Below are 57,671 nucleotides of genomic sequence, written 5' to 3'. Positions count from 1 at the left end.
ATATAAGGATTGGTAATGTCAGGCTTAATTTTCAATACGGCTTCTGTTAAGGTGTCAATTGTCTTAGTTGAGTATTTGCTTAACCAATTAGGGTAAATATTGCTAATGTACTGGTGTGGTGTATACTTACAATTTTTAGCTTCATTGATTAAAGCAGCAGCTATTTCTTGCCACTGCATTACTTTTTGACTACCAAAAGCTCTAAGACTAGAAGCAACAGCTTGAAGAAATTGATACTTAATCTGATTTAGACTGTCATACTTACCCATGTAAATAAATAGGGCATTACCTTCTGTTTCTAAACGATGGCGAACACGGCTGATAAGATGACTTTTACCTAACCCCTTTTCAGCAGTTATTGTGATACCTACAGTTTCACGCTTACCTTTACGAATTTGTTCAACTGCATCAAATACCGCATTAGAAGCGTGAGAATTAATTGAGGATACATCGGGATAACTTTTTCCCCATATCTGTTGAGGTCTGACAACAATATGTCCAGCAAATGGGTTTTGATTTATAATTAGTTCATCAATGGTAGATGTAGTAGCAATCATAGTATTGTGAAATTGATTTAGTGAGGAGTATAAGCAAGTTTAGGCTTTGAGAAGCTTGGCGTAGCAGCGTAATCCATCTAATACCGTGGTGATGGAATCTTCTATTTTGTCAGGTGCATTATCTTCAACAGTTCCACCTTGTAGTTGCAAAATATCATCGGCTTGTGTTTCCAGTAGCCAATCATTAAACTCTGTACGACTCACCCGATCGCCTATTACTCTCCTCATGCGATAAATTGGCACCAGGTTATTAAAGTTGTATTCATAATTGAGCTTGTCGTAGACTTCCAACGCCACAGATTTAAATTCATCGTAAGAAGCGATCGCCCCACTCTTCCCATTTATTGGTACATCTGCACCAGCAACCGCAACATCAATCTGACTAATCCACTTCAGCAACGCATTCGCCGCCCAAGTTCCGATAATTGTGCCTTCAAATTTAAAATCGTCGCTCCTCAAACCCTCACCTAACACCTCTAATCCTTTCGGAGATATCAGGGAATACCCCTTTTTGGAAATTGCGATCGCTCCTTGATTCTGTAATTCTTCGAGTATTCCTTGATAATCTGCTACCTTTTTTGTCTTTGATACAATTCGTTTCGTAAGTATACCTTTATTCACTTGCTGCTGAATTCCTCCCAAATCCCACAAAGCTAAAAGCACACGAGTTCTGGCTTGGGTTGTGTTTTTTGATGTCATATTTAGTGTATTTTTTGACAAATATCATCGTAGTACCTGTATCTTTTTAAATTATTGATGTACACAAAAATAACCGAGAAATTGCTGAATATTTTTATCTTTCCAGAAAAGAAATTCATCAAAAATCAACAAGATATTTCGTTGGGATGAAGTGAGTTTCTCTCAAAGGCAGGATGGAATATTTGATAAATTCACTCATTATGTTTAGTGAAATGCTGTAGTTGCGCTGTTGTAATCAGCGATAAATGTTTTTGCAATCCCAGGCAAAGTAACAGGAATCCTAACTCTTTAGTTGCAACAGCAAGGCTCTTAGTAAACGTAGGTGATGATGAGATACGATGATTACAATATTTAAAGAACGTAAAGTAGTTTCACGTTTGCTGGCAGTGTTGCTTTCAGCATTGCTAACAGTGCCATTGCTCAGTAGCTGCGGAGGAGGTTCCAAAAAAGCTTCGGTGCCACCACCTGTGGATGATACGGTTGGTAGAACAGTGAGCGATCGCAGCACAAATCAAACTCAAGCTAAGAAGGGATTGGGTACGGGTCAAAAAGTGGCAATTTTGGCTGGGGCTGCGGCACTTTATTACCTCTACAACCAACATAAGAATGCTCCACAAGAAGGAGCGCAAGGTAAGTACTATCTTTCCAAGAATGGGCGTGTATATTACCGTGATGCCGAACACCGCGCTCACTGGGTAACTCCACCATCAGAAGGAATTCGAGTGCCGGAATCTGAAGCACAACAGTATCGGCAATTCCAAGGCTATAACGGGAGTTCTTCAGGTCGCGATCTAACCGGTATAACTTCATCGGCGGCTCCAGCTCTCTAGATTCAGCCAAGCGTGTGTAAATCTAAAGCGGGTTTCCCGGAGGATAACGCCGATCGCGCACGTGGAATACACGGAATGAAATAAGGAGACAAAACATGGTAGATGACTTTTTGCGAAAGGCGAAGGATTTCCTGTTAGGGTCGAACAGTGATCGAAGCGATGAAAATAATGAATTCCGCGATCGCAATGTCCGCCCGGCTAGCGAAGACCCCTACGGTGACCCCGCAGACCCAGCATCTTATGGAGACGTTCGCCCAGCTAGCGAAGACCCCTACGGTGACCCCGCAGACTTAGCATCATACGGAGACGTTCGCCCGGCTAGCGAAGACCCCTACGGCGACCCCGCAGATACAGCATCTTATGGAGACGTTCGCCCAGCTAGCGAAGACCCCTACGGCGACCCCGCAGATCAAGGTTACCGTCCTTAAAGTGTAATCACTATCGTGATGCTATTTTTATACGGCAATGAATTGTCGAATAGCGAATTAAATAAGGCAGTAGGATTTGAATCTACTGCCTTTTGTTTTTACTACTAATTTTCAATTTCCAAACTAGAGTTAACGTGCGCCTCATTTGGAGACTCAGGTTAAATTAAGATGCAATTTTATTAACCAGAAGTCAGGAGTCAAAATTCAGTATTCATTCTCATTTCTGACTTCTGAATTCTTTTTATTATTTAAACTGTTCAAGTTGGTCTGTATGTAACCAAACATTTGGTGTTGGCACTTTGCCAAACTTAACAAGTGCATAATCACCTTTAACATCTACAATTTCGCCCTTAGAGTCAAATAAATAGGAAGGAAAGCGAGTATCACTAGCTTTTGCTTCGAGACTGTTTTCCAGTTTTTCGCGGATAGCGCGAACCATATCTCCTTTTTTGACTGCCATAAATTCCCCTCTCGAATTTGTAAGTTGTTTTATCTGCATTCTAAAAGACTTAGAACTCACAAATCACAACTAAGGTCTAAAAACTCTAAACTCCTAACTCTCTACTCCCTACACCCTTTGACACTGAGGACAAAAGTGACTCGACCGCCCACCTAGCCTAAACCGCATAATTGATGTGCCACAAACTCGACAGGGTTCTCCGGCGCGGTTATAAACCCAGGCTACACCCCCATAATTGCCGTTGATACCCTTAACATTAAGAAAATTGCTAAAAGTCGTACCACCAACCTCAATGCTGGTTTCTAACACTTGAATTATCGCTGTTCGTAAATCCTCGATTTGCTTTAGCTGTAAAGCTGTACATAGCGTTTCAGGTAAAATTCCACTCTTAAATAGGGCTTCATCAGCATAAATATTACCTAATCCCGCCACCACCGACTGATCCAGTAGCGCAGTCTTAATTGGACGACGGCGCTTTTGGAGTTTACCTGCTAGATACTCAACAGTGAATTCAGCTGAAAACGGGTCTGCTGCAAGTTTTGCCAAACCTGTTATGATACTTTCTACAGCAACACCAGACGCAACCAACCACATTTTCCCGAAGGTACGCTGATCGATAAAGCGTAATTCCTGTTCTTCTCCAAAGAATAATCTAACTCGCGTGTGCTTGTGTAATGGTTCATCTCGACGCACCCACAGAAGTTGACCAGTCATTCGTAGATGAACCCCTAGCCAACTACTTGAGGAGGATAGGGAAGCAGGAGATGAGGGTGTGAGTTCAGCTAACAGATATTTACCACGACGATGCCAAATGGCAATCGCATTGTTTTTAATTCCATCCACAAACCCATCGACAGAAAACGGGTAGGCGATGGTGCGATCAAGCAACACATCTCCACCCGTAATTTTTTGGTTGAGGGTCAATTGATTTAGACCCCTTCGGACAGTTTCAACTTCAGGCAGTTCAGGCATTTAAGCTGATTAAACAAGCAATTTTTGAGTATATTTGGGGACTTAGCAATTTCTGATGACTACTGTGTAGACACTCATAGGCGGCGAAAGCCATACTACTGAACAGAAACCGTAAATACCCGCAGGGCGGCTTCTCGTAGTTAAGGTAGGCTAAGAGCAAGGATGAAAAAACTGAAAGTTTTAAATTTCAGACTTCATACTTGAGACTTCCCTTCATCATCCCATTAAACAATCCCCTTGTAGGTTTAGTGCTTATTTTTTCGCCTTAGCCTTTGGTGCTTCCACTTCCACTAGCTCATCTTCGGCAAAGTTGTTGGTATTGATCCCATAGTAATTTACCTTTTCAAAACGGACAATTACTGGGTATTTGATCCCGCTTTGATCGATAGAAGCTACGGTTCCTAAATCTTGAAACCAGTAGGATTCAGGGCGGAGAACACGTACTTTAGAACCACGTTGAACCATGATTATTTTCCTCTTGAGTTATCAATTGCCAATCTAGAGGGCTAATTGATTTCACTCTACAACCTGAAGGTAGCAGCAAGAGGCTTTGTTAAGTTATTTGTCTGAATTAGCTGTGGGGTATGGGGAAAGAGGCTCTAGGGGCAAAAAGACCAAATAGAAAGTGTATCTGAGGTGGTTATGATTATTGCTTTTTTATCATCTCCCCAGACTCGCTGATCTTGCCAGTGGCTTAACATATATCAAATCTCAAAATAGTACTCAATTGTTATTGACAAAGTTTTCATAATAATGTACCTTCGTTCGCAAACAGTACTTTTGCATCAGCTTATGTTTTACTCAATACGAATACACTTCCTTCGTTCCCTCTACCGATTCGCAGATCGTTATCTATATAAGTAATATCTAACCAGCCTTGCTGTTGATTGTTTTTTATTGGAACATCAATCCCCGGAAATTTTCTACCTGCTTCAATTTGTTGGATAAAAGTTACCGGAGAATTGTATTCTATTAAACGTTGTAAGCCGATAATAGACCGCTCAAATTCTACTTGGACACGCCGCTCTGAAACTGGCTCAAATTTAGCAGCAACACTAACTAATCCTTCTAGGTAAGGTAAGCCGTAAATCTCTGCTATGTTGTAAACGCTGGTAGTTTCTACCCGGATACACTGATAAATTTGACCTAGTTTGCATAAAGGTAGACGATCTAAGTTTAAAAGAGCCTTACTAGTGGTGTATAGTAATCGCCAATTGCCATCTAGCAAGTTTTTAGCTTCCACCGGACGTGGTGTAGGGTTAAAGTCTTCTAAATTGGCGATCGCTGCTAAGATAGCCTGTTTCTGTTGTTCAGTCGCCAATAAACCGCGATTTGTACCAGCGATCGCATCTATGAGAGTTGCTTTTCCAATCATCGTCTGTGACCTCAAAAATCACTTACTTTTCATCAGCATAAACAAGTTATTCATAACCTATGTGTAAAACAAAAAAAATTACTAATAATTACTTCCACTAAACCATCAGCCTATTCAATAAAAAATTTCTATCTGAATGCGGATTTCTCAACTCAAGGGTTGAAAGGATAACTAAATTAATCCGTGTCAAGTGATAGACTCTAAAAGTCAAGTTAGGTAAACCTTTTGTTGTCTTCGTCGATATGTTGAACTCTCCATTACGTGAAGAACCTCGTAATCAACGAGCTGGTGTCATCCCCCTAAAGCAAGAATCTTCACTATTAGATTGGTTACAAAGTAACCGTCGGATCATAGCGCGTGACGTTCATGAACCAGATTTTCAAGATGACGAAGAAGAAATAGACTCCCTAATGGGTGTAGAAGATGGAATTGGCGATTACGACCTTGATGATGACGACGATATCCCAATTGCTGAAGATTAATCTTTTGTCTTTGGGAACTTGGTGATATGCCTAGTTTTTGGTATTCAGTTTTATAAGTGTGGAGTGAAGGGAAACTTCTGTGGACGCTAAATTATCTCCTGAGCAAGGATTAAATATATCTGGAATCGCTCTAGCCTCTTTATTAGCCGTAGGACTAGGGACAACTGCATTTTTCTTGGATTGGATGGCCAATAGGTTACCTTGGCAAGCTGCATCACTAACCCTGCCACTATTATTGTCTGCGCTGGCTTCAGGTGTGATGGGTTACTTGGTGATACCTCTACTACAAGCGCTCAAAACTGGACAAATAATCCGTGAAGATGGGCCCCAAGCTCATCTCAAAAAGGCAGGAACTCCGACAATGGGTGGTATATTTTTTATACCTGTAGCCGTAATCCTTGCCTGCATATTGTCTAACTTTGCGACAGAAGTGCTTGCAGTTTCAGCATTGACAATCAGCTACGGATTGATTGGTTGGCTTGACGATTGGCAAATTCTCCGCCGCAAGTCAAATAAAGGTATATCTCCCCGGATGAAACTGGCTTTACAGGTAAGTTTTGCCCTAATGTTTTGTCTGTGGCTGATGTTTAATCAACCTTTTAATATTACAAATATAGCTTTGCCTTGGGTTAGCTTTACACTACCCTTAGGCTTTTTATTTTGGCCTTTAGCAGGTTTTGTGCTAGTTGCAGAAAGTAATGCTACTAATTTAACTGATGGTATTGATGGCTTGGCAGGAGGAACAGTAGCGATCGCTCTTTTGGCTTTAGCTGCCCTAATTGCGCCTACAGCACCGGGGTTGATGATTTTTTGTGCTGCTTTAAGTGGCGGCTGCTTAGGTTTCTTAGCTCATAACCGTAATCCAGCCCGCGTTTTTATGGGTGATACTGGCTCCCTGGCACTGGGAGGAGCTTTAGCAGCTGTAGCCCTGTTGACAAATAGCTTAGTAGCACTGTTTATTCTTAGTGGTATCTTCTTCGTAGAAACTCTGTCTGTGATGGCACAAGTCAGTTACTACAAAGCCACTAAAGGCCCTGATGGCAAAGGTAAGCGCCTCTTCAAAATGGCACCTTTACACCATCATCTAGAACTAACTGGCTGGTCAGAATTGCAAGTAGTTGGAGTGTTTTATATTATTGCTGCGATTTTAGCCGTCATTAGTTTAGCGATCGCTCCATTCTAAATTTTTTGAAAAACTCATTTAAAACCAACTAACAACCCTCGCATCTACGGGGGTTATTTTTTATTTTCAAGTACTTGAACTGCCCTTGTCACAAACCTATTAAAAACCCTTGAAAAGGGAGATACTATTTGTCTCCTCTTTCAAGGGCAGTAAAAACTGCACATTGCTTCAATACCAAGGTCAAATATCAGTAGTATAACCTTAGTTTAATGTAAATAATGCCTTACGAAGCTAGTGCTACTTCTACCTTTTGCTGCAATTCACCTTGTTGGTAAAGTTCAATCATAATGTCAGAACCACCAACAAATTCACCATCTATATACACTTGGGGAAATGTTTGCCAGTTGGAGTATTCTTTAACTCCCTGGCGAATTTCATCGTCTGCGAGAATATTAACTGCCTCGAAAGGAACTCCCAAACTATTAAGAATTTGCACAACATTATTGGAGAAACCACATTGGGGCATTAACTTGGTTCCTTTAATGAAAACCAAAATCTTGTTCTCTTGTACCAAGTTATCAATTTTTTCTTTGAGTTCTGGTGTCATGGTATTTTTGTTTCCTATGTTGCATGGAACAATCATAAATTACGAGTAAGAGTAAAAAATCGATTGCTCTTACACTTTTGTACAGACGCAATTAATCGCGTCTCTCCTAACTTTATATTTACGAAGCTGATGTTGCTTGCCAAGCTTCAGGAGTATATGTTTTTAGAGACAAAGCGTGAATTGCTTGAGTTGATATGGCTTGTTGCAACGCACCATAAATTAATTGATGCTGTTGCACTAGTCCTTTACCTGCAAAGTGCGATGAAACTACTGTCACCTGATAGTGGTCATTACCACCAGTCAAGTCTTGCACCTGAACCTGGGCGTCTGGCAGTTCCGCCTTGATCATTGTCTCAACCTGCTGCGGACTAATCATCGCAATTCCTGAAAAAACCTACTTCTCTATTATTAGCAGATATAGAGCAAATGCCTATGCCAAGTTTAGGTTTTGGCAAGGTTGAGAGGGACTTGGGACTGGGGACTTGGGAATACTAAGTTAGAAGTTAAGAATTATTCTCCTTGCCCCTCGAAGTTCTGTTAGTCATACCCCTTCGGGGAAGCAAGCTACGTTAGCCGGAAATCGGGGCTAGTGACTTCTCTCCTTATCCCCTTGTCTTTGCATCTACCCACTCCCTTTTACAGAGTATAAGTGAAATCTTCGACCAACATCCCAGGAACTAAACTACCTCCTAGTTGACGACTTTCATAAGTTCCGACTTCCGGAATAAATTCTTGAAAAGTAGTTAAATCTATCAGATTTTCTCCCCAAAAGCGATAGAGACTTTCGTCAAAACGCAAGTTTTCAATGGGAGCGATAATTTCTCCATTTTCTACCCAAAAACAAGCATAACGGGTCATACCTGTGACTCTACCAGTTTGGCGATCGCTCCAATTCAAGTAATGCAAATTTGATACATATAAACCTGTATCTAAACTCGGCAAAATCTGCTCAAATTCTAAATTTCCCTGACTTATTTCTGGCGCACGTAACGTCTCTGAACTATTGGCACCATTGGCAATTTTTCCGTATTCCTTAGCAGTACGAGAATTAACTAGACTATTTACTAAATATCCTTTTTCTATAACTCTCAACTCCAATGCTGCCATTTCTCCCAATTCATTAAATCGTGGTACTAATCCTCGTTGAAAATTTTCTTTCAAACTGAATTTTGGAGACAATTGTTTTTCTTGACGCCATAAAGCCGCTAAAGCGCTGTTTCCTTGTTGGATATCAGCTTCGCTCAGAGACCCCCAAGAAAGCATCATTAATAAATCTGCTACAGCAGCGGGTGCAAAATAAGTTTTGTACTGTCCTCGTGGTAATTCTTTAGCTGGACGAGAAAGTAGTTTTAGCTGCTTTTTAGCTTCGTTAATTTTGGCTATATATGCAGCTTTATCCCAATCACTACCTGCAAATGTACCTTTAACTGCTTGTCCAGATGTCATGAATAGAGAATAATCTAAGGTAAAAGTATCAGTAGCAAACCAGTGTTTCTGACCGCTAGAATCCCCGTAAGCTTTAACTACGACTCCCCCGGCGTACATTCCAGTAAAATCTAGTTCGGCAACTAATTCTAAAACAGTTGATACTACTGCTTCTTGCCCCAATAAATTTCCAGAATGTATTTCTCGACTGGTACTATTTCCTGATGGTAAAACTAGATAAGGATCGACTGGGATTAAAATCAATTCATCACGTAGTTCCTGCAAAGCGGCATACCCTAGCTGCCAGTCTGTCTTCCAATTTCCAGTAAAGGGAAATAGCCGAAAACTACTGCGTTGCTCTTTCATCAAAGTTAGTTCAATCCAACCATCGGCAACACAACCAGTTTGTCGTACTTTCGCATGATTGAAGCGAGTAAATTGACTGCTTTCGCTACTGAGTTTTACAGTAAATTGTTCATTTTCTGCTTTTTTAATCAGCAGAGTTTCAATCAATTGATTAAAACTGAATTCTAAAGGAGATAATTCTTGATTATTCATAAATATTAAATATTAATAGGAAATAGGAAGATAGGGAGAAAAAAGGACACTTAACTCACCAGTCAACAGTTAACAATCAACCCTCTTTCAAATTCCTCCACCAAAAACTTCGACGCTAGCAAAAACACAAACAGGTGAACCGTGTCCTACCCAAATAGCTTGATTTGGTTCTCCTTTGCCACAGTAAGGAGTACCGTACATTTGCCAGTTATTAACATTTCCTACTTTAATTAAGCTATGCCAAAACTCTGGTGTTGTGGCGCGATAGTTGGGATTGCGGAGGGTTTTGGTAAATTTTCCGTTTTCAATTAATTTGGCGTATTCGCAACCAAATTGAAATTTATAGCGGCGATCGTCAATTGACCAAGAACGATTAGATTCCATGTAAACGCCATGTTCTAAGTCAGCAATCATATCTTCAAAAGTAGCGTTTAGAGGCTCTAAATTCAAGTTTGCCATGCGGTCAATTGCTGGGCGATTCCACGAGGAAGCACGGGCACAGGCTACTCCAGGTACACCTGCTCTAGCTTGACTCTCCAAGCTACCCAAACCCCGTTGGAGTACACCTTCTTTAATTAAATACTCTCGTGTTGCTACAGCACCGGTATCATCAAAGCCATAACTAGCAAATTCGCCTGGTACGGTAGGGTCAAAAGTAATATTCATCAGTGGCGAACCATATACTAGTTTGCCAAAATCACTTTTGTTGACAAAGCTCCCTCCAGCATAGTTACGCTCATCTCCCAAAATTCGGTCAATTTCTAGGGGATGTCCGACACTTTCATGGATTTGCAGCATCATTTGGTCTGGAGCTAAAGCTAAATTAGTACGGGTGGTTGGGCATTCTTCCGCTGTCAAGAGTTCTATCGCTTGTTCGCCAATTTGCTGCACCCGATGCCATAAATTTTCTTGTTTTAAAAGTTCTAGTCCGCCTTGGTAACAGTTTGCTTGGGCCCCGTTGTGGCTGCGCTGTTGTACAATTGCCCCATCTTGGGCTGTAGCTCCGTAATGAGTACCTATGGATAGAAATTTCTGATATACTTCTGAGCCATTGCTACTGACAAACCAAGACTCCTTCTCGGTCGTGTTAGCAGTGGCTATAGTTTGCACAATCTTGTCGTCAACTTTTAAGGTTTGGCAAATACGAACCAGTAAATCGTTAATTTCTCCAGGGCTTAAAGCGTCCAGTGGCTCAATAAATGGAGATTTATATTCACCAACGACTTTCGGACGCTCGCTTTCACCGAAGGGATGTATCCACCATTCGCTGGCTGCTAGCGCCTGTTTATAGGCTATTTGGGCAGCGGCTTGTAAGGATGGCAGTTCTAAGGAGTTAGTAGCTGCATAACCCAAACAGCCATTAACCAAAACTTCCAGCATGGCTCCTACAGTGAAGGATTTGCCGTTGAGTTGAGGTAAGCCGTCACGGACTATACGGTTAGTAGAAGTTTCCTTCACGGCTCGGATACCAATCCAATCAGCAGGAATATCGAAACTAGCGATCGCCTTTTTTAATTCAGACCACATAATTAAAGGTAATAGAGAATGGGTAATGGGGATTGGGCATTGAGAAAACTTTTCTCTAGTCCCTAATCTCTCTTAATTTCGATGCCAACGTGTGCCATCGCGGCTATCAATTAGCGTAATACCTTGGGAAAGTAGTTCGTTACGAATGCGATCGCTTTCGGCAAAATTCTTGGCTTGACGTGCTGCTTGTCTTTGTTGAATTTTTGCTTCAATTTCCGTATCGCTTAAACCTTCTGTTAGCGAAGCTTCTACTTCTGGTTTGGCTTCTAAACCTAATACTTCTGCTAAGGTGACGAGTGTTTGCCATTGGCTTTGTAACTCCAAAGCTGCTGTTTCGGTTTTTCCTTGATGCACAAGGATATTTCCCTGACGGCGGAGTTCTTTGGCTAATTCAAACAACACTGTTAATCCACCAGGAAAATTAAAGTCATCATTGACAAGTTGTTGGAATCGTTCAATATAAGGATTAGGTACTGAAAATTCGGTAGTGGCGATTAAAATATTTCTAATCTCTAAATCCCAGCCCAGTTTTTTTCCATATTGATAGCCGAAAAGTAAACCTTCTTTAATGGTGTGCCAGCCATTGGTAGCAGCAGCGATCGCTTCGTCAGTAAAATCGATTGGTGTGCGATATTGGGCTGTGAGTACGAATAATCGCACCGCCATCGGGTCAACTCCTCGATCCAGCAATTCTCGGATAGTGATGAAGTTGCCCAAAGATTTGGACATTTTTTCACCATCTACTTTCACCATGCCGTTATGCAACCAGTAACGCGCTAGGGGTTTTGCTGTCACAGCTTCGGATTGGGCAATTTCGTTTTCGTGGTGGGGAAAAATTAAGTCAGCACCACCAGTATGAATATCTATGGTATCACCCAAGCGATCGCGCACCATTGCTGAGCATTCAATGTGCCACCCCGGACGCCCTGCGCCCCAGGGTGATTTCCAAGCGGGTTCTCCTGGTTTTGCTGCTTTCCACAGCGCAAAATCAAAGGGGTCTTTTTTCTTCTGATATTCTGGATCTTCAACGTTGACGCGATCGCTTGCTCCAGCTTGCATATCTTCTAACTTGCGTCCTGAAAGTTTGCCATATTCAGGAAACTGTCGCACGGCATAATATACATCACCGTCAGCCGGATAAGCAAAGCCTTTATTTTCTAAATCGTGAATTAACCGCAAAATTCCATTCATTGTATGAGTAGCACGGGGATACTCATCGGCTTCTTTGATTCTCAACCGTGCCATATCCTCAAAATATGCTTTGATAAAGCGATCGGCCACAGCCTCCATTGAGGAATGCTCCACACAGGCTCGATTAAGAATTTTGTCATCAATATCAGTAAAATTTTGAATATAACGTACTTCATAGCCGATAAACTGGAGATATCGGCGTACTACGTCCCAAACGATGCAAGCTCTGGCATGACCCAAATGGCAATAATCATATACCGTCACGCCGCAGTAATACATCTTAACTTTGCCTGGTTCGACTGTTTTAAACGGTTCTTGACGACGGGTGAGAGTATTGTAAAGAATTAGGGTCATAATCAACTAATGCTGAAATAGAGAGATACGCAATAATTAAGATAAGCAACTGGGATGACAGTCCAGCATCCCTATGCTAGTGTTTTCTGGACTATCTGCGCTACATTACTATTTTTGATTTTTTGATTACAGCGCTATGCAATCAGCAGCTACTTCCGAATCTCAAGCAATGGATGCACCTAAACAAGGAATGCCAGTAACAATTATTACAGGTTTCCTTGGTAGTGGTAAAACGACTTTACTTAATCATATCCTCAACAACCAAGAGGGTTTAAAGACCGCTGTTTTAGTGAATGAATTTGGCGAAATTGGCATCGATAACGAGCTAATCGTTTCCACTGGTGAAAACATGGTGGAACTAAATAATGGTTGCATCTGCTGCACTATTAATAATGATTTAGTAGATGCAGTTTACAAAGTTTTAGAACGCCAAGAAAATCTAGATTATTTAGTAGTAGAAACAACTGGATTAGCAGACCCTCTACCAGTAGCCTTAACATTTTTAGGTACAGAATTACGGGATTTAACTCGCTTGGATTCGATTATCACCGTTGTAGATGCGGCGAATTACAGTCTAGATTTGTTTAATTCTCAGGCAGCATACAGCCAAATTGCCTATGGCGATGTAATTGTGCTGAATAAAACGGATTTAGTTGATGAAGCTACTTTGAATGAGTTAGAGAGAAAAATTAACGAAGTTAAAGAAGGAGCAAGAATTCTCCGCACTACGCGATCGCAAGTGCCACTCCCTTTAATTCTCAGTGTCGGTTTGTTTGAGTCAGATAAATATTTTGACTCAGTGGTAGACGACCACGACCATCACGCTCATCACGACCATCACGACCACGACCACGACCACTCAACATGCGGTCATGACCATCATGACCATGACCACGAACATCATCACCATCACTCTGACCATTTAGAAAATGATGGTTTTACTTCTATATCTTTTCAGAGTGATAAACCTTTTTCTATTAGGAAGTTTCAGTATTTCTTAGATAACCAGCTACCCTCAAATATCTTCCGAGCGAAGGGGATTATGTGGTTTGATGAAAGTCCGAAGCGTCATATTTTCCATCTTTGTGGCAAACGCTTCACCTTGGATGATGATGATTGGCAAGGTAAACCCAAAAACCAAATAGTGCTAATCGGTCAAAATTTGGATCGTGATAATTTGATTACTCAGATAGAAAATTGTATTTGCTTACCTTCTACCAATCGTGGTAAAGGGTTTGGTAAATAAAAGTTAGAGTCAGGAGTTAAGAGTTAAAAATGTGTTCTCGTTCCCAGGTTTGACCTGGGAATGTATTTTTAATTCGTTCTACCATCGATTTTGATTGATGAAAATGAGAGAAGAGCGATCGCATTTTCTCTTCTAAACTTCTAAATTCTTATGCGTGTTATCATCCAGCGAGTTAAATCATCTCAAGTTATTGTTAATGGCGAAATCATCGGTAAAATTGGGCGGGGACTCAACTTACTCGTAGGCATTGCTAATACTGATACCGGTGCTGAACTTGATTGGATGGTGCGTAAGTGCTTAGAATTGCGCCTATTTCCTCATGAGGAAATAGGCACAGCGCAGGGGCTTGTTGATAGACATCGCTGGCAAAAATCTGTACAAGAAATTGGGGGTGAGTTGTTGGTAGTCAGTCAGTTCACTCTTTACGGTGATTGTCGCAAAGGTCGCCGTCCTTCTTTTGACCGCTCAGCCGCTCCTCAATCAGCAGAAGATTTATATAATCGTTTTATTACCAAGTTAAGAGCCAGTGGTTTGTTAGTGGAAACTGGTCAATTTGGCGCAATGATGCAAGTTACAATTGAAAATGATGGCCCAGTAACTTTAATCATTGAAAAAGAAGCAACTTAAGTATATACACAACTAGGATGATGAATCAGAGTTGCCTCTAGACCTGAGAGTTCTAAATGATGAGAGAATATTAAACTAACGATCGTAAAAGTTTAAACTCATTTATCATGGCGAAAATCCAGTTTGCTAGAGGGGTTAACGAAGAAGTAGTTCCAGACGTGCGCTTGACGCGAGGGCGCAGTGGTGAAACTGGCACAGCAACATTTATTTTTAAAAATCCCAAGATTTTAGACCAAGGCAGCACCGATGACATCACTGGGATGTACCTGATTGACGAAGAAGGCGAAATCATCACTCGCGAAGTGAATGCTAAATTTGTTAATGGAAGACCGGAAGCATTAGAAGCAGTTTACTTGATGAAATCTTCCCAAGAATGGGATCGCTTCATGCGCTTCATGCAGCGATATGGAGATGAAAATGGTCTTGGACTGAGTAAAAAAGAAGGATAGAAGATAGGACATAAAAAATTGGGTGCTGGGTATTAGGGATTGAGGATTAGGTTAATAAAACTCTTCCCCAGTCCCCGCTTCCTAGTCACCAGTCCCCACTCCCTACTCCCCACTATTAAAAATTAATAATCTTTCCATGACGCAACAACCCCACCCAGACTCATCTGGAATGACCCTAACTTGTGGCGTGGTTACTATTAGCGATACACGCACTCCTGAAACAGACAAAAGTGGTCAGCTAATTCAGCAGCTACTTATTGCTGCCAACCATACTGTAGGAGCTTATGAAATTATTAAAGATGAACCAGCAGAGGTTCAACAGCAGATAGAAAATCTGGGAAAAAGCACAAATTTGGATGCTCTAATTTTCAATGGTGGCACAGGTATCGCGCCAAGAGATACTACCTATGATGCAATTGAGCAGTTTCTAGAGAAAACTTTACCGGGATTTGGTGAGTTATTTCGTTTTCTAAGTTATCAACAAATTGGTTCGCGTGCGATCGCCTCTCGTGCGGTTGCTGGTGTTTATCAAAATAAATTAATCTTCTCGCTTCCTGGTTCCAGTAATGCTGTGCAACTAGCAATGGAAAAACTGATTTTGCCTGAACTGGCTCACCTGGTAAGTCAGATACAGAAATAGCGGTTAGGGACTAAATTCAATTTTTACGTATTTAATTTGTCTTAAAAATTAAAAATCCCCTCAGTTGCATTAACAAAACCAATACAAGACTGAGGGGATAGATTTTATCAATACAACATATCCAAAATCTCACACCACGACAACCCATTGACCAATACAGATAATATGCTATAATTATCTGCGTGATTGATGGAAACTATTAATAACCAAGTAAGTGGTATTAGTAGTAATCGCGTAGTGGCTGTGGTTGCGGCACTGCAAAGTTTGATGCATCGTACAAGTAGCGGCTAGCTTCCTCTTCTAAACGATGAATCAGAAAGGGTTCTATAGCGTTACTATGTCGCAGTGCGGCTAAATATCCATCCAAATACATCCGCATATCATCCATACGATAACCGCGATTCCATAACTCGACGAAGGCGTCGGTAAGTCTTTGGTAATAGCGGATGGTTTGTGTGTCTTGGAGCATAACTGCTGTATTAATGTCTTTGGAATGAGAATTGTAAATGATTCACGTTCAAATGTGAAGTGTAATTTCCTTTGGGGATCGATTAAAACTAAACATATATTTTTTGGGTAGCGCTCTTTTGGTAGCTACATACATACTTTAATCCTATTCCAGAAAACACCTATTCTACTTGTCTGCTAGAGTATCTTTATAATTTTTCCTATTAACAGCCCAATTTCATTGGTGCTATATTCATGGGTGTATGCACTAATTTATAGCTAGCGAATTACTTTTCAATCAAGCTGAAAAGCTGTTTGGCTATGAATTACCTGGTTGGGTTATGGTTTTTGGATATAATCATCTAAAAACACAATATTAAGCTAAAAGAACTTTTAAAAAGAACTTTTAATAAGTCTGACAAGACTTTTTATAAGTTTAACAAAAATTTAAGAATATTTCTAATGCCTTTTGCGAAGGGACAAATTAAAGATATTGCCACTTTTTTTATGAGGAAATGTAAAGCTAATAGCAATTGAAGTAACAAAGGCTACAAAACCGGAGACATGGGCTTGTTACTTTGAAAGTCATCGACGCTAAGGGGTCTTGCCACCGTGGGTTCGGTATGTATAGAAATCATTGAAGGGAATCCCCATCTCAGGTCGTTGCTAGGTTGGCACTTGCAACAACTGGAACACCGGGTGCATCAAGCTGCCAGTATTTATCAAGCAAGGGAAGTATTTTTAAGCCATCAACCAACACTGGTCGTTTTAGATGCAGATCTGGCTGATGGTGATGGCATTGAGTTTTGTCGTTGGTTGCATCGTCAGCAACAGCCTCTAATCTTAATGCTATCTGCCCGCAATAGTGAAGCTGATGTTGTCGCAGGTTTAAAGGCGGGTGCAGATGATTACCTTAGCAAACCTTTTGGAATGCAAGAGTTTTTAGCACGGATAGAAGCACTGATTCGCCGTAAGCGCACACCTGCTGCACCAGCTTATTTAGATTACGGAACTTTACAAATTGATTTAGTTCAACGTCGGGTTCGCTTCCAGGGAGAGTTTATTGACTTAACGCCACAGGAATTCAGTTTACTGTACGTTTTAGCACAAGCTGGGGGAGTACCTCTGAGTAGGTCGGAATTGCTGCGTCGTGCTTGGCCTGATGCTATCGATAACCCTCGTACCATTGATACTCATGTTTTGTCGTTGCGGAAAAAGGTTGAACTAGATCCCCGACAACCTAGCTTAATTCAAACTATCCGCAATGTAGGATACCGTTTTAACATGGAAATTTTGAATACTAATATTCCCCAGTCACAAACAAAGTTAACTAGAGAGAGATTTAACAATCAACGTTCAACACTAAGTAGTAGTCAATTGTAATCGGGACTGGTGAATGGGAACTGCGGAAGGTGGGGCCCCCTCTGGGGATAAGGGGTAATGAGGACTGGGAAATAAGATTAAAAACACTAAGCTAATCGGCGTTTAACTTGCATCATCAGGGCGCTCATATTGCCCATCCCACAAGATATTGAGAAAATTTTAATCTGCAAATTAAATGTGTTTTAGCTTATTTTCTAATAGCCAGTACTCAATGCCCAGTACCCAGTACCCAGTCCCTAGCCCCTATCCAAAATCTAAAATTCAAAATCATCTTGAGCTTGTGCTTTAATCAAGGTTTCTCGTAATTCATCCCAGTTGATTTCAGAAACTCTTTGATTTGCCGATAAATGACCTTGCTGTAAGTGCAACAATCGAGTGCAAAACATTTCAAGTTGATCCATTTGGTGATTTACCATCAAAATTGTGGTTTGATGAGTTTGATTCAACTGAATTAAAACTTGTATCAGATGCAAAGCTGTACCAGTATCTAGACTAGAGCTTGGTTCGTCTAATAATAGAATTTTAGACTCAATGAGTAAGGCACGAGCGATCGCTATTAGTTGTCGTTGTCCTGCAGAAAGTTGCACCTCTGTTCGTCCTAACCATTCATTAGGAATGTGCAGTTGTTCTGTCCAGTAATTGACTCGTTCCTGAATTGCTTGTTTGGCTAAACCACGTAAAACCAAAGGATAAGCTAAAGCTTGCCCAACTGTCATCCCTAATAGCTTTGATTCTTGCAATACAAGCGTTACCATCTGGCGTAACTGGATGACTGGAATTTGGCGATACTCTTGATTTTCTAGATAGATTTTGCCGCTACTAGGTTCAATAAGATAGTTGAGCAGGCGTAGTAAAGAAGTTTTACCAGCGCCCATCGCCCCTACAATGGCAATACGTTCACCCTGGAATACCTCAAAGGAAATGTCCTGCAATATAGGGTATCCTTGCTGATTCCCTAAAGCTTGGGTTTTCAGCTTTGTAAACAGATTAACTTGTTCTAGCCTGAGTGTGGCTTTTGCTGTGACATTATTCAAGGTGAGTGCAGAGGTGGGGAGATGGGGAAGGTGCGGCCCCCTCTGGGGATAAGGGGTAATGGGGAGGTGGGGAGATGGGGAGAAGTAAGCAATGCCCAATGCCCCATATCCTATAGCCTATTCTATGTTAATTGTTTAGTAGTTAAGGCTGTGGCGACCGCCCAACCATCAACCAATAGTAATAGCAGTGTGAATCCTAGTAAAATCGCATACATCCACGGTTGTGCTAAAGGACGAACATCTGTAGTGTCAATGTCTGTCTTGGTTTGGACAATTTGCACCAAACGGGCAAATCCAGCTACACGCATTGGTAGTAAATAAGCTTTTCCATCCTGACTGAGAAAATAATAAACTAGTCCTCCTTGACCGGTAGTACGGGGTTTTAACTCTTTTACTTCTGACCAAGGTAAAAACCAACCTTTACGAAAAAAGCGGGGCACCCAACTGGGGTAGGTAACCTGAATTCCTTGTTCGTTTACTATTACTTGTTCAGTTAACACCGCGTACAAGGCAACTAAGCCGGTGCTGATTCCTACCCATAATAATGCTGGGGGTATGGGTGCGGCTGTTACCTGCGATAAGAAGGGTAATGGAATTGTAAGTGCTATGTATAAACTCAGCAGCGTTATCCGAATCAAAGGAGAAAGGTGAAAAACAGAAGCTGAGGTATTAACTGAATTTGCTGTCACGGCTCAATTACAATACTTTTCTTTATTCTAGGACAGCTTTTTGCCCTACTCGGCTTAAGGTAAATACTTTTGCACGACAGTCCAACCAGTAAGAGATACCCAGATAAATCCGACAAACAGAATTATGTTTACACCTATGTGTAAAGGTCTAGCCCAAGGTTTTGTGGAACTAATTTGGCCTGCACTGAAAGCGGACAGTAAAACCAGCGCTACTACTATCAATCCAGAAACTAAGTGTGAAGAGTGTCCCAGAGAACCAAAATGACCCAAAGTGCCAACAATACCGATCGCCAGCAATAGTAGCACTAAAATTACCATGCTGATTCCCATTAAATTATGGAGCGATCGCACTCCTGTATTTCTACCCATTAATAGGGAAATAAAAGGAAATTGCTGCGAAGTTCTCATCCGAAACATCAAAACGCCTGTAACTGCTAACATCAGGTATGCCAGCACTGACAACCCCATTGACCAGGCGGCCATTTTCCACAACCAAAGAAATGAAGGCAGATTCATAAGAATGATTGTAGATGAGAGTAACAGACAAGGGAGATAAAGGATAAGCCAAAAAAATTAATCAATAATCACTAGTGGTCAATGACCAATAAATAAAAAAGGCTGCTGAATTCAGCAACCCAAAAAATGAGCCAAATTGTTTTTTTTTAATCAACTGCTGCTAAACCAGCGACTTGTAAAGGTTTTATACTATCTCCGGTCTTTTTCTTAAGTTGCTGCACCATTGCTGCGGTATCTATAGAGTCATTTCCAAAAGATGAGTCTGTATCAAACTCATAATTACTAGGGTCATTGATCATCAGGCGATCGCACGGAATCTTATCGGATAAAATTGCACTTGCCATCATCCCTGTATGAATCTCCATTTTAGCTTTTCGTGGAGCTTCAAACACTAGGCGTTGTCCTGGAAAAACAACCCTTTCAAAATACCAATTGGGAATATTAGAGATGCGAGCTACCTGTATTTTGCTGGTGGCATTGATGTAGCAGCAGAGAATTTTCCCGGATTGCTCAGGTGGTAGAGGATCTAAAATTTGAGCCATAACTGCTGAGGAGCTTTACGCCACAATTTAACATTACACTACTCAAGCCTAGCATCGACTGATCCCTTGTTGTTGTAACTGCGAATACCAACTGGGGATTTGTAGGTTATTTCTATCTAAAGAAATATTTATGGTTATAAAAATTTTATAATTATTTATGCTTTTTTGAAATTATACACTATACCTAAAGTTTTAGATATTTTTTTCTGCTATAAAAGTTTTAACTCTTTGAAAACAAATAAGTAGAATATCGCTCTGATGACGATCCCCTTGCTTTTCCCTTAGTAAACAAGCGATCGCTATTTTATCTATCTGAAAATAAATACCCTTAGATCGTCGCTTAATGAATAAACTCAATGTTATCGTAAAGCTATATGAAAAATTTCTTCATAAACGTCTTTACAATTAGATGTACTTAGCGTGCAAAGTAATTTTATTGATTCCGAAAATTTGGGACAAAAAATTGTTTATATCAATAGTTGGCTTCAATGTCAAGCAGTATTGTGATAGATATAAAGTAGCCAAAACAAAAAACCTTTGAAAACTGAAGTTTTTCTCGCTTTTCCCTCAATATTGGCAAGATGGCAATCAAAATACCCATAATGGAAAATCGAATTCTTTACGTTCGCCTTCCTTGTAACCCCATCTTTCCCATTGGGGTTGTCTACCTGAGCGATCATATCTACAAGCAGTTTCCCAACATTCAACAGCGAATCTTTGATTTGGGAACAGTACCACCTTTAGACTATACCTCGGCTTTAGATAGGTGTATCGATGAATTTAAACCTACACTACTAGTGTTTTCTTGGCGAGATATTCAAATTTATGCCCCAGTCGGCGGACGTGGCGGTAACCCACTACAAAATGCTTTTGAATTTTACTATGCCAAGAATCCTTTATTAAAACTACGTGGGGCATTAGGTGGCTTGCGAATCTTCATCGCTTACTACGTAGAACTATGGCGTAATCAGGGCTTAATCAAACGTGGTTTAAAGCGTGCCCAAAAATATAATTCTCATGCCCGTACAGTTGTAGGTGGTGGTGCAGTCAGTGTATTTTACGAACAGTTGGGAAAAAGCCTACCCCAACAGACAATTATTTCTGTAGGTGAAGGGGAAACTCTGCTGGAAAAACTTTTAAGTGGCAAAGAGTTTCGAGATGAACGCTGTTACGTTGTGGGAGAAACTCAACCACGAGGACGGCTAATTCACGAACAACCCACTCCTTTAGAAAAGACAGCTTGTAACTACGACTATATCGAAAGTATATGGCCAGAATTTAATTATTATCTGCAAGAGCAAGACTTTTATATAGGGGTACAAACTAAGCGTGGTTGTCCGCACAACTGTTGCTATTGCGTTTATACAGTTGTCGAAGGTAAACAAGTACGCATTAATCCAGCAGATGAAGTAGTTGCTGAGATGCGCCAATTATACGATCGCGGCATTCGCAACTTCTGGTTTACCGACGCCCAATTCATCCCCGCACGCAAATTTATCGACGATGCAATAGAACTGTTGCAAAAAATCGTCGATTCTGGTATGACAGATATCCATTGGGCAGCTTATATTCGAGCTGACAATTTGACACCAGAATTGTCTGAGTTGATGGCGAAAACTGGGATGAACTACTTTGAAATTGGGATTACTAGCGGTTCTCAAGAACTCGTGCGGAAAATGCGGATGGGATACAACCTCCGAACCGTTTTACAAAACTGTCGTGATTTGAAAGCAGCAGGTTTTAACGACTTGGTTTCAGTCAACTACTCGTTTAACGTGATTGACGAACGTCCCGAAACTATTCGCCAAACCATTGCTTACCACCGAGAACTAGAACGAATTTTTGGTGCTGATAAAGTTGAACCTGCCATCTTCTTTATTGGACTGCAACCCCATACCCATTTAGAAGAATATGCTTTCAAACAAGGTATCCTCAAACCAGGGTATAATCCAATGAGTTTAATGCCGTGGACAGCCAAAAAACTCCTTTGGAATCCCGAACCCCTTGGTTCATTCTTTGGGGAAGTCTGTTTACAAGCTTGGCAACAAAACCCCAATGACTTCGGTCGCGAAGTTATAAATATTTTAGAAGAAAAACTGGGTTGTGCCGACTTAGAAGCAGCACTTTCTTCACCAATAGAGAGGAAAGAAAAACAGCTAGCAGGTGTATCCTAGAAAACACAACAATGTGGGGATATTCAGAATTTGGAATTTTTTTGCCATCTGTTGTTCAACGTCCTCAGTACCCACTGTACCCCTTCGGTGAGGCACAAGCTACGCGTAGCATCTTCCTGAGGAAAAGTTTTGCTCAGCCTAAGCCCTTGGTCAAACTTCTCTGTGCGGTTCGTTTTCATCAAATCCTAAACTCATGTTAGAAGGTTCAATTCTACAACAGCTGCAAACAGCCCATCGCCACAGCACCAGGCCAATTCGATTTGGGGTGTACTACAAAAATACCTTAGTATCTCTGTGCCATGCCCTAGAAGACCATATCTTAGCAGATGATGATAAACCTTTGGTGATCACAGCCTTTCAACAGGGCAAATGGTATCTGCAAGAAGCTGGGCGATATGCAGACATCGCCCAGCGCAGCCGCGAAATTGCGATTATGGCTGCCCCTGATGCTGGCTTTGCCGAACATCCGACAAGCCTTCTACCTAATGTAGACTTAGTAGCATTAGATCCGGCAGATCCAGTAGCACAAGAGTGGCACTTAATTATATTGTCGCAAAGCTACACAGCAATGGTAATTTGTCAAGAGCTATCGGCAGCTGATTATGGTAGCAGTGGAATACCGACATCAGACTTAGAGCGCAAATTCTATGGTTTGTGGACATTTGAGCCACAGTTAGTGCAAGAGACAGCAGAAATAGCGATCGCTCACATCAGCAAATATAACCCACAACTGGCGAATAAACTCATTGCTGATAAACAGGCGATGTCTACGACAGGCTACGCCTACGCATCATCAACTGCTAGATTAGAAAATTTGGGTGCTGTTGTCTCTCGCGTAGTCGATTATCTCCAGACTGGGCAATACAATCTATCTATCCCCACAGCCCTTGGTCAACAAACCTTAGATCGCAACTTGGTTTCTAACGAAATCCAAGCATTTTTACGGATGGCGCAACTATTAGATATAGCAGATGCGACTAATCCAATGGCAGCTGCGGAAGTAGTAGTACTTGCCGAGACCATCGCCCAACTTTTGGATCTTCCAGCATGGCAGATAAAAAGATTGCGCCTAGCGGCTTTGTTGCATCGCATAGATCCATTACAAAAAGCAGAAAGTGTTCTTAGTTCTGATAAAGTACTCACACATTCTCAAGAAGATGCCCCCAGTTGTCCTTTGATACCAGGGGCGCAGGTATTGCGAACCATGCCACGACTGCGAGCAGTTGCCCAAATTATTACTCACCAAACCGAGTGGTGGAATGGTAGAGGGGAACCAGCAGGTTTAGTTGGAGATGAAATTCCCCTAGAGTCAAGAATTTTGGCATTATTGGCAGACTTTCAATGGCGAGTAAATCAGCGAAAATCCTCAAATCAGAGTCGCCAAGAAATATTTACTCAAGCTCTAGATGAATGTAGACAGCAACAATCTACTCGCTTTGACCCTAAACTTGTAGATACCCTAGCTTTATTAGTAATGGGTTTACAACAGGGACTCGACTTACCCATAATGACACCCAAAGTCAGCAGCGGCGTCTGGCTACTCGATTCCCAATGGGATAGCCACAGCAAGACAAGTGAAGAGATTGGTAGTTACCCCAAATGAATATCGAAGCTATCAGATTAGGAAAACTCAAACAACTTCCAGGGACAAATTTAGAAGACGAGGAACTTTCCCAACTAGATTTAAACCGAATTAATCTCGCTGGTGCTACCCTTGTCGGTGTTAATTTCGCTGCTTCCAAACTCGAAGGTGGGCATTTAGAAGGAGCGAATTTAATGGGGGCGAACCTCCAAGGAACTGACTTGCGGGCGAACCTGATGGGAGCAAACCTGATGCAAGCAGATTTAACTGGTGCTGACTTGCGGGGTAGTAATCTCCGAGGTGCTAACTTAATGGGAGCCAGACTCAGCGATGTATCTTTGGCAGGTGCTTTCCTCAGTGGTGCGAATTTGATGAATGTCAATTTGCAAGGTGTGGACTTACGCGGTGCTGACTTGCGCGGTGCAAACCTGACTGGGGCAAATCTCAAAGGTGCAGACTTGAGTCGTGCTGATTTGCAAGGAGCATTATTGAGTGAAGCAAACCTGGAAGAAGCTGACTTGCGTGGGGCAAATCTGGCAGGGGCAAATTTTTCTGGGGCGAATTTGCTGTGTGCAGAGTTAGAAGGTGCAAATTTAAGCGGTGTTAATTTAGATAAAGCGTGTGTGGTGGGTACAGTGGTTGAGACGCGAAGCGATTACAAATAATTTTAATAATCTTTACTTCCACAACTTTCTAGAACAACTCGACCATTTTTACGATCTAGTTCAGCGATCATTGCTTTTAAATAGTCATTAATTTTGAAAAATTGGTTTGGATGGTCAACAGATGGATGGAACATTTTTGAGTTCGGCAACAAAGCATATAAATCTCCAATATCAACGAACACACCATAATTTTTGATGCTCCGTATAGTGCCGCTAACAACTTGACCAACCTGCAATAGCCTGAGTCTGATTGAAACAGAGCGATGGAGCAGTACTAAGCGATTATACTCCTCTTTTACTTCTATAATTTTGAGCGGAAGTTCCTCCCCTACTACTAATTCCTCCCTATGCTTATCAACATAAGTAAGAATTACTCCACGCAAACCCTCTATTTTCACTAATGCACCCCTTGAAGTTTTATTAAGGATTTTTCCATATACTGTTACGTCCTCAGTTTGCAATTGTCGTACCCGTTCCCATGCTGTTCGGGTCTCTAGTTTGCGAATTGAAAAAGAAACTATTGGAGGATGCTCTTGAGTAGATAAGAACCAGTAAATCCTTACTGATAATCCATGTCTATGATTAAGAATTTTAGTATGTACAATTAGGTCTTCTCTATTTATAGGATGACCACATTTTTCAGAAGCCAAATTTAATACGACTTCGTACCAGCGACCGTTATCTTTCAGGATATCAGGCGAACAATGCAAGAAAAAAATATCGTGTTCGCCATCGTAATTTCCCACAACCAAAAATTCTCGGATTTCATTTAGTTGCAGGGCTTATTCTGGGGTCTGAATCTCAGCAAATGACAGCTCTACTAATGGTACAAAAGCTACTATATCTTTATCAAAATCAACTGAAACACCTGTTGGTTCCAGCTTCACAATTTTTTCAGTGACGATATTGCCAACTTGAAAGTTAGCTAAAGTGAAGCTGATAATATACTGCGATTAGTATGCATCATTATATAAACAATTTAATAATGCTCGTCCTCTCAGACATGCGATCGCTCAGTTCGCCCTCGTATCCACAAAGCTAGTACACTCATTAACAACACCCCCATCACTCCTTGCAGGGGATTATTATTGATACCAGTTACCCAATCAGGAACTTGGCCAGAATATTTCACTAATTTTCCCACATTAATAATGTAATAACCCCATACCAAACCACCATGCAAACCAATTGGAAAACCTAAGCGTCCTCTACGCCAACGCTTTCCCCATACCTGCGTTAATCCCAACAATACTAAAGCAGGAAATTGCGGTAGTGTCTGAATAATTACTGCCAACGGTTTTATAAAGTGCAATGTTGCAAATGTAATTGCATCTGTCCACAGCGCCACAGGCGGACTGTAATCTCGTTGTAATTCATCTAGCAACCAGCCTCGGAATAACAATTCCTCTGCCAAACCAATGCCTAAAGCGACAACTAAACCCTCTAAAATCACTTTCAGCAAGAAAACTTTCGGTTGTTGCCATACTAACCAACCCAAAAAACCTTCTATCCCAAAAAGTATCAAAATATTAATTATCCCTGTAGCCAAGCCATGCAATAAATCCACACCGTTTTGTCGTGTGAATTTTAAGCCATAACGCCGAAGAATTTGGGGCTGCTGGTAAACATGCTTACCCCATAGTCTGAGGAGAAAAATAAATACAATATATAACAACACCAATGTCAATATACTTTCTAAGTTTGAATTATGCACTAGTAAGTATATTGGTGCTGCTAAGGGTAACCATAGCAACAATAAAGTCACAATAAAACAGCCCAGCCTGATAGGGGCAGGGCATTCGCCTAAACGGACAAGGTTTTTTTTCATACTAAAAAGGTCAAATAATTCGTAATTACAATTAGTAGCAGTTTTAACTTTCCACTAAATTGTTGCTCGCTGAATTATTATTTAATGTTGCCTTTGTACCCTTTTTAATTACGAATTACGAATTACGAATTAGTAATTATTTGACTACTCATCAGGTTCAATTGTGCTACTTAAACCGTGACTTTTCAATGTTTCGCAATAGAACTCAGCATGTTCCTGAGCACAAGTAATGACTAAAGCTAGCCCGTTAGTATGGGCTTCCATCATGATGCTAACAGCCTGAGGTTGGGTAAGGCTTGGCACAGTGGTTATTAGTACCTGTACCACGTACTCCATAGGGTTGTAGTCATCGTTATGGAGCAAAACGCGGTACTGAGGCGCGAGCTTGCGGGATGTAGAACGCTTTTCAATGGTTTCAACTGACACTGCTCTTTGCCTTTAATCGTTAATTCACTACAACAAAGCTTCTGTCTGGCGATCGCTTAACAGTTATTTACTTATTCTATAGTATTTCTTACCAGATACTACGCCACGAAAATCCTTTGCTGCTAAGGATTGGTCGTATCAGCTTTGCGTAGGCAGTTGTGAGCCATATCTCTTAAGACATCACTACCCTAAGAGTGCTACCCTAATTCTACAGAAGCTTCCTTAAAGGTAGCGCATTCTCATTTTTAAATCGAAAAAGTTAAAAACAATCTTTGTTACCGCCTAAACTGCCTTAATGATGGACATGAGTTTAGATTTTCTTCAACCGGGACAAATAGTGTCTTTAAAGCATGGTGAGAGGAATCTATATGCAGAAGTCATTCAATTTGTAGCCTCCCGCCAGTTATGCTGGGTGCGTCCTTTATTAATGGTCACCTTGATTGAAGACTCGCCCCTAATTACCGATTTGCGTCATGCATCTGACTTACTTTGGCCTGCCGATTTATTTCAACCAGCTTTAGACACAGAAGTAATTACCTTATTGAGCCAAGTTTTAGCAAAACAACCAAAAACAGAGCTTGACTCAGCTGGTAAACAGCAACTCAATCAGTTTATTCACCAACTTTGGCAGGCACATCAAGAAAAATTAGGAATTGGAGATTAGGGATTAGGTACTAGCGATAGGGCATGAAGCATTGGACATAGTTGTCTTTCTCACCTTTCCTAATCCCAGCTTTCTTGATTACACTTCATCTATTATCTGAAGAATATTAGTAGGAATGGATTTATCTTGATTGCCAATAGCCATATTGATGATATCAACTCTTTTACCAAGAGTTCATTGTGTTTATGGATAATTTCAGCAAACAGGTAGGGAGGAATTTTTTCTAGGCGTTTAGTGAAGTGTACGGTGATTTATTTTGAATGCACAATGTAGATGATCATTAGTACAGTTGACGCTACATTCAGAAATTTAAATAAATAATCTTATCAAAAAATACAAGCAATAATATTACCTTATTTACCTCTACTGTCTTGATAAGATTATTTATAAAGTAAATTTTAACTAATAGTGTCAAATAACGTTGTGTATTAAAGGATACCTCTGTTTTTTAACACAAATGTCTCTTCATATGCACTTAAAATACTTGACAGTAATTTTTTACTCTTTCAAAGTTTTACTTCTCAAGTTGTTGATCAAAATTAACTCAATATTATCAACCCAACCTCTATATCGAAATAACTAAAATTAACTATGGAAATTTTAGTTAAAACTTTTAACTTATAGACAAGTTTTGTGGTTATCTATTTTATTTTTATGACAAAAATTAATTATGAATTATCTTAATATCCCAGGCTAGGAACTAACTGAATTCGACCAGCATCCATCTCTGCCATTAATAATTCCAAAGCTTCGTAGTCAACGTCAGAAATATAACCTAATTGAGTCAGTTCTGAATTGATTTCATTTTCTATCTCAGGAGTTAGTTTTTTAATATCAAGAGCTTTTTCTACCAATTTCCGAATAGCGTACCTAGTTCTCATAAGTAATAATCCAACTCTATAAGATATCAATTATTCCAGATAAAGCTAAGTATAAAAAGCGATCAAATACTACTTAATTAGTGATATAGATCACAATTTAAATTAGTTAGATAAATAATTTGCTGCGAGTTCGCTCTATATCATCAGTAACAGTAAGGTGTGAGACTTAACTTACTGTTAAGACTTGGCTAAATTAGCTTAAGTTATAGACTAGTCAAGTTTCCTCAGGAAAGTTACGGATAATTTTTCTGCTCTAACGCTGTCTATGTTGATTGTTTTTGAACTGAGATAAAAAAAAAGTATATGTAAACACATTTTAAACTTGAATTATGACAATCTTTAAACTGACATCCTAAAGCAATAAAGATTCAGCAAAGAAACCTAAGACATATGGTCGATGCAACACAAAAAAGTTTATGTTCAAATAATTCTTACTTTGACGCTTCAATAATTCTCATAGGATGTAACTATGCAAGCAGTGCTTCAGTATCCAAAAATTGCAGTTATTCGACCCCAAGGCTGTTTGAATGCTGCAAACGCGTTGGAATTTGAACGAGATCTCACTACTGGGGTAACAAAAAATGATATTTCCATATTGGTAGTAGATCTAGCAGCAGTAGAATCCTTAGACAGCACAGCTTTGATGGCACTCTTATCAGCACACAAGCTGGCTGTTAGTTTAGAAAGAAGTTTCCAACTTTGCAATATCGCTCCCTCAATTCAAATTATTTTTGAACTGACGCAACTCGATAGGGTTTTTCAAATTTTGGCAAGTGGAGCCGAATCGTCTGCAACATAAATTTATATATAAGCGATGTAATAATCAGCAAAGTTCGGTGAGGAACGGACTATATGTAAAAAAGTTATAAATTGTAATGAAAAACTTTGTTATCAGAGTAAATTGAATGTTAAAGTTATGGTCGAATAACTGTAAGCAAAGTAGCTCGAAGATATCATAGTGGCTGTTGCAGTTGAAAAATTAATAACACCGGATATTTTAAAACCAGCGCGTTACTTAGGTAACGAGCGCTTAGCAATACACAAACCTTGGGATACAACAACAATACGCTGGGTTTTAACTTACCCAGAAGTATATGAAGTCGGTGCATCCAATTTAGGGCACATCATTCTGTATAACATTTTGAATGCCAAACCTCGTCAATTGTGCGATCGCGCCTATTTACCAGGACAAGATCTCTGTACGAAACTACGCCAAACGAATACACCGTTGTTTGCGGTAGAGTCGAAGCGATCGCTCACAGAATTTGATATTTTAGGTTTTAGCCTCAGTTACGAATTAGGTGCAACTAATATCCTAGAAATGTTAGATTTAGCCGGAATTCCCCTGACATGGCGAGAGAGGCAAGGAACCACCGCAGCGGGGTATCAAGACACAGGAGAATTGAGCAATACCCAGCCCTCATATCCTCTGATTTTCGCAGGGGGACAGACAGCAACATCAAATCCTGAGCCTTACGCTGACTTCTTCGACTTTTTCGCCCTTGGAGATGGAGAAGAATTACTGCCAGAAATTGGTCTGGTATTGGAAGAAGGCAAACAAGCTCTTTTGAGTCGGGAAGATTTATTACTAGACTTGGCACAAATACCAGGTGTATATGTCCCCCAGTTTTACGACATGGCAGATGATGGCTCGGTTTATCCGACGCGGCCAGGGGTGCCAAAACGTATTGTGCGAAGAGTTGCAACTCCAATTCCAGCATATTCCATTGGGCTAGTTCCCTACGTAGAAACAGTACACGACCGTTTGACCATTGAAATTCGGCGTGGTTGCACTCGTGGCTGTCGCTTCTGTCAACCAGGAATGTTGACTCGACCAGCACGGGACGTAGAACCAGATAAAGTGGTAGAAGCAATTGAACAAGGTATGAGGGCAACTGGTTACAATGAGTTTTCTTTACTGTCTCTAAGTTGTTCTGATTATTTATCCCTACCAGCAGTGGGGATGGAAATTAAAAATCGTTTAAAAAATGAAAACATTTCTTTAAGTTTACCCAGTCAACGGGTAGACAAATTTGATCAAAATATTGCTAATATCCTTGGAGGTACGCGCCAAGGGGGACTAACGTTTGCTCCAGAGGCTGGAACTCAGCGGATGCGAGACATCGTAAATAAGGGTTTGACAAATGAAGAACTGTTGCGGGGGGTGAAAACAGCTTGGGAGCAAGGCTGGAATAAAATTAAGTTATATTTTATGATTGGCTTGCCTGGTGAGACAGATGCTGATGTCTTAGGTATTGCCGAAACAGTAAGTTGGCTACAGGGGGAGTGTCGAGGCAAAGGCAGAAAACCTCTGAACTTTAATTTGACAATTTCTAACTTTACCCCTAAACCCCATACGCCATTTCAGTGGCACTCAGTTTCTACAACTGAATTTCGACGCAAACAAAACCTGCTGCGGCAAGAATTTTGTCGGCTCAAAGGAGTGAAGGTAAATTTTACTGATGTGCGAATTTCAGCAATGGAGGATTTTGTTGGGCGAGGCGATCGTACTTTGGGCAAAGTAGTACGCCGCGCTTGGGAGTTGGGTGCAGGTATGGATTCATGGTATGAAAATTTAGACCGGGCTTTTAGTGCTTGGGGAGATGCGATCAGCCAAGCTGGTCTAGATTGGAAATACCGCCAAATCGAAAATGGTGAATGGAATTTGTTTGAGGCACAGCCGCCCAAGAGCACACAAATACAGAAGCACACGGAAAAATTCCTAACTCCAGACTGGGCAGTGGGCACTCCCTACTCCCTCGATACTCCCTTACCTTGGGATCATATTGATACTGGGATTGACAAAAAATGGCTCAAAGAAGATTTGGAACGTGCCTTAGAAGCGGCAATTGTACCCGATTGTTCTTTTGAAGGTTGTTCTCAGTGTGGGGTTTGTGGTACTGATTTTGGGCACAATATTGTTATTGAACCACCTGCTGTACCAAAATTCGCCGGCGAGTTTGTTCCCAACACAGCTAAGACACAACGAATACGAGTGTGGTTTGGTAAGCAAGGAAAAATGGCTTTGGTGAGCCATTTGGATTTAATCCGTTTGTTTGACCGAGTTGTGCGGCGAGCAGGCTTGCCAATTGCTTTCACTGCTGGTTTTCATCCAATGCCACGAATTTCTGTAGCGACTGCTTTGGCTTTAGGAGCTACTAGCAGTGGTGAAATTGTGGATTTTGAGTTAACAATACCCGTGGCAGTTGATACTTTTAAAGAGCAACTAATTCGGGAAATGCCTACAGACATACCTATATATCATGTGGCGCAGACTGATTTAAAAGCTAAAGCAGCTAGCCAACTATTGGTAGCCGCAGAATATTCAATCGCTGTAGCAGGACTTGAGGAAGCATTGCCTAAACAATGGCAAAACTGGATTGATACTATTAAAGCCAAAGACGAACTCTGGTACGAACAAACAACTAAGTCAGGCAAGAGCCAGTTAATAAATCTGCGCGATCGCTTGTTTGAAATGGAATTGCAACAAACCTACAATGGCACAGCAGAATCTATATCTGTTATTCGTTATCTAGGTAGCTATCGTCAAGATGGTTGGCTGTTACGTCCCGAACAAATTATATTTATGTTAGAGGCAGTAGCTAATGTAGAATTTCAACTTCGACACATCCACCGCAATCGCTTAGTTTTAGGAGTATAATCCCTGTATGACAACTTGGTAGTAGTTGTCATAACATTGCAAATCATCGGAATTGATTTTTAGCAAGGTTGCGTTAGAATGAGGTCAAGAGAAATTTTCTGGCGCTGCATTGAATTAGCTGGTTCACTACCCTCGTATTCAGGGGGCGAAAGCAAAGATATTAGAGTGCAACTTCTAGGATTTTATCCCAGACAAACTGAGGCAGATTAAAGAACACACTCTCTCTATAGCTACCTTGTGAATCAGTAACGAACAGCAGGCTCGGTTAGGTTCTCTAACTCCATGCTTTTAAACAACTGCTGAATGTCTAATCCACAGTAGTGTCCAAGAGCTAATGTGTTACTCTTGTAGAGTTTTACTCCTTTGGAGAACTCACTATAGAAAGTAACTGCCGTCGGTTATCCCGACCTCTCTCTATATGCCCACAGACGCGCAAAATCAAAGCGCAGCTTGCCGTAGGCTAGGGCAACTTCAGACAGAGTAGCAACTGATGTTGCTAAATGTAACCCTAAGGATAAATCTGGGGAATGGAAAATAGAAGTGGTTTCTTTTTATTAACGACTTGAGTAAGTTCCTCTAAAATCAAGCATCCTGAGTTAAAAGCTGGCTCAGGATTTAGTATTTTCAACTTAGAACTCTCTTTGTTGAGTTATTGCATCACAAATCAATCACCAACGGTTGATTTAATTGCTTAAACAATCATGAATATCTACCCGTTCTGAAATAATCAAACGTCTGAATGCTCTTAAGAGTGCCAATAGCTTTTTAACTTAAAAGCTCAGGTTAACCTGTATTTTCAATTTTAGATTTGAGATTTTGGATTGTTTTTATGGTTCATGTCTCATTCCTTGTGGGTCGAACAAATCTCAAATCATCAATCTGAAGTCTTTAAGCCTCTTAACCCTCATGGTCCGTTTCAATCTGAAATCGCAAATCTAAAATCTAAAATTGGTTGACGATTGTTGTCAGTAGTAGCATCTTTTTAAGGTAACAGGAGAAAAAGGTATAATATCAAACTGGTTTAACATTGAAAATGAAAACTGACGCAAACACGAGATAGGTATTAACGCCGGATTTTCCGACTTTTAGTCCTTGAGAGAACCAGAAGGGTAGCAACTACCATGCAAAGAGAAGTTTGAGCTAGGGCTATAGAGCAGGTTCTACTTTGGGAGTAATGACGATAGTTTTACCATCGCGTCAAAAAATATGGGAATGTAATAAGTTTTCATTTATTTAAGTAATTAACTGGATTTGAGACACAAACCTCCAAACCTGTTAGTGCTGCCAATTTTTGAGGAAATTGAATGCCAAAACAAATTATTATCGCGGAGCAGCACCAAATTGCTGCGGTTTTTTCTGAAGATCAGATACAGGAACTGGTTGTTGCTACAGGTCATCATCAAATAGGTGATATCTATTTAGGAGTAGTAGAAAATGTATTACCTGGGATAGATGCAGCTTTTGTTAATATTGGTGACCCAGAGCGCAATGGATTTATTCATGTCACCGATTTGGGACCATTAAAGTTAAAACGTACCGCAGCGGCAATTACAGAATTATTAGCACCACAACAGAAAGTGTTGGTGCAAGTGATGAAAGAACCAACGGGGACAAAAGGACCGAGGCTTACGGGTAATATTACCTTACCCGGACGCTATGTCGTACTAATGCCCTACGGCAGAGGCGTAAATTTATCCCGACGAATTAAAAGTGAAAGCGAGCGCAACCGCTTACGGGCACTAGCCATTTTGATCAAACCGGCGGGAATGGGTTTGCTTGTGCGTACAGAAGCAGAAGGCAAACCAGAAGAAGCAATAATGGAAGATTTAGAGGTGCTGCAAAAGCAATGGGAAGCAATCCAGCAGGAAGCCCATTCCACTCGCGCCCCAGCACTGCTCAATCGAGACGATGATTTTATTCAGCGCGTATTGCGAGATATGTACGGCGCGGATGTAAATCGGATTGTTGTCGATTCCAGTACTGGTTTGAAGCGAGTTAAACAGTACTTGCAGAATTGGAGTGGAGGTCAAACACCTCAAGGATTGTTAATTGACCATCATCGCGATCGCTCGCCAATTTTAGAGTATTTCCGGATCAATGCCGCTATTCGAGAAGCCCTAAAACCAAGGGTAGACCTACCTTCTGGAGGTTATATCATCATTCAGCCAACTGAGGCATTAACAGTAATTGATGTTAACTCAGGTTCGTTCACGCGATCGGCAACAGCTAGAGAAACAGTGTTGTGGACAAACTGCGAAGCTGCAACAGAAATTGCTCGCCAGTTACGTCTGCGAAATATCGCTGGAGTCATTGTGGTTGATTTTATTGATATGGAATCACGACGCGATCAACTGCAAGTTCTCGAACACTTTAATAAAGCACTCAAAGCAGACAAAGCTCGTCCCCAGATTGCTCAACTAACTGAACTGGGTTTAGTAGAACTGACTCGCAAGCGTCAGGGTCAAAATATTTACGAATTGTTTGGTGAAACTTGTCCTACCTGTGGTGGTCTAGGGCATACTGTGCGTCTGCCTGGAGAAATCGAAAACCGATTGCCCACACTAGCAGAAATACCAGAGCGCGAGCGTTTTGTATCTCCTTTACCTCATAGAGAATCACGTCAGCCATCGGCGCGCATCCCAGAACCACGAGAAACCTATGATGGATTTGGGGAATCATTCGATGCCGACTCGGAATTGAGTAATCTCAATCTAATCAATCATCCTAGTTATCAAGAACTTAATGATAATAAACGTCGTACCCGCACTCGCCGCAGTCGGATTGGTAGTATCAATGGATTAAACGGCAAAGATGAAGCCCGGACTGGTACTAATCCATTAGCTTTTGTCAACGAGCCAGACTTAGACCTTGATGTTGAACCAGAACTAGGAGTAACACCAGAAATTCCCTTACCTACCCTTGGTAAACCAGGTTGGAGTGAAAGAATAGAGCGCACTAAAATTACCAAGGCAGAGCCAGTCAAACCAGTGGTAGAACCACCGGAAATTAGAACTGTAGAAATGACGCTCCAGGAACAGGATATGTTTGCCTTAATGGGAATCTCTCCTTTGGTGAAATTGGAGCAAGAAGTTAAGAATCCTAAGTCTGTGATTATTAATGTAATTCAGCCTGGTCAACTATCAACAACACCAACCCAATCAGCTCTAGAATCAACTACTGTTCAAAGAGCAACATCTGAACTTACACCCAATAGAATACCGATACCAAAGGTTATTGAGCCAGAACAAAAATCATTAATTCAAGAGACAGCTCAAGAGGCAACTGAACTATCAGGGTTTACTGATACTCCTTCAGAAGGCTTGACGAACGTAGATGAAAGTGATGCTAATAGCACTACTACTGCCAACCGTCGGCGCCGCCGTCGTTCCTCCGCGCTCGAAGACAATTAATTTACCTTATGGTAGAAACACAGCAAACAGCTCCCATTCGTTCGCCAACACCTATAGAAAAATCCAGTTGGCTGGAGTTTTCTACCTTATTAGGGATTCCAGGACTAATTGCAGGTGTGGATGAAGTAGGACGAGGCGCTTTATTTGGGCCTGTGGTAGCGGCTGCGGTGATACTCCCAGATCATGCTTTGCCAAAACTAATGGCAGCTAAAATTCAAGACAGTAAAAAGTTATCTAGTCCAAGAAGAACTCAGCTAGCGCAGCAAATTTGTGGGCTAGCTGTAGATTGGAAAATTGGGTTTGCCCCCAGTGCAGAAATTGACAAGATAAATATTTTGCAAGCGACGCTGTTAGCAATGAAGCGGGCTGTACTGAAGTTAAAGCTACAGCCTACACTTTGCTTAGTTGATGGCAATCAGTCAATCAAAAACTTGTTACTGCCCCAACAAACAATAGTTAAAGGAGACGAGCGATCGCTTGCTATTGCCTCTGCTAGTATTGTCGCCAAAGTTTGGCGTGACGATTTAATAATGCGTCTAGCATCAAAATACCCGATGTATAACTTGGAGTGTAACAAGGGTTATGGTAGTCAGCACCACTTGTTAGCTCTGCAACAGTACGGTCCTTCGCCCCTACATCGCAAGTCTTTTCGTCCTTGTCAAATCAAAATGGTTGATGGTAAGTGATTGAATAATTACTTAGGATTTAACATTGGTAATTCAGTACTCTCACCCTCAAGTCCTTCATCCTTCATTTGTGATATCACCCAGTAGTGATAATCTGCTAAAAGTTGATGTAATAAGCGTTGCTTGATTGTTAAGAGTACACTTTTGAGCAAACCATTGCCAGCAGCCTCTAAAATTGGCTTTGGAGTTAGGGAAAATGGCGGTGGCAGATCCACCTGTACTTCTAAATCAGCTCTTCCTTGCAAGCGAGTGTCGGTGCTTAGCTGTTTGGGAGATAAATATCCTTTTAAATTGAGAGCAAAACGCTGATTAATAAACTCGAAACCCAGGATTTCACAGCGTAGTGATCGCAAACAAATTATGCCATTTGATTCAGCCCAAACTCTCATGTCTACAGTCGGTTGAATACTCACTGACATAAAATTTAGCGGACGCATTTTCAAGCGAAATACGTCTTCAGAAAGTTGCTGAATTCGGCTATTATCAACCAAAGCCTTAACCAGACGTTGAGGCTGACGCAAATAGTGTTGAATCGGAATAGACTCCTGGGGAACAGCGATTTCAACCGATTGGGAGGCAGTAAACCGGATAGCCATGAGCGAATAAAAGTATTTGTTTCTTAATTTTAAGATTTTTTAATAAATTAAATCTAATTACACAAAAGTAGAAAGTTTATTTATAGCTTTAGTCATATATATTAGGAGAGAATTAATTGCTCAAAGCTCTTGAGGAACCAGCTTTATAGTCAGTACTCAGTATTTTGTGCTTTAGTATACCAGCCAAATTATAATTGCTTATGAGGTATACATCATAAGCAAAAAGTTGGTACGCTCATTACTAAGAAAGCCTGGATTAGAAATGATTGACAATAAAAGACAAATGTGCATTAAAAATTACAAAATAATACAATTTATCTTCAATCTTTAAAGGATTTAGAAAAAGTTATACAAAATCTGATTGATGGAGGACTACTATAGATCTCTTATTTAATTCAACTCCTAATTCAACTTATTTGTATATATATAATTTTTTCTATAAATTCTTTTAATCACTAATCCCAGTAAAACTATCAACTCAAGGTTAAAGGCATGACTATATTGATTGCACATTTAGGACCACCCGGCACTTACACAGAACAAGCAGCTGTTTTTTATATCAACTGGCTGGGCAAAAGTAGAGGAGTTGAAGCTATGTTATGCCCCTATCCCAGCATCTCCCAATCACTGCACGCCGTTGCTAAAGGTCAAGCCCAGTTGGCTGTTGTGCCAGTGGAAAATTCTATTGAAGGGAGTGTGACCATGACACTGGATACAGTATGGCTATTGGACGGGTTGCAAATTCAGTTGGCCTTGGTATTACCCATTGTCCATAATTTAATTTCTTGTGCGACTAGCTTAGATAGCATTGAAACTATTTACTCTCATCCCCAAGCTTTAGCACAATGTCAGGTTTGGTTAGAGCGATTTCTTCCAAGAGTACAGATTATTGCCAATAATTCTACAACCGAAGCTCTACAACGATTGGAACAAGAGCCAACAACAGCAACTATCGCTTCTAGTAGAGCATCTCAACTCTACAATCTGCCCATACTTGCCAGTGGGATTAATGACTATCCAGAAAACTGTACTCGTTTTTGGGTAGTAAGTCACCAAGAAGTAAACGCTGGGTCTGAGAAGTCGAAACCAGGTGCTAGTCACACGTCCCTAGCTTTTAGCGTACCTGCCAACATCCCAGGAGCATTAGTCAAACCTTTACAAATCTTTGCTGAGTTAGGAATTAACCTCAGCCGGATTGAATCTCGTCCAACGAAGCGATCGCTAGGCGAATATTTGTTTTTTATTGATATAGAAGCAGACGCTAATGAAACACAAATGCAATCTGCTTTAACAGAATTAACTAGCCATACAGAGATTTTAAGAATTTTGGGCACCTACAATGTTTTACCAGTAAGCGCTATTTAGTCATTCATCAGTTTTCATTTGTCCTTTGCTTATTGACAAATAACCAATGACTAGTGACTAATGACTAATAACTAATAACTACTTATAATTTCTGATTAAATGTGTCTTTCAGAACAGCTCGGGCTGCCAAGTGATTACGAGTAGAAGTTAAAATTTCTGCTTCGCGCTCTAGACGAGTTGCAGTATCTTGCATTTCTAACAATAATTGTTGTTCTGCGGCAACACCATAGAGGTTACTTGCTACCCAATAAGACAGCTCTATTGGCAGGTCCGGCAAATCTTCTGGCAACTCAATATTTTGTTCGGTTAATTTGGCTGACAGACGCACAACATCCCGTAGAAGTTGTTCTACCTCTGAAGATAAGGGTCGTAAATCTTTAGTTGGTGGGTGATCTTCAATCCACTCCACTAAACCAACGCGGTATGGCTTTTCACGAACGTATTCTAATACACGAAATCTTTGTTGTCCCAAAGTCAGCATTTTCATCCGGTCGTCTGGCAGCCGTTGATGATGAACGATTTCGGCGCAGCACCCAGTATTTGCAATCGTACCCTTAACTGGATCGAACATCAGAACACCGAACCTGCGATCGCTCTCCAAAATCGTGTTCATCATGATTCGGTAGCGAAATTCAAAGATGTGTAGGGGCAATGGTCTGGTAGGAAACAGAACTACTTCGGGTAACGGGAACAGAGGTAGTTCGCGAACTGCAATTTTAGAAGATGATGTCATTATTACCTTGGTATAAACTTAATCTTTAAAATTTATTTTTCTCTGCTTTTCCCGTAATATGTCTACATTCTATCATTTGTTTTGCGGCTAAATAAAAAGCCCTGAGATATATTTCTTCAGGGCAAGGTAAATATTCATACTAATGTCATTAGTCTTTTATCCATTGTCCTTTGTTTATTGACAAATGACCAATGACTAATGACTAATTAAAGTTTTACTTCAATATCTACACCCGATGGTAGATCCAATTTCATCAAAGCATCAATGGTTTTAGAAGATGGCTGGTAAATGTCAATAATTCGCCGATGAGTACGGGTTTCAAAGTGTTCCCGTGAATCTTTATCTACGTGAGGCGATCGCAGCACACAGTAGATTCGGCGTTTTGTTGGTAAAGGAATTGGGCCTATAGCTGTAGCATTAGTGCGGTTTGCTGTATCTACAATCTTCTCGCAAGATGTATCTAATAAGCGTCGGTCAAAAGCTTGTAAGCGAATTCTAATTTTCTGCTGCTGTAGAGTTGCCATCTTTAATTGTCCAGGTTCTGCGTAATTGGGGGAGTGGGGAGTGGGGATAAGAGAGACAGCATGTATATTGGTATCTTTTTTCCCTACTGCTTTTTATTAAAGGAATAGAAAGGAGCAGAGAGGCATCATACCATCTCTGCTCCTTTGTTATGAGCAAAAAGGTGCTATTTCAGAATTTTGGAGACAACACCAGCACCAATGGTGCGACCACCTTCGCGAATAGCAAAGCGCATTCCTTGTTCAATAGCGATCGCGTTGATCAATTCTACTGTCATCTTGATGCGATCGCCTGGCATCACCATTTCTGCCTCGCTGCCATCATCGGAGGTGAAAGTTCTGATCGTGCCGGTCACATCGGTTGTCCGCACGTAGAACTGGGGGCGGTAGCCAGCAAAAAATGGAGTCTTACGACCACCTTCTTTTTCTGTTAAGACGTATACTTCACCTTCAAATTGAGTATGAGGTGTAATCGAACCAGGTTTAGCGATTACCATACCCCTTTCAATATCAGCCTTCTGGATACCCCGAAGTAGTACGCCAGCGTTATCCCCAGCCATACCTTGGTCGAGACTCTTCTTAAACATCTCAATCCCAGTTACAGTGGTGGCGCGAGTATCTCTGATACCCACTAGTTCAACGTTGTCGCCCACTTTAACTACACCCCGCTCAATCCGGCCTGTGGCAACAGTACCACGACCTGTAATTGAGAACACGTCTTCTACAGCCATCAGGAAGGGCTTATCAACATCCCGTTCAGGGGTGGGGATGTAAGAATCTACAGCATCCATCAGTTCATAGATTTTGTCTACCCAAGGATTTTCACCCCGTTGGGTCTTGGGATTCTTGGTCATTGCCTCTAGGGCTTGCAGACCAGAGCCCTTAATAATGGGGATATCATCACCAGGGAAGTCGTAGCTAGAAAGCAGTTCCCGCAGTTCTAATTCCACTAGTTCTAGCAGTTCTGGGTCATCCATCAAGTCTTCTTTGTTTAAGAAGACAACCAGACTGGGAACCCCAACCTGTTTTGCTAGCAGAATGTGTTCGCGGGTTTGGGGCATAGGTCCATCGGTAGCAGCAACAACAAGGATGCCACCATCCATCTGGGCTGCACCGGTGATCATGTTCTTAACATAGTCAGCGTGTCCTGGACAGTCCACGTGAGCATAGTGCCGACTTGCGGTTTCATACTCAACGTGAGCGGTATTGATGGTAATACCACGTGCCTTTTCTTCTGGTGCGTTATCAATTTGGTCGTAGCCCTTAGCTACAGCCTGACCCATAGCAGCCAAGGTCATGGTGATGGCTGCTGTCAGGGTAGTTTTACCGTGGTCAACGTGGCCAACTGTACCGATATTAATGTGGGGTTTATTCCTTTCAAACTTTGCGCGTGCCATGAATCCTCGTTTCCTTTTCTAATTAAGCGTTCCCTTTGCTTTTTGCAATGATAGTTTCAGCTACGCTGCGAGGCACCTCTTCGTAATGGCTGAACTCCATGGTGAAGATACCCCGACCTTGGGTCTTCGACCGGATATCAGTGGCGTAGCCGAACATAGTTGCCAGTGGAACTTTGGATGCCACCTTAGCGAGTCCCTGTTCAGTGCTTTGGCTTTCAATCTGCCCCCGACGGGAGATAAGGTCGCCAATGACGTTCCCGATAAAGTCTTCAGGAACTTCCACTTCAACTTTCATCATAGGCTCTAATAGTACTGGTGAAGCTTTAAGCACAGCTTCTTTCATTGCCATTGAGCCAGCGATTTTGAAAGCCATTTCTGAAGAGTCTACATCGTGGTATGACCCATCAATTAGCGTCGCTTTAACATCAATCAGCGGATATCCAGCCAGAACACCGGATTCGCAGCTTTCTTTCATTCCTTGTTCTGCTGGGCCGATGTATTCTTTAGGCACACTACCGCCAACAATTTTAGAAACAAATTCAAAACCAGTACCAGGTTCTCCAGGCTCCAAATCGATCACAACATGACCGTATTGACCTTTACCACCACTTTGGCGGATGAATTTGCCTTCAATTTTGTTCACAGCTTTCCGAATTGTTTCTCGGTAAGCTACTTGTGGTGCGCCAACATTCGCTTCCACCTTGAATTCTCGTAACATTCGGTCTACTAGAATTTCTAGGTGTAGTTCTCCCATCCCTGCGATCACAGTTTGGTTAGTTTCCGGATCGACGTTGACACGGAAGGTAGGGTCTTCTTCCGAGAGAGATTGCAGAGCCTTAGATAATTTATCCATGTCATTCTTGGTTTTGGGTTCAACCGCTACCGAGATCACAGGCTCAGGAATGAATAGGGATTCCAGAATTACTGGCGAAGCATCGTCACAAATTGTGTCACCTGTCAAGGTATCTTTCAATCCCAACGCTGCTCCCAAATCACCTGCTCGCAGTTCATCCACATCTTGGCGGTCGTCTGCCTTCATCAGAACTAAGCGGGAAATCCGTTCTTTTTTATTCTTAGTAGCGTTGAGGACGTAGCTACCCTTTTTCAGGACACCAGAATAAACACGAACAAATGTTAGGCGACCATAGGGGTCAGCCATAATCTTAAATGCCAAAGCCGCTAATGGTTCGTTGTCATCAGCCCGCCGCTCAACAGTATCACCATTGGGAAGTATGCCTTGAATTGGTGGTACTTCACTTGGTGCTGGCAGGTAATCGACGACAGCATCCAGCATTAACTGCACGCCTTTGTTTTTAAATGCTGAGCCACAAAGTACTGGTACGATTGTGCCAGCAATTGTGCCTTTACGCAGAGCAACAGCGATTTCGTCTGCTGTAAGTTCTTCACCATCGAAGTACTTAGCCATCAGATTATCATCAGTTTCTGCCACAGCTTCTACTAACTTGGTGCGGTATTCTTCTACTTGCGCTTGTAATTCCTCTGGGATACTGGTTTGTTTGATATCTGTTCCTTGATCATTTGCGTAAATATACGCACACTGTTTCACAAGGTCAACAATCCCTTGGAAGTCGTTTTCACTACCAATTGGCAGTTGAATGGCGATCGCGTTTGCCCGCAGGCGATCACGCATTTGCTCGTGAACTTTATAAAAGTTCGCTCCTGTACGATCCATCTTATTGATGAAAGCGATCCGAGGCACTTTATAACGGTCTGCTTGTCGCCATACTGTCTCTGACTGGGGTTGCACGCCGCCCACAGAACAAAATACCGCGATTACACCATCCAAAACGCGCATGGAACGTTCAACTTCAATTGTGAAGTCTACGTGACCCGGAGTATCGATAATGTTAATTTGATGATCTTTCCAGCTGGTACTAATAGCAGCAGCAGTAATAGTAATTCCCCTCTCCCGCTCCTGCTCCATCCAGTCTGTGACGGCAGTTCCTTCATGAACTTCGCCAATTTTATGAATTATCCCAGAGTAAAATAATATTCTCTCTGTTGTTGTTGTTTTGCCCGCATCTATATGCGCCGCAATACCGATGTTGCGTACTTTCTCTAGCGGGATCGTGCGTGCCACAATTACCTCCTATAGTTTTTGCCTCATGATATCTTGTATATTACTCTTTGTTAAGATTCTATACTTTTACGGAAAACCGTCTTTTTTTGTCAATTTAACGATATACCGCTGATATTAAACGATATATCGCTTTTCTGCTTAGTAACGATAATGAGCAAATGCTTTATTCGCTTCCGCCATCCGGTGCGTTTCTTCGCGTTTACGAATGGCATTTCCAGTTTCGTTGGCAGCATCCATCAACTCATTTGCCAATTTGCTGGCCATTGTACGTCCTGGTCTAGATCTAGAAAATTGCACCAGCCAACGCAGTGCTAGGGTAGTACCCCGTTCTGATCGCACTTCCATTGGTACTTGATAAGTTGCTCCGCCGACGCGCCGAGCCTTGACTTCTACTAAAGGCGTAGCATTCCGCACTGCTCTTTCAAAAGTTTCTAAAGCATTATTACCAGTGCGTTCCTCAATAGTTTTTAATGCATCATAAACAATTCTTGCGGCAAGCGATTTCTTGCCATGACGCATGATCCGCCTGATAATCATGCTCACGAGGCGACTGTTATATACGGAGTCAGACGGAACTGGGCGCCTTTGAATAACACCACGACGAGACATACTTCACCTTTAATTCGGATTTGGCAACGAAATTATATGCTATCAGACACCGGAAACTAAAAGCGGTGAAACCCAACCCTCAGACTTCCTCAATTTTTTTGAGCGTTGCAGCTGCAAGTTTGGAATTTGCGATTTGTGATTTTGGATTAAAAATTTTCGGTATATATTCTGACCATAAGGGTCACAACAAGTCAAAAATTAAGAGTCTGTGAGTCACATTTACATCTGGTTCGATAAATCCAAAATCGCAAATCTCAAATTTAAAATTGTTTAACTTGCTACCTGCAACTAAAATACTCAAGGCGACAAGATTATGAACCCAATGTCCAAATGAGAACTCTATTGTCGTTACAGGATTCTCTTCAAAAATTCTACACTTGCTCGCTGAGTGTAGGGTGTAGCTTGCTTGATTACTTCAAACAAATACAACAGCCTTGATGACTGCTGCTATAACCCAGGTGGCGATCACTTTTATCCGTGAGCATTTTTGAGCTTGACGATTAATCAGACTAAATGACGATTAATCGACTAATCCTATTTTTTTACTGGTTTTGGACGCTTGGTTCCATATTTGGAACGACCTTGCTTGCGGTCTTTAACTCCAGCTGTATCCAAGGTGCCACGGATAATGTGGTATCTCACGCCTGGTAAGTCCTTGACGCGACCGCCACGAATCATCACAACTGAGTGTTCTTGTAAATTATGCCCAATCCCTGGAATATAAGCTGTGACTTCAAACCCAGAGGTTAGTCTTACCCTTGCTACTTTGCGTAGAGCTGAGTTAGGCTTTTTTGGTGTTGTTGTGTATACTCTGGTACAAACTCCCCGCCGTTGGGGGCATTGTTTCAGAGCTGGGGACTTGGTTTTCTGACGCGCTTGTTCGCGTTCATTACGTATTAGCTGCTGTATTGTTGGCATGAGTTACAGCGCGTAAAGCTGCTTATGGTCTACATTTTAACAAATCCTAATTATATCTTTTTTTATGGTTTTATGTCAATTATTATTTGTCCTCTTTTACAAAGTTGAGGCACTTCCTTGATGGGGTTCCCTTGGTTAAAGGAACTACCGTTAAGCTAATACTCAAAATAATATATATTGACTTGTATTCCTTATTTACAATATACTACGTTTAGCTTTGCCTTCTTGTAGGGTTATCCGTAACTTTACACAAAAGCAAGTGGGGCCTGTATCCTACCGGATTTCGAAGCTAAAGGCTTACAATCTTTGGTTAGTTGCTCTGTTTACATAAAAGCGGCAGTGATTGTTTTGCGCTTTGTCCTTGGTTGTTAGCATTAATGACTAGTAACTTATGGAGAAGGAATGACCACAAGTACAAGTACTAATCGCTTGGGGGTTATGGAAGCGAAAACCACCACCCATTAAGTCTTCTGAATAATCGACTCTTAAGCCGTTGATCTGATTTAAACTTTCGGCGTCTATGATTACTTGAATCTCGTCGAAGTCAAAAACGCGATCACCAACTCTTATTGCTTGATCAAAGGACATATCATAAAAGAACCCGGAGCAGCCACCTGGTTTTACCGCCAATCGAAATAAGACATTTGGTTGCTGCTTGGACTTGATTCGCACGATTTCACTCGCGGCTGCTTGACTCAGATGAATCATGAAATTCGTTTTTACAACTGAATAACCTATCTTAATTGTACTGATCGGTTGACCAATGCTTCTCAATCTGATGCTGCCTATAGCTTACTTTTTTCTCAGTAGTAAGCTTAAATTTAAATTTATAAAGACTCAATTTATACAGCAAAATTTCAACTTAAAAGTACGAATGAATATTTGTGTTGAGTTTTGATTTTTGGTGAGGGACTGACAAATCAAAAATCTCCTACTGTTCCCAGTCATCAACTTCAAAGAAGATAATTTATTCCTTGGAGTCTTTAAATATCTTTGTTTTTAGTTAACGACCAATTTTGTTTTAAAAAGTTGTCACGGTGTAAGCATTTCTTTATATAGAAAAAATTGTCTATTTTAGCTACGGACAGAGCGATCACTCTGACTACATACTACTACACTTATTACACTAATATAACACAATTCCTACCAACTTGAGGTAGGAACTTGTGGTGTGGAGTAGTTACTAAAGACACTTGGCACAAAAATGTATTTAGAACCTATCCATAAATAGCAGCATATTTTCTGATAGTGATAATAGCAGCAGCTAGTTGGTTTAGGGCGAGGAAGGAAGCAGTATGTTTTTCGTAACGTACCAGTAGCTTCCGAAAACGATTGAACCAGGAATGTCCGACTTCAACTATCCAGCGTCTTGGCTTGAAGTCGGGGTTTTTGTGTTTCTCGGCAATCTCCTCCCCTCTGGGGCGGACATGGGGAATGTAGCCGTGTTCGGTAATGGTTTGTGAAGCACTTTCCCCAACAAAACCAGCATCGAGGCACAAGTTTTCCGCAACAAAGGCATCGGTGTTGGGCTGTTCAATCATCTTGGCATCCAGCAATGCTTCTAACTGCGATACATCGTGCCGATTTGCGCCGCACAGCGTAAGCCCTAGTGGGACACCACGCTCGTCTACGTGCAACATTCTCTTGCTGCCATTTTTTTCCCCTGTCGGTAGGGTTGCGTCCTACCGATTCCGTTCCCATCGGGGCTTTCATCATTGCTCCGTCAGCCGCTTGCCACTGCCAGGCAATCCCTTCCAACTCATCGTATTCTGCAAGCCCCTGACACCACAATTCAACGAAAAAACCAGCATCCCGCCATTCTTGGAAATACCGATGTATTGCACTTGGGCTGCCAAACTTCTCCTTAGGCAATGCCTTCCATTGAATCCCTGTCCGGAGAACATAAACAATGGCGGCAAAGATTTGCCGCTTATCCAAGGATTTTCGCCCACCGCCATAAGCCCGCTTGTATTCCTTATCTTCCTGTCGTTGCTTGTGCGGTATCAACGGTTCTACAATCGCCCAAAACGCATCGCTTACTTCCCATGATTGCGTCAAACTCATCTTTCTACTCCTTCTTAACAGGGGCTTGATCCGAGTTTTAACATGGATTTTTATTTATGGATAGGCTCTTAGTTTTTGAATCCGAGCTTTGATGGGATTATTTTAGTTTTAACCCTTGGTACGAGCATAATCATCTTGGTAGCGAATAATATCATCCTCACCTAAATATTCACCATTTTGCACCTCAATCAACACCAAAGGAATTACACCAGGATTCTCTAAACGATGAGCTGTACATTGAGGTACATAGGTTGACTCATTATTACTCAATAGTACTTCTTGCTCGCCACAAACTACCCTAGCTGTACCAGAGACGACAATCCAGTGTTCGCTACGGTGATGATGCATTTGTAAACTCAGACGATGTCCAGGCTTAACTTCGATGCGCTTAATTTTGTATCCACGTCCTTCTTCCAATACTGTAAAAGCACCCCAAGGACGTAACTCAGTTGCAGCTATGCTTTTAGAACTAATAACTGGAGAGATGTGTAGAGTGTCAGTCTGTGTAGTTTCTTGATATCGAGCCATAGTTACCTCATTTGAAGACATAACAAACCGTAGGTACTCTTAAAAATATTAATGAAAAATTCTGACGCTATTTTGCAACTTTGTAAATCACGAAATCACGAATTTTGCTGCACTTTGCTAAAGATAGCAAAATCAAACCTTATGGTGTAAACCATCACTATTAAAATTTTAGGTTTACACTAATTCTTCATCAAGCAAAATGGCAGCTTGTTCTAAACTTTAAAAAGGGATTGGTTACTGGAAAACAGAGGGGCTTGAGATGGACAAAAGTGTAGGGAGAATAGTAACTCATAATTCCTCAGCGGAGGCAAAGCGTCTCTGGCTTTGCTCAACACTCCCAACACCTCATGCTCTAATCCCTTATTTTTTCAAGAAAATACCAATGCCATTGTGGACACGAGCAGCGGTACTAGGAAAACGGTCAAGTAGTTGTCCTCCCAAGTAAAGGCTGGTAGAGCTACCACCATCCAAGTTGAGGGCATTTACACACCCCATTTGTTGCATAAGCTGGGCGTGTTCTGCCAATGTAGGGCCATAACCGCCGACACGATTTTGCACAGCAGTAATCATCAGTGTGCCTCTTGAGGTTGTGCAAATCCCGCTACGAACAGCTTTTTCTGCAATAAAAGCATTACTGAATTTTTCGGCTTTGGCATCAAGGACAATTTGACGATTTTGGATTAATAGCGGTCCTGCTCCGATAATGTAGGGATAACGATTAAAATCAGCGGGAGTAGGAGTACTGGAAATAGTCACTGCTGCGCCAACAGGTAACAGTGAGGCATTAGTAGTAGCGCTGGCGCGTAGGGTTAATAGGTAGCCATCCTGGGGAATAGGAACGACCTGCTCGCCAACTTTGCCGCCTGGTAATTGATTCGTAATTTGGTCTTTTTGTACTACTAAAATGATTTCGTTGTCCGTTAGAGGCGTGTAAGTTGCTCCCCATGTAGGAGTGTAACGGGCAATACCACTTTGAATGTAACCACTATTAAGAAATAATATCGGTAAGCGCTGGTTATTTCCAATAATTAAAGTTTCTTCTAAGGTAAGGCGACCAAAGTAAAATTCACCAGAATCATTCCAAGCGATCGCTCCTCGGTTGAGAATAGGCCCTGATAACCACTGACTATCTCGACGAATCGCACCCAAGGGCAATCTGTTATTGCGGTTAAAATAACCACCATTAATTGCAGCTACGGCTGAGTAGCGTTGTGCTGTTTGAATTAACGGAGCAGTACCCATAAGTGTATTAGGGCTAGCCGACATCGGTTTAAGTGTTAGTCCAGTGCGGGGATTAACTTCTAACCAAACCACTCCAAAGCGGTCTGTACCCAAGTTGATATAACGCTGTCGCCAGCGCAATCCTGGTGCCCAAGTAATATCCCGCTCTTGTAAAGGATCGGGTCGAATATCAATAATCAGGCGATTGGGGTCTGCTACAGTGCTAACTTGAGGCGATAGACCAAAGGGAACGCTTAGGTGAATAATGGTTTGGTTGTTCGCTACTTCCACTTTTTGAATTAGTGGTTCTGGAGCTGGTAGTGGTGTAGCTGGGGATAATTGTTTGAGTAGATCTGGCAGTGATGTTGGTGCTGCTGGTGATGACTGGGGAGTATAACGTTCTATCAAAACGGGATCGGCTATGGCATCCAGGGTAACTGTCCACTCGCGATTCGGCGGTATAGTTGATTTTGGTATTGGTGTATCTGGATCGGTGGATGGAATTTGAGTTGTTTTAATAGTTGACCCTTGTGCAAGTTGCCAAGGAGTTGGACGATTTAAATCTACAAGAATGCGGGTTGGTTGCAAAGGAGTAACACTTGCGTCTGAAGGTTGCTGGCTCTGAATGATGTTTGTTACTTGTACTTTTGGGGTGGTAATCACTAAGGTATTACCGTTGCTTGCTATTTGCCATCCGGCTGTTTGAGCAAAATTAGTGATATCCAGATAGCGATATCCCCCCAGTAGTGTAGTGCTTAAAACTAATGGTTTAGTCAGGGAGGAAAACCACTGTATTGGTTGCCTAGTCCAGTTGCTACTATTTAAAAAATTTACTCCAATTAATTGCCGGAATGCGCCATCACTCAGACGAGTTGTGATTTGATTGGCTGCTCCAGACTCCTGTAACCAATTTCCTGGTAAAGTACGTCCATTGAAGGAAATTTGATTACCGAGTGCAGGCGATCGCACTGCTGGTAAAGGAGATATTGGTGACTGGGACAACGTTGGTAATGGTTTGGCATTTAGGGACTCCTGGGCGCTAGCATTGCTCGTACATAAGCACAAGGCGATCAAAACTATTGGTGAGACACTAGCTCGGATAAACCTGCTATTCCCAATCAGCGAAATAGCACTGGGATATTGTTGTTGGCAACAATTCGGCATTTTTACCATAATTTACTAGGTATTTTTCAAAACTATCACCCAAGGTATAAACTAACTAATTATTTGCAAATATAAAAAACATCGATTTCTTAGCGAAAAAACATGATATTCTATATATTGGCTTCTTATCACTTTTGAAAAGAAACAACCATTTAGTCGCATAAGCCACTGTAACCAAGTGTTTTAACTGTCACTAATATCAACTACACTATACACGGTAGTTTTAGTTATCCAAACTGGATTAAAATATTCAATCCTCACTGTTAGTTGCTACTGTTGCTACTTGAGTGGGGTGTAATTACTGGTAAGACTGGTGGCAACAGGGAAACAGGAATTTGTGATAATTGTCAAATGGGTATATATTGTAATACGCTGATTTTATTGCCAAATCGGAAGATTTTTGATTTTCAAACCTAGTGCAGCGTCCAGTTTCAGTAATGTCTCAAGTGAGCCAAAATAAGCTCTACGATTAGCTAGTGTGCATCTGGAAAAAGGGAATTGAGAAAATACTTAGCTTCAAAATATAAAAAACAAACTGTCAGGACAATAATAATGTCTTGGCTAAACTAGTTTGTCTAATACCGCATAAATACATAAAAAATACGCAATCATTTTAACACAGGTTAACTAAAAAGGAAAACCGGAGTTAAAATTTTTTTTCCCTAAATTTTAAGTGCTGATATATTTCTGCATCGCTGAATAGAAAATTTTTCTCATTGTTTATTGGCAAAATTGGTAACTCAACAGTTCAGGTACAGGGTATGAATAATCAATCGATGAATCAAGACCAGAAAATCACAGCGGATATAGACTCAAGAAATACCAGCCAGGGGCAAAGGTGGTTAGTAGAGGAACGAGATGCCTGTGGTGTAGGTTTTATTGCTCATCGTCAAAATCATGCCAGCCACGAAATAGTCAAAAAAGCTTTAGCTGCTTTGACGTGCTTAGAACACCGAGGGGGGTGTAGCGCTGACCGAGACTCTGGTGATGGCGCAGGAGTATTGACGGCAATTCCTTGGGAGTTGTTTCAAGAAGATTTTTCCCAAACAGGCGAGGAATTGCTATCTACTAGCAACAAAGCTGTGGGAATGATATTTTTACCACAAGACCAACAAGCAGCACAAAAAGCTAGGGCAGTAGTTGAGCAAGTAGCTGCCGAAGAAAAATTGATTGTACTGGGTTGGCGAGTAGTACCAGTGCAACCCAATCTACTGGGGATACAAGCAAAAGAAAATCAACCCCAAATCGAACAAGTAATGCTTGCTTCGCAAGATAAAAGCGGCGATGAACTGGAACGTCAGTTGTATATTACTCGCCGCCGAATTGGCAAAGCCGCATACAATGTCTCAGAAGAATTTTACATCTGCTCTTTGTCAAGCCGAACAATTGTCTATAAAGGGATGGTACGTTCGGCGGTATTAGGAGAATTTTATCAAGATTTCCAAAATCCAGCTTACAAAAGTGCCTTTGCTGTTTATCATCGCCGCTTTAGTACCAACACAATGCCCAAGTGGCCGCTAGCCCAACCGATGCGGCTGTTGGGTCACAACGGCGAAATCAATACTTTGTTGGGTAACATCAATTGGATGATGGCACGAGAAGCTAGCTTGAATCATCCAGTATGGGGCGATCGCATTGATCAACTCAAGCCATTAGTTCACATTGACAACAGCGACTCAGCTACTTTAGATAATGTAGTAGAATTGCTGGTGCGTTCTGGACGCAGCCCCTTGGAAGCCTTAATGATTATGGTTCCAGAGGCTTATAAAAATCAGCCTTCTTTAAATGAATATCCAGAAATTATCGATTTCTACGAATATTACAGCGGTCTGCAAGAAGCATGGGACGGGCCAGCACTTTTAGTATTCAGTGATGGCGAAAAAGTTGGTGCCACACTAGATCGGAATGGGTTAAGACCAGCTCGCTACCTGATTACTGAAGATGACTACATTGTTGTAGCCTCGGAAGCAGGAGTAGTCGACTTTCCAGAAGCCAAGATTAAGGAGAAAGGTAGACTAGGCCCTGGGCAAATGATTGCTGTGGATTTAGTCAATCAGGAAGTACTGAAAAATTGGGAGATTAAGCAGCGGATTGCCAAGCAGCAGCGCTATGGAGAATGGCTGCAACAGTATCGTCAAGAATTAAAGTCGCTGGTCATTAGTCATACATCATCAGGAAATGGAAACAGCAACGGCAAAGGACAAATCACGAATGACCAAGAGCAATTGACAATCGACAAACAAACTTTACTGCAACTGCAAACCGCCTTTGGCTACACCACAGAAGATGTGGAAATGGTAATTCAACAAATGGCGATCGCAGGTTCTGAGCCGACTTTCTGTATGGGGGATGATATTCCTTTAGCGGTATTGTCAGAAAAGCCCCACCTGCTATATGACTATTTTAAACAGCGTTTTGCTCAGGTAACCAACCCAGCGATCGATCCCCTACGGGAAAAGCTGGTGATGTCTTTGAAAGTCGAGTTGGGCGAACGCGGTAACTTATTACAACCACAACCAGAATACGCCAAGAGATTAAAACTTGAGTCGCCAGTGTTGAACGAAAGAGAATTAGAGGCGATTAAGCTGTCAGGATTTGCCACAGCCGAGTTGTCAACTCTATTTGCGATCGCTAACGGTCCACAAGGATTAAAAGCCGCCGTCGAGTCTTTACAAGCACAAGCAGCCCAATCAGTGCGGGCAGGTGCAAAGATTTTAATATTAAGCGATGCCTACGGCGGGCTACCCCAACACCTCAATGACACCATCACCACAGAATACACTTACATTCCTCCTTTATTAGCAGTGGGTGCGGTGCATCATCACCTGATTCGGGAAGGGCTGCGGATGAAAACATCCCTGATTGTCAATACTGCCCAATGCTGGAGTACTCATCATTTTGCTTGTCTAATTGGCTATGGTGCTGGTGCAGTTTGTCCGTATATGGCTTTGGATACCGTACGTGATTGGTGGCGCGATCCCAAAACTCAAAAATTAATGCTTGAGGCCAAAAAAATTACTGCCCTCAGCTTAGAGCAAGCTTTAGGAAATTATCGCAAAGCAATAGAGTCAGGTTTACTGAAAATTCTCTCCAAGATGGGAATTTCTTTACTCTCCAGCTATCAAGCAGCTCAAATTTTTGAAGCGATTGGTATCGGTAGAGATTTAATCGATTTGGGATTTTCTGGTACGACTTCCCGCATCGGTGGTTTGAGTGTGAGCGAACTCGCTGATGAAGTACTTTCCTTCCACAGCAAGGCGTTCCCGGAACTGACCAATAAAAAATTAGAAAACCTGGGTTTTGTGCAGTACCGTCCTAACGGCGAGTACCACATGAATAGCCCAGAAATGGTAAAAACGCTGCATAAAGCTTTAGATGGCAAAAACTACGACCATTACGAAGTTTACAAAAAACACCTCCAAGGCAGACCAGTAACGGCCTTGCGTGACTTGCTGGACTTTCAGAGCGATCGCCTGCCCATATCTATAGAAGAAGTGGAATCGGTCAGTGAAATTGTCCAGCGCTTCTGTACTGGTGGCATGTCTTTAGGTGCATTGTCAAGAGAAGCACACGAAACTTTAGCGATCGCCATGAACCGGATTGGCGGCAAATCTAACTCTGGGGAAGGCGGCGAAGATCCAGTGCGCTATACAGTCCTAGATGATGTAGATGAATCTGGATACTCGCCAACTCTACCTCATTTAAAAGGATTGCAAAATGGTGATCGGGCTTATAGTGCGATTAAACAAGTTGCATCGGGACGCTTTGGTGTGACGCCAGAGTATTTAGTCAACGCTAAACAAATTGAAATTAAAATTGCCCAAGGTGCTAAGCCGGGGGAAGGTGGGCAACTTCCAGGACCGAAGGTGAGCGAATATATTGCAATGTTAAGGCGCTCCAAGCCTGGTGTAACGCTGATTTCACCACCACCCCACCACGATATTTATTCGATTGAAGACCTAGCACAACTGATTTTTGACCTGCACCAAATTAACCCGAAAGCAAAGGTGTCGGTGAAATTAGTTGCGGAAGTTGGTATTGGGACGATCGCTGCTGGTGTAGCCAAGGCAAATGCTGATATTATCCAAATTTCTGGTCATGATGGGGGTACGGGTGCATCGCCACTCAGTTCGATTAAACATGCAGGTTCGCCCTGGGAACTCGGTTTAAGTGAAGTACATCGCGTTTTGATGGAAAACAGCTTGCGCGATCGGGTGATTTTACGCGTCGATGGCGGTCTCAAGAGTGGTTGGGATGTGGTAATAAGTGCATTGATGGGCGGTGAAGAATTTGGTTTCGGCTCGATTGCGATGATTGCTGAAGGCTGCATCATGGCACGAGTTTGCCACATGAACACCTGCCCTGTAGGTGTTGCTACTCAGAAAGAAGAACTCCGTAAACGGTTTACGGGAATACCGGAAAAAGTTGTCAACTTCTTTTACTTCATCGCTGAAGAAGTGCGGAGTTTGTTAGCACGACTCGGCTACCGTTCTTTATCAGAAATTATTGGACGTGCAGATTTGTTGAAAGTGCGCCCAGAGGTAAAACTTACCAAAACGCGATCGCTAAATCTCAACTGTTTACTTCAGCTACCAGATAGCAGAGAAAATCGTCGTTGGTTAGTGCATGAAGAAGTCCACAGTAACGGCGTGGTTTTGGATGACAAATTGCTTGCCGATCCCGATATCAAGACTGCTATCAACAACCAATCTACTGTCACTAAAACTTTCCCGATAGTCAATACTGACAGAACAGTAGGTACTAGATTAGCAGGGGCGATCGCTTCCCAGTATGGTGACAGTGGCTTTGAAGGACAAATTCATCTCAACTTTACAGGTAGCGTTGGGCAAAGCTTTGGGGCTTTCAATCTTCCTGGGATCATTATTACCTTGGAAGGAGAGGCAAACGACTACGTTGGCAAAGGAATGCACGGTGGTGAAATCATCATTAAACCTTCAGCTAACGCCACTTATAATTCATCACAAAACGTCATAGTTGGCAATACTTGTCTTTATGGCGCTACTGGTGGCACATTATTTGCTAATGGTTTAGCAGGAGAGCGCTTTGCTGTAAGAAACTCCAAAGGTGTAGCAGTGATTGAAGGTGCTGGGGATCACTGCTGTGAGTACATGACTGGTGGTGTAATTGTCGTTCTTGGCAAAGTAGGACGTAACGTCGCTGCTGGAATGACTGGTGGACTGGCATATTTTTTAGATGAAAACGGTTCATTCCCTGAGTTAGTCAATCCAGAAAGTGTCAAAATGCAGCGAGTGATTACCCAAGCAGGTGCAAAGCAATTGTTTGAGTTAATCAAAACTCATGCAGAACGTACTGCTTCACCAAAGGCAAAAAAAATTCTCAAAAACTGGCAAGAATTTTTACCTAAATTTTGGCAGTTAGTTCCGGCTTCTGAAGCTGATAGTCCAGAAGCTAATCCTGAAAAAAAAACTGAGTTCAGTTTAGTAACTAGTCATTGATAAATAAGATTCCCGACTTCTTAAAGAAGTCGGGGATCTGCGGCTAATAATTTGAACAAATCAATTAAAATGCGGATGTAGCCTTTAGTCAAAAATATATGATATTAGTTGTTAGTCAACTATATATTGGTCAATTATTTAATAATTAATAATTACTTTTTGTTTTCTACCAATTTTATGTCTTTATCTTCCATTTCTAAAAGTTCTGGAATAGTGACAAACCGATAGCCTTGCTTTCTAAAGTTACTAATAATTACTGGTAAAGCTTGTACAGTTTTGGAACGATTACCACCACCATCATGCATTAGCACAATGCCACCAGATCTTGAATCTTTAATTACATTATTAATCAACTTTGGTACAGCTGGCTGTTTGTAGTCTGTAGAGTCAGCTGACCACAATACTACAGTATATTTTTGTCCTTTGGCATAACCAACTAATCCATTGTGCATTATACCGCCAGGAGGACGGAACAGAGTTGTTTTAACACCTGTAACTTGATAAATTAAATCTTCTGTCCGATCAATTTCAAAGGCAGCTGCCTGTTGATTAAAGAAATGGTACCAGTGATGCCAAGTATGGTTAGCAATGACGTGACCTTGAGCAACAATTTCCTTTCCTAGTTCTGGATAATTTTTGAGATTTTGTCCAATTACAAAAAATGTTCCTTTAATATTATTTGATTTCAATATATCTAGTACTTGCTTTGTACTTTGAGGCCAAGGACCATCATCAAAAGTAAGAGCAATCGCTTTCTCTTGCTGACTAAGTTTTGCCGCTTTAACTATTGCGCCTTCAAAACGTGATGGTACAGCATAGGAGAAGCCTTTTACTTGTGCTTGTTGTTGCCAACTTGTCAGCATCGCCCCCTTGAATTTCTCAATGCGCTGCTGAACTCCTGTGTTTGCAGGCATATTTTTGACATTGATATTTGGTCTACTCTGAGCCTCTGAAGTATTTGGTCTGAGAAGCATCATAAAACCAAGACTAAAAACACCACCCAAAGCAACCAATCCAACTAATATTCCTTGTGGCCAGAAAAATGACTTCTTGTTTTCCACTTTAAAGCTCCTTCAATGATCGAACCATCAATCACATATATTACAGTATGTTTTAGCACATAACTTGTTAAGTATTCAAAAATTAATTATTTTATATAATTTTAAAAATTATAATTTGGAAGAGAGATCCTACAGCTTTAACTGAAATCTGTATGCTCTAAATTTAGGTGCTCGCTGTTTAATATCAAGCCATTTATCAACTCAAAGTCTGCACTTGTATGTTTTGACTACTAGTCCTAAAAAGGAGCATAGTTATATAATTAACCATATATCCAAATTCTATTAATAAGAGTTTTAAATTAATTGTTGTTTATCACTTAAGTGCGAGCTAAGACAGTACTATGCTTTCGAATTGGATACCTTTATAAATTAACTTAGTCAAGCTATCAAGCCTACAATTTGCACGTTTTGTAGGTTATAAGTTACGATATAATCCTATATCGATAACTTAATTTATTATTTAATTAACCTACAAAAATGCTTACAAGGGCTAAATGAAAAAGAGTCCAATCAACTACTATTAGTTAGAAAATTAATAAAATATATTCTACTGCCTAATGTCATTACTCCCTTTTAAGAAAAAGTTAAATTTTTAACTTAGAGGATCTGCTTTAAAATTTATATCAAATAAGAAGACGGAAATTAATTGAATATAGTTTCTGATTGCCAAGACGCATTTAGTCTTTCATTTAGATACATTTTACTCATCTAATAAAAATAATTCTATTAGCAGATTAACTAAATTTTTGAGCCTAAGACCCTAGTCAAAATTGCTACTAGTTTTTATCTATATAATGCTCTTCTTCATAGTTAAATAAATTCATAATATTATTCATATTCTAATTTAATGAACCTTGTTACCGTATAATTACGTAAATTATCTGCATTTTTATCAATAATTTGTTGAAATCTTAATAGTCTGTTACAGAAATATTAAAACATTAAACATAGGATTTGAATCAAATGTTTTTTGGCTCATTACAGTGGACTTCACTAATTTTTTGCTGCTCATATAAAAAACCGACTGGCTATATCGCTTTACAGTCGGAAATTAGTTTTTTTTAGCAGCAGGAAGCAAAACTGAAAGATTATCTAGGAACTTGGTTTATAATTGCAGCAATTAGAATTAGGATTTTTAGTTATCTCTTTAAGCATCCTAAATCATTAACTTATGTTACTAGAAACAGGTTATAGTTTCTTCTTAAATTTTTGCATAGCTTTGCCAGATACTATATGTGTATTATTTAATCTATGTATAAATTTGTGCAAAATTCAGCTTGATTTTTAGTATACCTTTGGAGTCAAAATAATCAAGGTATTTGTTCCACTTCTTAAACTGGCTAAAAACTTCTATGATTCCTCACGAAAGTGATGCAAAGCAAGAGCCTGCGTCGTTAAAAGTATGGCGTAGTTGGCAGGAAAATCTGATTTTAGTGGCGATCGCCTTATGTTTGGCACTCTTTATTCGGACTTTTATTGCTGAACCCCGTTATATACCTTCTGACTCGATGTTACCCACCTTACATACAGGCGATCGCTTGGTGGTAGAAAAAATCTCCTACCATTTTCATCCCCCTGTAACTGGGGATATTATTGTTTTTCAGCCACCTACAGAACTACAACGTCGAGGATATCCCCAAAGCCAAGCCTTCATCAAGCGAGTGATTGGTCAGCCTGGTGAGGTAATTAGTGTTGTTCAAGGTAAAGTCTATCTCAACAGTCAACCCTTAGTAGAAGACTACATTGCTGAACCAGCAAATCAGCCGTATCAACCAGTG

The 57,671-nt window shown here is 41.2% G+C and carries 52 protein-coding genes (2 of these 52 running past the window's edge); 20 read left to right on the top strand and 32 right to left on the bottom strand.

The window, feature by feature from the left end:
* Both FCR06_RS05260 and FCR06_RS05255 read right to left on the bottom strand, forming a co-directional pair.
* Positions 1 to 557, bottom strand: the start of a protein-coding gene (locus FCR06_RS05260) for a hypothetical protein (RefSeq protein ID WP_138497781.1). It extends 1,309 nt beyond the left edge of the window; only the first 557 of its 1,866 coding nucleotides appear in the window; its start codon is at positions 555 to 557; its stop codon lies beyond the left edge, outside the window.
* Positions 558 to 596: 39 nt separating this feature from the next.
* Positions 597 to 1,256: a hypothetical protein gene (locus FCR06_RS05255; RefSeq protein ID WP_138497780.1), complete on the bottom strand. Its 660-nt coding sequence runs from the start codon at positions 1,254 to 1,256 to the stop codon at positions 597 to 599.
* Between the two features lie 338 nt (positions 1,257 to 1,594).
* Here FCR06_RS05255 and FCR06_RS05250 point away from each other — a divergent pair, with 338 nt between their 5' ends.
* On the top strand, positions 1,595 to 2,086 hold the full coding sequence (locus FCR06_RS05250; protein ID WP_138497779.1) for a hypothetical protein: 492 nt from the start codon (positions 1,595 to 1,597) through the stop codon (positions 2,084 to 2,086).
* Between the two features lie 95 nt (positions 2,087 to 2,181).
* On the top strand, positions 2,182 to 2,514 hold the full coding sequence (locus FCR06_RS05245) for a translation initiation factor (protein WP_138497778.1): 333 nt from the start codon (positions 2,182 to 2,184) through the stop codon (positions 2,512 to 2,514).
* A gap of 244 nt (positions 2,515 to 2,758) precedes the next feature.
* On the opposite strand, the gene FCR06_RS05240 is transcribed toward FCR06_RS05245, so the two are convergent.
* From FCR06_RS05240 to FCR06_RS05225, 4 genes are all read right to left on the bottom strand, one after another.
* Complete coding sequence (locus tag FCR06_RS05240; RefSeq protein ID WP_138497777.1) at positions 2,759 to 2,974, bottom strand: NAD(P)H-quinone oxidoreductase subunit O; 216 nt, start codon at positions 2,972 to 2,974, stop codon at positions 2,759 to 2,761.
* A gap of 108 nt (positions 2,975 to 3,082) precedes the next feature.
* On the bottom strand, positions 3,083 to 3,946 hold the full coding sequence (locus FCR06_RS05235; RefSeq protein WP_138497776.1) for a DNA-formamidopyrimidine glycosylase: 864 nt from the start codon (positions 3,944 to 3,946) through the stop codon (positions 3,083 to 3,085).
* A gap of 252 nt (positions 3,947 to 4,198) precedes the next feature.
* On the bottom strand, positions 4,199 to 4,411 hold the full coding sequence (locus FCR06_RS05230) for a photosystem I reaction center subunit IV (protein WP_138497775.1): 213 nt from the start codon (positions 4,409 to 4,411) through the stop codon (positions 4,199 to 4,201).
* A gap of 325 nt (positions 4,412 to 4,736) precedes the next feature.
* Positions 4,737 to 5,321 carry a PAP/fibrillin family protein gene (locus FCR06_RS05225; RefSeq protein ID WP_138497774.1) on the bottom strand — a complete coding sequence of 195 codons (585 nt, stop codon included), beginning with the start codon at positions 5,319 to 5,321 and terminating at the stop codon, positions 4,737 to 4,739.
* Between the two features lie 242 nt (positions 5,322 to 5,563).
* Here FCR06_RS05225 and FCR06_RS05220 point away from each other — a divergent pair, with 242 nt between their 5' ends.
* Positions 5,564 to 5,803 carry a DUF3134 domain-containing protein gene (locus FCR06_RS05220; protein WP_138497773.1) on the top strand — a complete coding sequence of 80 codons (240 nt, stop codon included), beginning with the start codon at positions 5,564 to 5,566 and terminating at the stop codon, positions 5,801 to 5,803.
* 79 nt (positions 5,804 to 5,882) lie between these two features.
* A complete protein-coding gene (gene mraY / locus FCR06_RS05215) occupies positions 5,883 to 6,986 on the top strand; it encodes a phospho-N-acetylmuramoyl-pentapeptide-transferase (protein ID WP_138497772.1) in 1,104 nt (367 codons plus the stop codon).
* Positions 6,987 to 7,209: 223 nt separating this feature from the next.
* Here the strand turns inward: mraY and grxD are convergent, their stop codons facing one another.
* The 5 genes from grxD to cysS form a co-directional block, all read right to left on the bottom strand.
* Positions 7,210 to 7,533, bottom strand: a complete 324-nt coding sequence (grxD, locus tag FCR06_RS05210) for a Grx4 family monothiol glutaredoxin (RefSeq protein ID WP_138497771.1) — start codon at positions 7,531 to 7,533, stop codon at positions 7,210 to 7,212.
* A 118-nt stretch (positions 7,534 to 7,651) separates the two neighbouring features.
* On the bottom strand, positions 7,652 to 7,909 hold the full coding sequence (locus tag FCR06_RS05205) for a BolA family protein (protein ID WP_138497770.1): 258 nt from the start codon (positions 7,907 to 7,909) through the stop codon (positions 7,652 to 7,654).
* 260 nt (positions 7,910 to 8,169) lie between these two features.
* Positions 8,170 to 9,516 (bottom strand): TldD/PmbA family protein, encoded by a 1,347-nt coding sequence (locus FCR06_RS05200; RefSeq protein WP_138497769.1) that lies wholly within the window; start codon positions 9,514 to 9,516, stop codon positions 8,170 to 8,172.
* An 87-nt stretch (positions 9,517 to 9,603) separates the two neighbouring features.
* Positions 9,604 to 11,043: a TldD/PmbA family protein gene (locus FCR06_RS05195; RefSeq protein WP_138497768.1), complete on the bottom strand. Its 1,440-nt coding sequence runs from the start codon at positions 11,041 to 11,043 to the stop codon at positions 9,604 to 9,606.
* 72 nt (positions 11,044 to 11,115) lie between these two features.
* Positions 11,116 to 12,588: a cysteine--tRNA ligase gene (gene cysS, locus FCR06_RS05190; RefSeq protein ID WP_138497767.1), complete on the bottom strand. Its 1,473-nt coding sequence runs from the start codon at positions 12,586 to 12,588 to the stop codon at positions 11,116 to 11,118.
* 136 nt (positions 12,589 to 12,724) lie between these two features.
* Here cysS and FCR06_RS05185 point away from each other — a divergent pair, with 136 nt between their 5' ends.
* The 4 genes from FCR06_RS05185 to FCR06_RS05170 all read left to right on the top strand — a co-directional run bounded on the left by FCR06_RS05185 (position 12,725) and on the right by FCR06_RS05170 (position 15,550).
* On the top strand, positions 12,725 to 13,834 hold the full coding sequence (locus FCR06_RS05185; RefSeq protein ID WP_138497766.1) for a CobW family GTP-binding protein: 1,110 nt from the start codon (positions 12,725 to 12,727) through the stop codon (positions 13,832 to 13,834).
* Positions 13,835 to 13,984: 150 nt separating this feature from the next.
* On the top strand, positions 13,985 to 14,461 hold the full coding sequence (dtd, locus tag FCR06_RS05180; protein WP_138497765.1) for a D-aminoacyl-tRNA deacylase: 477 nt from the start codon (positions 13,985 to 13,987) through the stop codon (positions 14,459 to 14,461).
* 107 nt (positions 14,462 to 14,568) lie between these two features.
* Positions 14,569 to 14,910, top strand: a complete 342-nt coding sequence (gene psb28 / locus FCR06_RS05175; RefSeq protein ID WP_138497764.1) for a photosystem II reaction center protein Psb28 — start codon at positions 14,569 to 14,571, stop codon at positions 14,908 to 14,910.
* 136 nt (positions 14,911 to 15,046) lie between these two features.
* Positions 15,047 to 15,550: a molybdenum cofactor biosynthesis protein B gene (locus FCR06_RS05170; RefSeq protein ID WP_138497763.1), complete on the top strand. Its 504-nt coding sequence runs from the start codon at positions 15,047 to 15,049 to the stop codon at positions 15,548 to 15,550.
* 220 nt (positions 15,551 to 15,770) lie between these two features.
* On the opposite strand, the gene FCR06_RS05165 is transcribed toward FCR06_RS05170, so the two are convergent.
* Positions 15,771 to 16,019 (bottom strand): DUF6761 family protein, encoded by a 249-nt coding sequence (locus tag FCR06_RS05165; protein WP_138497762.1) that lies wholly within the window; start codon positions 16,017 to 16,019, stop codon positions 15,771 to 15,773.
* 590 nt (positions 16,020 to 16,609) lie between these two features.
* Here FCR06_RS05165 and FCR06_RS05160 point away from each other — a divergent pair.
* Positions 16,610 to 17,380 (top strand): response regulator transcription factor, encoded by a 771-nt coding sequence (locus tag FCR06_RS05160; protein ID WP_138497761.1) that lies wholly within the window; start codon positions 16,610 to 16,612, stop codon positions 17,378 to 17,380.
* Between the two features lie 254 nt (positions 17,381 to 17,634).
* On the opposite strand, the gene FCR06_RS05155 is transcribed toward FCR06_RS05160, so the two are convergent.
* The 4 genes from FCR06_RS05155 to FCR06_RS05140 form a co-directional block, all read right to left on the bottom strand.
* The gene (locus tag FCR06_RS05155) at positions 17,635 to 18,414 is read right to left on the bottom strand and encodes an ABC transporter ATP-binding protein (RefSeq protein ID WP_138497864.1); all 780 of its coding nucleotides are present in this window, start codon (positions 18,412 to 18,414) and stop codon (positions 17,635 to 17,637) included.
* Between the two features lie 122 nt (positions 18,415 to 18,536).
* Positions 18,537 to 19,103, bottom strand: a complete 567-nt coding sequence (locus tag FCR06_RS05150) for a hypothetical protein (RefSeq protein ID WP_138497760.1) — start codon at positions 19,101 to 19,103, stop codon at positions 18,537 to 18,539.
* A gap of 54 nt (positions 19,104 to 19,157) precedes the next feature.
* Positions 19,158 to 19,619, bottom strand: coding sequence for a DUF4079 domain-containing protein (locus tag FCR06_RS05145; protein WP_138497759.1), 462 nt, complete (start codon positions 19,617 to 19,619; stop codon positions 19,158 to 19,160).
* 146 nt (positions 19,620 to 19,765) lie between these two features.
* The gene (locus FCR06_RS05140) at positions 19,766 to 20,161 is read right to left on the bottom strand and encodes a DUF1830 domain-containing protein (RefSeq protein WP_138497758.1); all 396 of its coding nucleotides are present in this window, start codon (positions 20,159 to 20,161) and stop codon (positions 19,766 to 19,768) included.
* Between the two features lie 581 nt (positions 20,162 to 20,742).
* On the opposite strand from FCR06_RS05140, the gene FCR06_RS05135 reads away from it, so the two are divergent.
* The 3 genes from FCR06_RS05135 to FCR06_RS05125 all read left to right on the top strand — a co-directional run bounded on the left by FCR06_RS05135 (position 20,743) and on the right by FCR06_RS05125 (position 24,582).
* Positions 20,743 to 22,335, top strand: coding sequence for a photosystem II high light acclimation radical SAM protein (locus FCR06_RS05135; protein WP_138497757.1), 1,593 nt, complete (start codon positions 20,743 to 20,745; stop codon positions 22,333 to 22,335).
* A 193-nt stretch (positions 22,336 to 22,528) separates the two neighbouring features.
* Complete coding sequence (locus FCR06_RS05130) at positions 22,529 to 23,938, top strand: DICT sensory domain-containing protein (protein WP_138497756.1); 1,410 nt, start codon at positions 22,529 to 22,531, stop codon at positions 23,936 to 23,938.
* Complete coding sequence (locus tag FCR06_RS05125; RefSeq protein ID WP_138497755.1) at positions 23,935 to 24,582, top strand: pentapeptide repeat-containing protein; 648 nt, start codon at positions 23,935 to 23,937, stop codon at positions 24,580 to 24,582. Before FCR06_RS05130 ends, FCR06_RS05125 begins: the two co-directional genes overlap by 4 nt.
* Before the next feature lie 2 nt (positions 24,583 to 24,584).
* On the opposite strand, the gene FCR06_RS05120 is transcribed toward FCR06_RS05125, so the two are convergent.
* The 3 genes from FCR06_RS05120 to clpS all read right to left on the bottom strand — a co-directional run bounded on the left by FCR06_RS05120 (position 24,585) and on the right by clpS (position 26,836).
* On the bottom strand, positions 24,585 to 25,328 hold the full coding sequence (locus tag FCR06_RS05120; protein ID WP_223280038.1) for a S1 RNA-binding domain-containing protein: 744 nt from the start codon (positions 25,326 to 25,328) through the stop codon (positions 24,585 to 24,587).
* A 251-nt stretch (positions 25,329 to 25,579) separates the two neighbouring features.
* Positions 25,580 to 26,410, bottom strand: a complete 831-nt coding sequence (locus FCR06_RS05115; RefSeq protein ID WP_138497754.1) for a CPBP family intramembrane glutamic endopeptidase — start codon at positions 26,408 to 26,410, stop codon at positions 25,580 to 25,582.
* A gap of 144 nt (positions 26,411 to 26,554) precedes the next feature.
* Positions 26,555 to 26,836 carry an ATP-dependent Clp protease adapter ClpS gene (gene clpS / locus FCR06_RS05110; RefSeq protein ID WP_138497753.1) on the bottom strand — a complete coding sequence of 94 codons (282 nt, stop codon included), beginning with the start codon at positions 26,834 to 26,836 and terminating at the stop codon, positions 26,555 to 26,557.
* Between the two features lie 298 nt (positions 26,837 to 27,134).
* Between clpS and FCR06_RS05105 the strand changes: the two genes are divergently transcribed.
* Positions 27,135 to 27,500, top strand: a complete 366-nt coding sequence (locus FCR06_RS05105) for a hypothetical protein (protein WP_189523330.1) — start codon at positions 27,135 to 27,137, stop codon at positions 27,498 to 27,500.
* Positions 27,501 to 28,180: 680 nt separating this feature from the next.
* On the opposite strand, the gene FCR06_RS05100 is transcribed toward FCR06_RS05105, so the two are convergent.
* Positions 28,181 to 28,381: a hypothetical protein gene (locus FCR06_RS05100; RefSeq protein ID WP_138497751.1), complete on the bottom strand. Its 201-nt coding sequence runs from the start codon at positions 28,379 to 28,381 to the stop codon at positions 28,181 to 28,183.
* A 469-nt stretch (positions 28,382 to 28,850) separates the two neighbouring features.
* Between FCR06_RS05100 and FCR06_RS05095 the strand changes: the two genes are divergently transcribed.
* The 4 genes from FCR06_RS05095 (at position 28,851) to FCR06_RS05075 (ending at position 36,138) form a co-directional block, all read left to right on the top strand.
* Positions 28,851 to 29,180 carry an STAS domain-containing protein gene (locus tag FCR06_RS05095; RefSeq protein WP_138497750.1) on the top strand — a complete coding sequence of 110 codons (330 nt, stop codon included), beginning with the start codon at positions 28,851 to 28,853 and terminating at the stop codon, positions 29,178 to 29,180.
* 159 nt (positions 29,181 to 29,339) lie between these two features.
* A complete protein-coding gene (locus FCR06_RS05085) occupies positions 29,340 to 32,042 on the top strand; it encodes a TIGR03960 family B12-binding radical SAM protein (RefSeq protein WP_138497749.1) in 2,703 nt (900 codons plus the stop codon).
* Between the two features lie 1,304 nt (positions 32,043 to 33,346).
* Positions 33,347 to 35,452, top strand: a complete 2,106-nt coding sequence (locus tag FCR06_RS05080) for a ribonuclease E/G (protein WP_138497748.1) — start codon at positions 33,347 to 33,349, stop codon at positions 35,450 to 35,452.
* 8 nt (positions 35,453 to 35,460) lie between these two features.
* Positions 35,461 to 36,138, top strand: coding sequence for a ribonuclease HII (locus FCR06_RS05075; RefSeq protein ID WP_138497747.1), 678 nt, complete (start codon positions 35,461 to 35,463; stop codon positions 36,136 to 36,138).
* A gap of 8 nt (positions 36,139 to 36,146) precedes the next feature.
* Here the strand turns inward: FCR06_RS05075 and FCR06_RS05070 are convergent, their stop codons facing one another.
* A complete protein-coding gene (locus FCR06_RS05070) occupies positions 36,147 to 36,734 on the bottom strand; it encodes a DUF1997 domain-containing protein (RefSeq protein ID WP_138497746.1) in 588 nt (195 codons plus the stop codon).
* A 492-nt stretch (positions 36,735 to 37,226) separates the two neighbouring features.
* On the opposite strand from FCR06_RS05070, the gene pheA reads away from it, so the two are divergent.
* A complete protein-coding gene (gene pheA, locus FCR06_RS05065) occupies positions 37,227 to 38,099 on the top strand; it encodes a prephenate dehydratase (protein WP_138497745.1) in 873 nt (290 codons plus the stop codon).
* Positions 38,100 to 38,181: 82 nt separating this feature from the next.
* Here the strand turns inward: pheA and FCR06_RS05060 are convergent, their stop codons facing one another.
* From FCR06_RS05060 to FCR06_RS05015, 10 genes are all read right to left on the bottom strand, one after another.
* On the bottom strand, positions 38,182 to 38,832 hold the full coding sequence (locus tag FCR06_RS05060; RefSeq protein WP_138497744.1) for an LON peptidase substrate-binding domain-containing protein: 651 nt from the start codon (positions 38,830 to 38,832) through the stop codon (positions 38,182 to 38,184).
* Between the two features lie 206 nt (positions 38,833 to 39,038).
* Positions 39,039 to 39,356: a 30S ribosomal protein S10 gene (rpsJ, locus tag FCR06_RS05055; protein ID WP_008232935.1), complete on the bottom strand. Its 318-nt coding sequence runs from the start codon at positions 39,354 to 39,356 to the stop codon at positions 39,039 to 39,041.
* Between the two features lie 164 nt (positions 39,357 to 39,520).
* Complete coding sequence (gene tuf, locus FCR06_RS05050; RefSeq protein WP_138497743.1) at positions 39,521 to 40,750, bottom strand: elongation factor Tu; 1,230 nt, start codon at positions 40,748 to 40,750, stop codon at positions 39,521 to 39,523.
* Between the two features lie 22 nt (positions 40,751 to 40,772).
* Positions 40,773 to 42,851: an elongation factor G gene (gene fusA / locus FCR06_RS05045; protein ID WP_138497742.1), complete on the bottom strand. Its 2,079-nt coding sequence runs from the start codon at positions 42,849 to 42,851 to the stop codon at positions 40,773 to 40,775.
* A 138-nt stretch (positions 42,852 to 42,989) separates the two neighbouring features.
* Positions 42,990 to 43,460, bottom strand: a complete 471-nt coding sequence (rpsG, locus tag FCR06_RS05040) for a 30S ribosomal protein S7 (protein ID WP_073641192.1) — start codon at positions 43,458 to 43,460, stop codon at positions 42,990 to 42,992.
* A 534-nt stretch (positions 43,461 to 43,994) separates the two neighbouring features.
* Positions 43,995 to 44,378, bottom strand: coding sequence for a 30S ribosomal protein S12 (rpsL, locus tag FCR06_RS05035; protein ID WP_138497741.1), 384 nt, complete (start codon positions 44,376 to 44,378; stop codon positions 43,995 to 43,997).
* Positions 44,379 to 44,759: 381 nt separating this feature from the next.
* The gene (locus FCR06_RS05030) at positions 44,760 to 45,086 is read right to left on the bottom strand and encodes a HesB/IscA family protein (RefSeq protein ID WP_138497740.1); all 327 of its coding nucleotides are present in this window, start codon (positions 45,084 to 45,086) and stop codon (positions 44,760 to 44,762) included.
* A 509-nt stretch (positions 45,087 to 45,595) separates the two neighbouring features.
* A protein-coding gene (locus FCR06_RS05025; protein ID WP_138497739.1) for an IS5 family transposase occupies positions 45,596 to 46,442 on the bottom strand; the annotation gives its coding sequence in 2 pieces (ribosomal slippage) (positions 45,596 to 46,037 and positions 46,036 to 46,442; 849 coding nt in all).
* A 108-nt stretch (positions 46,443 to 46,550) separates the two neighbouring features.
* Entirely contained in the window at positions 46,551 to 46,970 is a 420-nt protein-coding gene (locus FCR06_RS05020; RefSeq protein WP_138497862.1) for a cupin domain-containing protein, read from the bottom strand.
* A gap of 360 nt (positions 46,971 to 47,330) precedes the next feature.
* Positions 47,331 to 49,364 (bottom strand): phosphodiester glycosidase family protein, encoded by a 2,034-nt coding sequence (locus FCR06_RS05015; protein WP_411267982.1) that lies wholly within the window; start codon positions 49,362 to 49,364, stop codon positions 47,331 to 47,333.
* Positions 49,365 to 50,116: 752 nt separating this feature from the next.
* Between FCR06_RS05015 and gltB the strand changes: the two genes are divergently transcribed.
* Positions 50,117 to 54,832, top strand: coding sequence for a glutamate synthase large subunit (gene gltB, locus FCR06_RS05010; protein WP_138497738.1), 4,716 nt, complete (start codon positions 50,117 to 50,119; stop codon positions 54,830 to 54,832).
* 152 nt (positions 54,833 to 54,984) lie between these two features.
* Here gltB and FCR06_RS05005 read toward each other — a convergent pair whose 3' ends face one another.
* On the bottom strand, positions 54,985 to 55,893 hold the full coding sequence (locus FCR06_RS05005) for a polysaccharide deacetylase family protein (RefSeq protein WP_138497737.1): 909 nt from the start codon (positions 55,891 to 55,893) through the stop codon (positions 54,985 to 54,987).
* 1,352 nt (positions 55,894 to 57,245) lie between these two features.
* Here FCR06_RS05005 and lepB point away from each other — a divergent pair.
* Positions 57,246 to 57,671 carry the 5' portion of a signal peptidase I gene (gene lepB / locus FCR06_RS05000; protein ID WP_138497736.1) on the top strand. It continues 147 nt past the right edge of the window, so only the first 426 of its 573 coding nucleotides appear in the window; it begins with the start codon at positions 57,246 to 57,248; its stop codon lies beyond the right edge, outside the window.

This window comes from Nostoc sp. PA-18-2419 (assembly GCF_005869855.1).
Taxonomy (GTDB): Bacteria; Cyanobacteriota; Cyanobacteriia; order Cyanobacteriales; family Nostocaceae; genus Nostoc.
Note: the sequence above shows the minus strand (reverse complement) of the source record. Positions and strands in the feature narration are given on the sequence as shown.

What these genes read in the sequence shown, in the direction of transcription:
- FCR06_RS05245 (WP_138497778.1), top strand. Translation starts at nt 2,182, where the DNA reads ATGGTAGATGACTTTTTGCGAAAGGCGAAGGATTTCCTGTTAGGGTCG.
- FCR06_RS05195 (WP_138497768.1), bottom strand. Translation starts at nt 11,043, where the DNA reads ATGTGGTCTGAATTAAAAAAGGCGATCGCTAGTTTCGATATTCCTGCT.
- FCR06_RS05125 (WP_138497755.1), top strand. Translation starts at nt 23,935, where the DNA reads ATGAATATCGAAGCTATCAGATTAGGAAAACTCAAACAACTTCCAGGG.
- FCR06_RS05080 (WP_138497748.1), top strand. Translation starts at nt 33,347, where the DNA reads ATGCCAAAACAAATTATTATCGCGGAGCAGCACCAAATTGCTGCGGTT.
- FCR06_RS05020 (WP_138497862.1), bottom strand. Translation starts at nt 46,970, where the DNA reads ATGGCTCGATATCAAGAAACTACACAGACTGACACTCTACACATCTCT.
- FCR06_RS05255 (WP_138497780.1), bottom strand. Translation starts at nt 1,256, where the DNA reads ATGACATCAAAAAACACAACCCAAGCCAGAACTCGTGTGCTTTTAGCT.
- FCR06_RS05225 (WP_138497774.1), bottom strand. Translation starts at nt 5,321, where the DNA reads ATGATTGGAAAAGCAACTCTCATAGATGCGATCGCTGGTACAAATCGC.
- psb28 (WP_138497764.1), top strand. Translation starts at nt 14,569, where the DNA reads ATGGCGAAAATCCAGTTTGCTAGAGGGGTTAACGAAGAAGTAGTTCCA.
- pheA (WP_138497745.1), top strand. Translation starts at nt 37,227, where the DNA reads ATGACTATATTGATTGCACATTTAGGACCACCCGGCACTTACACAGAA.
- FCR06_RS05140 (WP_138497758.1), bottom strand. Translation starts at nt 20,161, where the DNA reads ATGGCTCAAATTTTAGATCCTCTACCACCTGAGCAATCCGGGAAAATT.
- FCR06_RS05145 (WP_138497759.1), bottom strand. Translation starts at nt 19,619, where the DNA reads ATGAATCTGCCTTCATTTCTTTGGTTGTGGAAAATGGCCGCCTGGTCA.
- rpsL (WP_138497741.1), bottom strand. Translation starts at nt 44,378, where the DNA reads ATGCCAACAATACAGCAGCTAATACGTAATGAACGCGAACAAGCGCGT.
- FCR06_RS05205 (WP_138497770.1), bottom strand. Translation starts at nt 7,909, where the DNA reads ATGATTAGTCCGCAGCAGGTTGAGACAATGATCAAGGCGGAACTGCCA.
- dtd (WP_138497765.1), top strand. Translation starts at nt 13,985, where the DNA reads ATGCGTGTTATCATCCAGCGAGTTAAATCATCTCAAGTTATTGTTAAT.
- FCR06_RS05105 (WP_189523330.1), top strand. Translation starts at nt 27,135, where the DNA reads ATGGACATGAGTTTAGATTTTCTTCAACCGGGACAAATAGTGTCTTTA.
- FCR06_RS05070 (WP_138497746.1), bottom strand. Translation starts at nt 36,734, where the DNA reads ATGGCTATCCGGTTTACTGCCTCCCAATCGGTTGAAATCGCTGTTCCC.
- FCR06_RS05240 (WP_138497777.1), bottom strand. Translation starts at nt 2,974, where the DNA reads ATGGCAGTCAAAAAAGGAGATATGGTTCGCGCTATCCGCGAAAAACTG.
- FCR06_RS05095 (WP_138497750.1), top strand. Translation starts at nt 28,851, where the DNA reads ATGCAAGCAGTGCTTCAGTATCCAAAAATTGCAGTTATTCGACCCCAA.
- FCR06_RS05030 (WP_138497740.1), bottom strand. Translation starts at nt 45,086, where the DNA reads ATGATTCATCTGAGTCAAGCAGCCGCGAGTGAAATCGTGCGAATCAAG.
- rpsG (WP_073641192.1), bottom strand. Translation starts at nt 43,460, where the DNA reads ATGTCTCGTCGTGGTGTTATTCAAAGGCGCCCAGTTCCGTCTGACTCC.
- FCR06_RS05165 (WP_138497762.1), bottom strand. Translation starts at nt 16,019, where the DNA reads ATGCTCCAAGACACACAAACCATCCGCTATTACCAAAGACTTACCGAC.
- FCR06_RS05115 (WP_138497754.1), bottom strand. Translation starts at nt 26,410, where the DNA reads ATGAAAAAAAACCTTGTCCGTTTAGGCGAATGCCCTGCCCCTATCAGG.
- grxD (WP_138497771.1), bottom strand. Translation starts at nt 7,533, where the DNA reads ATGACACCAGAACTCAAAGAAAAAATTGATAACTTGGTACAAGAGAAC.
- FCR06_RS05015 (WP_411267982.1), bottom strand. Translation starts at nt 49,364, where the DNA reads ATGGTAAAAATGCCGAATTGTTGCCAACAACAATATCCCAGTGCTATT.
- FCR06_RS05075 (WP_138497747.1), top strand. Translation starts at nt 35,461, where the DNA reads ATGGTAGAAACACAGCAAACAGCTCCCATTCGTTCGCCAACACCTATA.
- gltB (WP_138497738.1), top strand. Translation starts at nt 50,117, where the DNA reads ATGAATAATCAATCGATGAATCAAGACCAGAAAATCACAGCGGATATA.
- FCR06_RS05235 (WP_138497776.1), bottom strand. Translation starts at nt 3,946, where the DNA reads ATGCCTGAACTGCCTGAAGTTGAAACTGTCCGAAGGGGTCTAAATCAA.
- tuf (WP_138497743.1), bottom strand. Translation starts at nt 40,750, where the DNA reads ATGGCACGCGCAAAGTTTGAAAGGAATAAACCCCACATTAATATCGGT.
- FCR06_RS05130 (WP_138497756.1), top strand. Translation starts at nt 22,529, where the DNA reads ATGTTAGAAGGTTCAATTCTACAACAGCTGCAAACAGCCCATCGCCAC.
- FCR06_RS05170 (WP_138497763.1), top strand. Translation starts at nt 15,047, where the DNA reads ATGACGCAACAACCCCACCCAGACTCATCTGGAATGACCCTAACTTGT.
- cysS (WP_138497767.1), bottom strand. Translation starts at nt 12,588, where the DNA reads ATGACCCTAATTCTTTACAATACTCTCACCCGTCGTCAAGAACCGTTT.
- FCR06_RS05250 (WP_138497779.1), top strand. Translation starts at nt 1,595, where the DNA reads ATGATTACAATATTTAAAGAACGTAAAGTAGTTTCACGTTTGCTGGCA.
- FCR06_RS05230 (WP_138497775.1), bottom strand. Translation starts at nt 4,411, where the DNA reads ATGGTTCAACGTGGTTCTAAAGTACGTGTTCTCCGCCCTGAATCCTAC.
- rpsJ (WP_008232935.1), bottom strand. Translation starts at nt 39,356, where the DNA reads ATGGCAACTCTACAGCAGCAGAAAATTAGAATTCGCTTACAAGCTTTT.
- FCR06_RS05200 (WP_138497769.1), bottom strand. Translation starts at nt 9,516, where the DNA reads ATGAATAATCAAGAATTATCTCCTTTAGAATTCAGTTTTAATCAATTG.
- FCR06_RS05185 (WP_138497766.1), top strand. Translation starts at nt 12,725, where the DNA reads ATGCAATCAGCAGCTACTTCCGAATCTCAAGCAATGGATGCACCTAAA.
- FCR06_RS05135 (WP_138497757.1), top strand. Translation starts at nt 20,743, where the DNA reads ATGGCAATCAAAATACCCATAATGGAAAATCGAATTCTTTACGTTCGC.
- FCR06_RS05220 (WP_138497773.1), top strand. Translation starts at nt 5,564, where the DNA reads ATGTTGAACTCTCCATTACGTGAAGAACCTCGTAATCAACGAGCTGGT.
- FCR06_RS05100 (WP_138497751.1), bottom strand. Translation starts at nt 28,381, where the DNA reads ATGAGAACTAGGTACGCTATTCGGAAATTGGTAGAAAAAGCTCTTGAT.
- FCR06_RS05060 (WP_138497744.1), bottom strand. Translation starts at nt 38,832, where the DNA reads ATGACATCATCTTCTAAAATTGCAGTTCGCGAACTACCTCTGTTCCCG.